We start from the raw sequence: 55,890 nt of genomic DNA on the forward strand, positions 1-55,890 counted from the left end.
CGGGCTCGGCGCCGGCATCTTCTTCCTCGGCTATTTCCTGTTCGAGGTGCCGAGCAACCTGTTGATGAACAAGGTCGGCGCGCGCATCTGGATCGCGCGGATCATGATCACGTGGGGGCTGCTCTCCGCGTGCTTCATGTTCGTGAAGACGCCCACCGGCTTCTACGTCCTGCGCTTCCTGCTGGGGCTGGCCGAGGCCGGCTTCTACCCGGGCGTGATCCTCTACCTCACCCACTGGTACCCGGCGCACCGGCGCGCCAAGATCATCGCGGTCTTCATGTCCGCCATCCCCGTCGCGGGCATCTTCGGCAACCCGCTGTCGGGCTGGATCATGGATGCCTTCCACGGCGTCTCATCGCTGCAGGGCTGGCAATGGATGTTCCTGGTCGAGGCGGTGCCGGCAGTGCTGATCGGCGTGCTCGTCCTGCTCTACCTGGACAACGGCATCGCCAAGGCCAGGTGGCTCGATGCGGATGAAAAGAAACTGCTGCTGCGCGAGGTCGAGCGCGACCAGCAATTCGGCCGGCGCGGCCCGCACTCGGTGGCCGGCGTGTTCAAGGACGCGCGCATCTGGTGGATGGCGCTGATCTACTTCAGCTTCGTCATGGGCCAGTACGCGCTGACCTTCTGGCTGCCGACGCTGATCAAGACCACCGGCGTGAAGGGCAACCTGAACATCGGCCTGCTGAGCGCGGTGCCCTTCCTCTGCGCCATCGTCGCCATGAACCTGTTCGGCCGCAGCGCCGACCAGCGCCGCGAGCGGCGCTGGCACCTGATCGTGCCCGCCCTCATGGGCGCCGTCGGCTTCATCGTCGCCGCTTCGTACACCCGCAACACCGCCGTGTCGCTGGCCTTCCTTTCGCTGGCCGCGGCCGGCGTGCTGACCTGCGCGCCGCTGTTCTGGTCGCTGCCCACCGCCTTTCTCTCGGGCACCGCGGCCGCCGCCGGCATCGCTGCCATCAATTCGGTCGGCAATCTCGCCGGCTTCGTCAGCCCCTACCTCATCGGTTACCTGAAGGACGCGACCGGCAGCACGCAGGTCGGCATGTATGTGCTGGCCGGCGCGCTCGTGGCCGGCGCCTTCGCGGTATGGTTGACGCCGAAGCAACTCGTCAACCGCTGAGCGGCTTTCACGCAAGGAGTTTTCGCATGAGTTCCACCATCGGCCTGATCGGGCTGGGCGCCATGGGCGGCGGCATGGCGCAGTCGCTGCGCCGCGCCGGCCACGCGCTCAACGTGTACGACGTGCGCGCCGAGGCGGCGCAGGCCTTCGCCCTGGCTGGCGGCACCGCCTGCGCCACGCTGGCCGAGCTGGGCGAGCGCAGCGACGTCGTGGTCTCCGTCGTGGTCAACGCCGCGCAGACCGAGGCGGTGCTGTTCGGCACCGACGGCGCGCCCGGCTGCGCCGCAACGATGAAGCCCGGCAGTGTGTTCGTGATGTGCTCGACCGTCGACCCGAACTGGTCGGTCGCCCTCGAAGCGCGGCTCGCCGCCCAAGGCATCCTCTACATCGACGCCCCGATCTCCGGCGGCGCGGCCAGGGCCGCGAGCGGCGAGATCACGATGATGACCGCGGGCGCGCCCGCGGCCTACGCCAAGGCCGGCGCCGCACTCGACGCGATGGCCGCCAAGGTCTATCGGCTCGGCGACCGGGCCGGCGCGGGCAGCAAGGTGAAGATCATCAACCAGCTGCTCGCCGGCGTGCACATCGCCGCGGCGGCCGAGGCGATGGCGCTGGGCCTGCGCGAAGGCGTCGCGGCCGAGGCGCTGTACGAGGTCATCACGCACAGCGCCGGCAACAGCTGGATGTTCGAGAACCGCATGGCCCATGTGCTGGCAGGCGACTACACGCCGCTGTCGGCGGTGGACATCTTCGTGAAAGACCTGGGCCTGGTGCTCGACACCGCGCGCGCCAGCAAGTTTCCGCTGCCGCTGGCTTCCACCGCGCACCAGATGTTCATGCAGGCCTCCACCGCGGGCTTCGCGCGGGAGGACGACAGCGCGGTGATCAAGATCTTTCCCGGCATCGAGCTCCCGTCCCGTTCCGAACCGTCATCCCAATCATGAAGATCCTCATCACCGGCGGCTGCGGCTTTCTCGGCGCGCGCCTCGCCCGCACCCTGCTCGCGCAGGGGCGCCTGTCGATGTGCGGCGCCGAGCCGCGAGACATCGCACGCATCACCCTTGCCGACCGCGTGCCGCCGCCTGCCGATCTGCAGCAGGACCCGCGCATCGCCTTCGTGCAAGGCGACCTGAACGAGCTGCTCGCGCGCGGCCAGGGCCCGCAGCCCGACACCGCCCTGGTGTTCCACCTAGCGGCCGCCGTCAGCGGCGAATGCGAGGCGGACTTCGACCTCGGCATGCGCAGCAACCTCGATGCCACGCGTGCCCTGCTGGAAGCCTGCCGCGCGCTGGGCACGCAGCCGGTCGTCGTCTTCTCGAGTTCGGTCGCGGTGTTCGGAAGTTCGCCGCAGCAGGCGCTGCCGCCGGTGATCCGCGACGACACGCTGCCCACGCCGCAGAACAGCTATGGCATCCAGAAGTTCATCGGCGAGCAGCTGGTGGCGGACTACACGCGCAAGGGCTTCGTGCGCGGGCGCAACGTGCGGCTGATGACGGTGTCGGTGCGTCCGGGCCGGCCCAACGCCGCGGCGTCGAGCTTCCTGAGCGGCATCCTGCGCGAGCCGCTGGCTGGCGTGCGGGCGCGCTGCCCGGTGCCGCCGGAGACCGCGGTGGCGCTGTCGTCGCCCGCCGCCACCGTGGCGGGCATCCTGCGCGCGGCCGAAGCCGGCGATGGCGATTGGGGCGCGCGCACGGCCGTCAACCTGCCGGCCCTGACGATCTCGGTGCGCGGGATGGTCGAGGCGCTCGAACGCGTGGCTGGCCCTGCGGCGGCCGCGCTGATCGACTGGGAACCCGATCCCTCGATCGCCGCCATCGTGACCAGCTGGCCGAGCCGCATCGACAGTGCGCGCGCCGCGGCGCTGGGCCTGCGCGCCGACGCGAGCTTCGACGATGTGATCCGCGCCTACATCCACGAGAACCGCGACGCGGTGAAGCTGCCGCTGGAGCGTTCATGAGCGCCACGCCCGCGAAGCTCCTGCTCGGCTGCATCGCCGACGACTTCACTGGCGCCACGGACCTCGCCAACAACCTCGTGCGCGCCGGCATGCGCGTGGTGCAGGCCATCGGCGTGCCGGCCGGGGCGCTCGCGGCCGAGGTCGATGCGGTGGTGGTCGCGCTCAAGTCGCGCACCATCGCGCCGGCTGAGGCGGTGGCGCAATCGCTGGCGGCGTTGCGCTGGCTGCAGGCGCAGGGGGCGCGGCAGATCTACTTCAAGTACTGCTCCACCTTCGACAGCACGCCGAAGGGCAACATCGGTCCTGTGACCGAAGCGTTGATGGAGGCGCTGGGCTGCGACTTCACCATCGCGACGCCGGCCTTCCCGGACAACCAGCGCACGGTGTTCAAGGGCTACCTGTTCGCCGGCGACGTGCTGCTCAACGAGAGCGGCATGCAGAACCATCCGCTCACGCCGATGACCGACCCCAACCTCGTGCGCGTGCTGCAGGCGCAGACGCGGCGCCGCGTGGGGCTGATCGATCACACCGTGGTGGCGCGCGGCGCGCAGGCGGTGCGCGAGCGCGTGGCGCAGCTCCGGTCGCAGGGCATCGGCATCGCGATCGTCGACGCCATCTCGAATGACGACCTGCTGCGCCTCGGCCCGGCGCTGGCGGGCATGCCGCTCGTGACCGCGGGCTCGGGCGTGGCGATCGGGCTGCCGGGCAACTTCGGCATCGCGCCTTCGTCCGCCGCCGGTGCGTTGCCGCCGGCGCGCGGCTTGCAGGCCGTGGTCTCCGGGAGCTGCTCGCTGGCCACCAACCGGCAGGTGTTGAGCTTCATCCAGTCGGGGCGCCCCGCGCTGGCGATCGAGCCGCTGCGCATCGCTGCCGGCGTGGATGTCGCCGCCGAGGCGCTGGCCTGGGCCGCGCCGCTGCTGGCGAGCGGACCGGTGCTGGTCTACTCCACCGCGGAGGCCGGCGCCGTGAAATCGGTGCAAGGCCGGCTCGGCGTGGAGGAGGCCGGCGCGATGGTGGAACGCACCATCGCCGAGATCGCGCGCGGGCTGGTTGCGCTCGGCGTGCGGCAACTGGTGGTCGCCGGCGGCGAGACCTCGGGCGCCTGCGTGCAGGCACTGGGCATCGGGCAGCTGCAGATCGGGGCGCAGATCGATCCGGGCGTGCCGTGGTGCCATGCGCAGGCCGAGGCCGCGGGCGGGGCCGGGCTGCACATCGCGCTCAAGTCCGGCAACTTCGGCACCGACGATTTCTTCGGCAAAGCCTTTACATTGCTCGGATGACGGAAAGCGAAGCTCGCGAAGAGATCTGCCGCATCGGCCGCAGCCTGTTCGAGCGCGGCTATGTGCATGCCACCGCCGGCAACATCAGCGTGCGGCTGGACGACGGCTTCCTCATCACCCCCACCGATGCGTGCCTGGGCTTCCTCGATCCGGCCAGGCTCGCCCGGCTCGATGGCGCCCTGAACCAGACCGGCGGCGACCGCGCCAGCAAGACCATCACGCTGCACGCCCGCATCCATGCCGCCGCCACGCGCTTCGACGCCGGCACGCGCTGCGTGATCCACACCCACAGCACGCACTGCGTGGCGCTCACGCTGGCCGCGCCCGGCGAGGAACTGCTGCCGGCGCTCACGCCCTATTTCGTGATGAAGGTCGGGCATGTGCCCGTGATTCCGTACCACCGGCCCGGCGCGCCCGAGGCTGGCGAGCGGGTGGCGCAGGCGATCGCGCATTACGGCGAGCGCGGCACGCCGATTCGCGCCGTCATGCTGGAACGCCTGGGCCCCAATGCCTGGCACGACACGCCCGCCGCGGCCATGGCCGTGCTGGAGGAACTCGAAGAAACAGCCAGGCTGTGGCTGTCGAGCGGGCAGTCGGCCCAGCCGCTGGCGCCGGCACAGATCGACGAGCTGCGCCATCATTTCGGCGCGCGCTGGTAGCGCGCTGCCCAAGAGACGGAGGACCCATTCCATGCCGCGATTCGCCGCCAATCTCTCGATGCTTTATCCCGAGCTCGATTTCCTCGACCGCTTCGAAGCCGCCGCGAAGGACGGTTTCCGGGCCGTCGAGTACCTCTTCCCGTATTCCTACGAGCGGCGCGAGCTGGCCGCCCGGCTCTCCGCGAATGGCCTGCAGCAGGTGCTCTTCAATGCCCCGCCCGGCGACTGGGACGGCGGCGAGCGCGGCCTGGCCTGCCTGCCGGGGCGCGAGGCCGAGTTCCGCGAGGGGCTGTCGAAGGCGCTGGACTATGCCGAGGCCCTGGACTGTCCGCGCGTGCACGCGATGGCCGGCCTGGTGCCCGAGGGCGTGGAGCGCGAGGCGGTGCAGCCCACCTATATCGACAACCTGCGCTGGGCCGCGGCCGAGGCCGCCAAGGCGGGGCGCGACCTGCTGATCGAACCGATCAACACCCGCGACATCCCGCGCTTCTTCCTGAACCGGCAGGACCATGCGCACGAGATCGTCGAAGCGGTAGGCGCGCCCAACCTCAAGGTGCAGATGGACCTCTACCACTGCCAGATCGTGGAGGGCGACGTCGCGATGAAGATCCGCAAATACCTGCCCACCGGACGCGTCGGTCATTTCCAGATCGCCGGCGTTCCCGAGCGCCACGAGCCCGACATCGGCGAGCTGAACCACCCGTACCTTTTCAAGGTGATCGACGAGGTCTCGGCGCAATGCGGCTGGGACGGCTGGGTCGGCTGCGAATACCGGCCGGCGCGCGGCGCGGTGCCGCGGGGCAGCTCCGACGGGCTGGGCTGGCTGCGCGGTCTGGCGCTCGCATGAAGCTGGAGGCCGTCCGGATTCCACCGCGGCTGCGGGGCTTCCCGGCCGGCGATGCGGAGGTCTTCGACGTGACGCTCGACCGCGCGCAGGTCGCCGCCGTCACGGCCAGCCGCCAGCCGGCGCGCGGCACCTTGCTGAGCGCGCTGGTCGATGCGCACACGCACATCGACAAGAACTACACCGTGCGCGAAGTCCGCGCGGCGGAAGGCGACTTGTCCACCGCCATCGCGCGCACGGCCGCGCACCGTGCAGGCTGGACCGCCGAGGCGCTGCATGCGCGCATGGAGCACGCGCTCGACGAGGCCTGGCGCGCCGGCACGCGCGCGTTGCGCACGCACCTGGACTGGCCCGGCGATGACACGCCGGTTTCGCTGCCCGTGTTCGAGGCGCTGCGCACGCAATGGCAGGACCGCATTGCGCTGCAGTTCGTCGCGCTGGTCCCGCTCGATGTCTACGCCGACCTGGCTGCCGGCGATCGCATCGCGCAGGCCGTGCGGCGCGCAGGCGGCGTGCTGGGCGCCTTCGTCTATCGCAACCAGGGCATCGTGCACAAGCTGGGCCGCGTGTTCGACCTCGCGCAGCAGTACCAGCTGGCGCTCGACTTCCACGTCGACGAAGGGCTGGACCCTGATGCGACCGGGTTGCGCAGCATCGCCCAGCTGGCGATCGCGCGCGGGCTGCACGGCCGCGTGGTGTGCGGGCATGCCTGCTCGCTGTCGGTCCAGGATGAACGCTTTGCCCGGGACACTTTGTCCCTGTGCGCGCAGGCCGGCCTCCATCTGGTGGCATTGCCCACCACCAATCTCTACCTTCAGGGCGCCTGGGACCGCACCCCGGTGCCGCGCGGCATCACCCGCATTCGCGAGGCCGCGGCGCTGGGCCTGCGCGCCTGTCTGGCGACGGACAACGTGCAGGACGCGTTCTATCCCTACGGCGGCTACGACCTGGTCGAGACCTTCGGCCTCGGCGTGCAGATGGCGCACCTGGCGCCGGCCGGCGACTGGCTGGACGCCATCACCGTCAGTCCCGCGCGGGCCCTGGGCCTGGCCTGGAACGGGCGCATCGCGCCGGGGTGCCCGGCCGACCTGGTGCTGCTGGCCGCCGGGGACGACTGCGAACTGCTCGACGCGGGCGGGCGGCGCCGCAGCGTCATCCGCGCCGGTCGCGTTTTGGAGCAACGCGAATCAGCGTAGGCAGGCCGCTGCCAATTCCGACACACGCCAATCTCGCAAACTGTGACATCCCCCACAAACAAGCTCAGGTCTCTTGCGTAATCCCCTGAACGCAAAGCGGTACGGACCGTTATCCAAATGAGCCCGGCACGATTGATGCAAGGCAATCGGCAGGCGGCTCTCCGTGACAGCGTTGTTGATCAGGCCTCACCCAATTGCCGCCCGCAGGAGACGATATGTCGCACAGTGCTTCTTCAATGCAGACTGCAGCCGCCTTCGAAATTCGGTTCCAGTCGCTGTTCAACCAGGGCCGCGCGCTGGCCTTCCCGTGCGACAGCGCGGGCATGGTCAACCTCGACGCGATGAGCGAGAAGGCCCGCAACAACTACCTGTTTGCCCGGGGCATGATCGGTCGGGAGTACGCGACGCCCTACGTCCAGCCTCGCGAACCTCATTGAGGAAGTGACGAAAACGTCGGGTCGCTGACGCGACTCGGCATTCCTGGCGGAGGCCCGTCAGGCTTCTCCATCGCCTTTTCTCGCGTGTGGCGTTCAAGAGACAGGTGAACTGACAACGACGGGCGCATCAGGTGTTGTCCGACAAGGCGCCACAGACCCCGGGTCAACAAGGAAGACTTCCGCTTTCGAAGGCTTTCGGGCTGCTCGGATCGACCCCAGAGACGCCCCGAGCCTTGCTGCCGCAAGGAGTCCGCCATGAACATTCCCATGCCGGTGCACGCGAGCGCCGCATGCGCCGCCATCACCGCGACCCGGCTGCGAGAAGCCGCACAGGCGCAGATCGTGCGTACCTTCGGCGCCCATCTGGCCGGCGGGCCTGAACCGTCGGACGAGCAACTGGTCCTGTTCGCCCGTCTCGCGGTGTCCGAGCTGCGGCTGCAGCGCCGCCTGCAGGCATCTGCCACGGCGGGGCATCCGTACGACATCGCCGTGCTTCCCTGGGAGCGCTGAAATGAGTGCCGCCGCTCTCATCTTTCCCGAGCGGCAGCGGCCGCCGGCTGCCGTCGCCTTCGGCACGCTGCTGGACCTGGTGCGGCTGCGCAGCGAACCCGCTGAAGCCGAGGTCTGCGAAGCCTGCCAGACCATCAATGCGTGCCACGCGCGCTTCTGCAAGTGCTGCGACGGCAAGCTGCCGGCTTATTTCGCGACGGTGCACGAGGACGCCCATCCTTCTCCACTGATGAGCGCGGGGGGTGACGCCGAAGCGCGTCGTTCCCGCCACGCCGTGTTCGCCCTGGTCGGGCTCTGGGGCACCGTGACCGCCGTGGCGCTGTTCCTGGCCCATGGTCCGCGGGAGGCCGGGGTGCCCTCGCGGCCGCTGGAGCACGCAGCGCTGCCGGCGTCCATCGAACGCTCGGTCGCGCGGGTCGATCCGCCGGCTGCCGCCGAAACCGCGCGCGCGGCGCAGCAGAGCCTGTGGCCGGTCGCCGCCGATGTTTCCGCTGCTCCTGCGCCTGCCGCAGCGGAGCCCATTCCCGTGAATCCGGCCTCGGAGCCTGCCCGCACCAACTCTCGCGCGGCGCGCGCATCCTCGCCGCCGGCCACGAAGCCGGGTTCCGTACGCACCGCAGCCGCGGCGAGTCCCGCGGCCCGCTGCGGCGGCATGAATTTCTTCGCCCACGCGGTCTGCATGAACAACCAGTGCGCACGGCCGGAGATGCGTCGCAGCCCGCAGTGCGCCGAGACGTTGCGGCAGCAGAAGCTGGGGGAAGCGCGACGCAATCCGAAGTTGCTGGGCTGATGTCCGGCTGCCAAGAAGGGGCGGATGAGGACGAGAGCCGATCGGACGACCTCGGCGCGCCCGGCCTGATCAGCCGGCCGCGTGCCCCGCGGCCTGCGCCAGCACCCGCGCCGTCGCCTGGGCCGCGATCTCGAGGCGCCGCACGTCGCGCTCGCCGAGCTCGACGGTGCGCTCGATGGCAAAGCCGCACAGCGTCCCGTAGATCCTGCCGTCCGGCATCACCACCGGCACGCTGATGTGGGTGCCGATCGGCTTGGTCACCTCGGGCAGCGGCTGGCGGGTGCGCAGCACGCGCAGGTCGTGCGCGAGATTGGGCACGCGGCCGTCGAGCACCTGCTGGCAGATGCTGTCTTCCATGGCGTGGGAGCCGCCGACATGGATGATGCCCATGGCCGGGGCGGTCGCGACATGCCGGAACACGCGCCGGCCGTCGACGAACTCGGAGACGAAGAACACGTCCATCCCGAGCTGCTCGCGGATCAGCTCCAGCATCGAGGACAGGGCCTGCCCCACCAGCGGGCCGTCGCAGTCGAGCCTGCGGAGAGCCGGCCAGCCGCTGTCCGATGAGCTGCCGTTCAGCCCGATGTCGTCCTCGCTCCTGCTGCGCATGGTGATCCTTGTTCTTGGCGCGCATCCTAATGCGTGCAGGCGGAAATTCTTCGCTCGAGCTTGTAAAGCGCGTCGGGTCTGCGCAACTGCGCACGCTTCGCCGCGCATGTCGAGCGCGGCGCGCGCTCTGCGGACGCAAGTCTTACCATGGGTGCTCTTCGCCAGTCCGGTGTGCAAGCGCGCCGCATCGCTTGCCGCTTCCGTGGAAGGAACGCCATGGCCATCCAGCTCAACCACACGATCGTTCCGGCGCGTGATCCGAAAGCCTCCGCCGTCTTCCTGGCGGAGCTGCTCGGGCGCCACGAGCCCACCACTTTCGGGCCCTTCTACTGCGTGCAGCTCGACAACGGCGTCACGCTCGACTACATCCGCAGCGAGGAGCAGCTCCCGATCGAGCACTACGCCTTCCTGGTGAGCGAGGAGGAGTTCGACGAGATCTTCGGGCGTATCCGCGCCCGCGGGCTGCGCTACTGGGCCGATCCCGGCCACCAGCAGCCCGGCCGGATCAACCACCACGACGGTGGCCGCGGCGTCTACTGGGACGACCCCGACGGCCACCGCCTCGAGATCATCACCCGCCCGTACGGCAGTGGGTCCTGAGCCCGCCGATTGCGAAGTGCTGGTGGCCGGCGCGGGACCGGCCGGCAGCGCCTGCGCGCAGATGCTGGCGCGCGCAGGCCTGGATGTGCTGCTGGTCGATCGGCAGGACTTTCCGCGCGAGAAAGTCTGCGGCGACGGACTGATCCCCGATGCCCAGCGCGCGCTCGCGCGCCTGGGCGTGCTCGATGCCGTGCTGGCACGCGCCGCCGTGGCCAGCCACGTGGGCTGCGTGGCCCCGCGCGGCGGCCGGGTCGAGGTGCCTGCCAGCCTGGCGGTGCTGCCGCGCCGCACGCTTGACGAGATCGTGCGCCGCGCCGCGCTGGAGGCCGGCGCGCGCTGGTTCGCCCCCGCGCGCTTCGAGGCACCGCTGGCCGATGGAAATGGGCGCGTGGCGGGCGCCTTGCTGCGCCTCGCCGACGGCAGCGCGCGCACGCTGCGCGCGCGCTGGACGGTGCTGGCCACGGGCGCGGCGGCACCGCCGCTGCTGGCCGCTGCCATGTGCAGCCGGCGTGCGCCCAGTGGCGTTGCCCTGCGCGGCTATGTGAGGAACGAGGCGATGGCCGGCCGCTTGCGCCAGCTCGAAGTCGTTTGGGACCGGTCGCTGCGGGGTGGCTACGGCTGGATCTTTCCCTGCGGCGCAGGCGTGTTCAACATCGGCGTCGGCTCGCTGGCCAGCCAGGGCGGCAGCAAGCCTGATCTCAATCTGCGTGCGCTGTTCGCCTCTTTCACGCGCGTCTACGCGCCGGCGCGCGCGCTGATGGAGGGCGGCCGCCTGCAGGGCGAGCTGAAGGGCGCGCCACTGCGCTGCTCACTCCAGGGCGCCCGGTGGTCGCGGCCGGGCCTGCTGGTGGCGGGTGAGGCGGCGGGCAGCACCTATTCGTTCACTGGCGAGGGCATCGGCAAGGCGCTGGAGTCCGGCATGCTCGCGGCCGAGGCGATCGCCGAAGCCGGATCCAACGACGCCGGGGTGGGCGCGCGCTACGAAGCCGCCCTGGGCGCGCTGCGGCCGCGCTTCGCGGCCTACGCGCACGCCAATCGCATCAACGACCATCCCTGGCTTGCGGACTTCGTCATCTGGCGCGCGCGCCGCAGTCCGGGCATCGTGCGAAGGCTCAGCGGGGTGCTCGAGGAAAGCTACAGCCCTGGCCAACTCGTGACCGCGCGCGGGCTGTTGCGCCTGCTGCTGCCGGTCAGCTGAAGCGCGCAGGGTTCAGGCGTTTCAGCGCTTGGTGGCGAGCGCGCGGCCCAGCGCGAACACCGAATTGGGCGCGTTCACCCGCGGCCGCCTGGGCGCCTGCGCCGTGGCCGGCACGCGCTTGACGGCGGGGCCGTCCTCGATCTTCACGCCCTTGGCCAGCTGTTCCATGACCAGGCTTTGCAGGGTGACGGAGTCCAGGAACTCCACGGTGCGGCGGTTCAGGGAGGCCCAGAGTTCCTCGGTGCTGCAGCGGCCATCGGCGCCGGCATCGGGCAGGCGCTTCTCCGACGGCTCCTCCTCGATGGAGAAGATGATGTCCGCCACCGTGATCTCGGCCGCCTTGCGGCCCAGCGAATACCCGCCGCCTGGACCGCGTGTGGACTCGACCAGCTTGTGGCGGCGCAGCTTGCCGAACAGCTGTTCGAGGTAGGACAGCGAGATGCGCTGCCGCTGGCTGATGGCGGCCAGCGTCACCGGTCCGGTGCGCTCACGCAGCGCCAGGTCGATCATGGCCGTGACTGCGAAGCGGCCTTTGGTGGTGAGTCGCATGAAAGAGCGTTCCTCTTCGTGGTGGGGGTCAGGCTGCTGGTGTTGTGATGGGCGCGAGGGCCCTTGTTGTGCAGCGGATCATGCCGTGGGACTGTGAGCCCCCGATTAGGTTCCCGGCCCCGGCAGAAGCCCGATGCTACCGCGGCCGGGCGCCGTCGTCCGGCGTTCCTGCTTGCCCCCGGCGGTGACGGGCAGCACTCAGCGCCGCACCACGTAGCGCGTGATCGCGGGCAGCGTCTCGCCCTGGTGGAAGGCCAGGCGCCGCTCGCGCAGCGCCATGTCGGCCGCGGTGGCGCGGTGGAAGCGGCGCAGATGCTCGGTCCAGGACTCGTCGACGATCTCCTCGACATAGCGCCCCGGCTCCGCGATGTCGTGCAGCAGCTCCCAGCCGATCGCGCCCTGGCCGAGGCGTGCGCGGCGGGTCTGCTGCATCACCACGTGAAAGGCCGCGGCGCGCGCCGGGTCGATCAGGTATTCGACCGTGACGACCACGCGGCCGTCCTCGCCCGGCGCCTCGGCCGGCGGACCCTTGGCCCAGCCTTTGCGGGCGGGCGTGGTGTCGTCGTCCTCGCCCACGCCGTCACTCACGTAGCGGATCGCGAGCAGCATGAAGACGGTGCCGCTCGCGGCCGCGATGCCCAAGCTGACGTAGAGCGAGGACAGCTCCGCCACTTGGCCCCAGAGCGCGGCGCCGAAGGCGCTGGCACCCATGATCGCCATCTGGTAGATGGCCATGCCGCGGGCGCGCACCCAGTCGGGCAGCGCCAGCTGGGCCGAGACCGAGAGCGAATTGGCGACGGTGATCCACGACATGCCCCCGACGATCATCGCCGGCACCGCGACCCAGGCGTTGGGCGCCACGGCCATCACGGCGGCGGCGGCGGACTGCAGCATCGTGCCGCGGAGCACCAGCTGGTCTCGCACCAGCGCCTGGCGCAGGCGCGGCAGGAACAGCACCGCCACGATCGCGCCGCCGCCCATGGCGGCCAGCAGCAGCGTGAAGGTGCCGGCCCCGCCGCCGCGCAGGTTGCGCGCGAGCAGCGGCAGGAGTGCCAGCAGCGCGGTCGAGTGCAGGAAGAAGATCGAGATGCGCGCGAGCACCGCGCGCATGCGCTGCGACTGCCGCACGAACTGCACGCCCACCCGCATCGCGCTGATCAGCCGCTCGCGGCCCAGCGGGTTCGGCGTGTGCTCGCGCCGCCAGCGCAGCACGACGAAGCCCGAGGCCACGCACAGCACCGCATTGAGGGCAAAGACCCAGACCGTGCCGGCGCTCGCGATCAGCGTGCCGGCCACCAGCGGCCCGATGATGCGCGAGGCGTTCATCGACAGTCCGTTGAGACCGAGCGCGGCAGGCAAGTGGGTGCGCGGCACCAGCTCGGGGACGATGGCCGAGAACACCGGCCAGCGCAGCGCCAGGCCGATGCCGTTGGCGAACGTCAGGGCCAGCAGAAGCGGCGCGCTCATGAGGTCCAGGACCACGGCGGTGCACAGCACGATCGCGGCACCGGCCAGCCAGAACTGCGTCGCAACCAGCCAGCGCCGCCGGTCGAGGATGTCCGCCAGCGCGCCGCTGGGCAGTCCCAGCAGGAACACCGGCAGCGTGGAAGCCGACTGCACCAGCGCGACCCACATCGGCGAGGTGGTCAGCGAGGTCATCATCCAGGCCGCCGCCACGTCGTTCATCCACATGCAGATGTTGGCCACCAGCCAGGTGCTCCACAGCATGCGGAACACCGGTAACTTGAGCGGCTCCAGGGGGCCGATGCGCTGCGACTGCACGCGCGTCGGGGCGACGGGGGTTTCCTCGGGCGAAATCGGTGGCATGTGGCGCTATTGTCCGGTCCCCGGCCGGCCGGTCTTGCCGGTCTTGCGCGCCAGGTGGCCCAGCGGCAGGGCGCGGCTGGCCTTGACCTCGCCGAGTGAGAAGCTGGTGTGCAGGTCCTTCACGTTGGGCAGGTGCATCAGGCTGTTGAGGGCGAAGCGCGAGAAGCCGTCCAGGTCCTCGGCCACCACCTGCAGCTCGAACATGCCGGTGCCGCTGATGTAGTGGCAGGCCACCACCTCGGGCAGCTTGCGGATCGCTTCCTCGATCTTGCGCGTGACCTCGCCGGTGGCGCGATCGGTGTCCAGGCGCACGAAGGCCAGCACGCCCAGGCCGATCTTGTGGCGGTCGATCTCGGCGTGGTAGCCGCGGATGTAGCCGGCTTTCTCGAGCGCGCGCACCCGGCGCCAGCAGGGCGCGGCCGACAGGCCGACGCGCTGGGCCAGCTCGGCATTGGTGAGCCGGGCATCGGCCTGGAGTTCTTGCAGGATGGCGAGGTCGAACTTGTCAATGCTTTCCATGGAGATGCATCTTAAGCAAGATCCTTTCAAATAGCCGGGTCAAATGGGCAAAGAACGCAAACACCTATCAAGGTGCCGGGCATACACTTTGCAAGCATGATGGCTGCGGGGAGTCCCTACCCGACCGCCTCGCCCCTCAACCGCCAAGCCCACGAGGCACAGCCACGGAGACAAGTACACATGGACCCCCACTCTCATCACTTCGTGTATTCGCTGCCCCCCGAGGGGGCGCATGCCTCCCTAGAGGCGGCTCTTCGGGAGGCATGACATGAACGCACCGCTGCCGGAGCACATCCGCAAGGCACTCGAAACGGTCACCCTCGACGACAAATATTCACTGGACTACGGCCGCGCCTTCATGAGCGGCGTCCAGGCCCTGGTCAAGCTGCCCATGCTGCAGCGCCTGCGCGACCGGCAGGCCGGCAAGAACACCGCGGGCTTCATCAGCGGCTACCGGGGCTCGCCGCTCGGCGGCTACGACCAGGCGCTCTGGAAGGCCAGCAAGTACCTCAAGGAACAGCACATCGTCTTCCAGCCGGGCGTCAACGAAGAGCTCGCGGCCACGGCGCTGTGGGGCACGCAGCAGCTGGGCTTCGCGCCACCGGGCACCAACAAGTACGACGGCGTGTTCGGCATCTGGTACGGCAAGGGCCCGGGCGTGGACCGCTGTTCCGACGTCTTCAAGCACGCCAACATGGCCGGCACCACGCCCTGGGGCGGCGTGATCGCGGTGGCCGGCGACGACCACATCTCGAAGAGCTCGACCGCGGCGCACCAGAGCGACCACATCTTCAAGGCCTGCGGGACGCCGGTCTTCTTCCCGACCAACGTGCAGGAGATCCTGGACCTCGGCATCCATGCCTTCGCGATGAGCCGCTTCGCCGGCATCTGGTCGGGCATGAAGACGATCCAGGAGATCGTCGAGTCGAGCGCCACGGCGATGATCGATCCCGAGCGCGTCGACATCGTGATTCCCACCGATTTCCAGATGCCGCCCGGCGGCCTGCACATCCGCTGGCCCGATCACGCGCTGGAGCAGGAGGCGCGCCTCATGCACTACAAGTGGTATGCCGCGCTGGCCTACATCCGCGCGAACCGGCTCAACCACAACGTGATCGAGGGACCTCACGACCGCTTCGGCATCATGGCCAGCGGCAAGGCCTACAACGACACCCGCCAGGCCCTGCTCGACCTGGGCCTCGACGATGCTGCCTGCCGCCAGCTCGGCATCCGGCTTCACAAGGTCGCGGTGGTCTGGCCGCTGGAGGCTCAGCTCACGCGCGACTTCGCCACCGGCCTGCAGGAGATCCTGGTGGTGGAGGAAAAGCGCCAGGTCATCGAGTACCAGCTCAAGGAAGAGCTCTACAACTGGCGCGCCGACGTGCGGCCCAACGTGGTCGGCAAGTTCGACGAGGGCGAGGTGAGCGAGGCCGAGGGCTATTCGGGCGGCGAATGGTCGATGCCGAATCCGACGTCTCACACGCTGCTGCGCGCCAATGCCGACCTGAACCCCGCGCTGATCGCAAAGGCCATCGCCGGACGGCTGAAGAAGACCGGCATCCTGGCCGCGGCCGGCGCGGACATGGCGGCGCGCATCGACGCGCAGCTTGCCATTCTCGAGGCCAAGGAGCGCGCGATGGCGGCGCCGCAGACCGTCGGCGTGGCCGACGCTGCGCGCCAGCCCTGGTTCTGTTCCGGCTGCCCGCACAACACCAGCACCGTGGTGCCCGAGGGTTCGCGTGCGATGGCCGGCATCGGCTGCCACTTCATGGCGACCTGGATGGACCGCTCCACGCTGGGCTTCACGCAGATGGGTGGCGAAGGCGTGCCGTGGGTGGGCCAGCAGCCCTTCAGCACCGAGCAGCACATCTTCGCCAACCTGGGGGACGGCACGTACTTCCATAGCGGCCTGCTGGCGATCCGCCAGAGCATCGCGGCCGGCGTCAACATCACCTACAAGATCCTCTACAACGACGCGGTCGCCATGACCGGCGGCCAGCAGGTCGGCGAACGGCCCGAGGGCCACTCGGTGCTGCAGATCGCGGAGAGCCTGCATGCCGAAGGCGCGGCCAAGGTGGTGGTGGTCACCGACGAGCCCGAGAAGTACGAGGGCGTGAACGTGCCTGGCCAGGACGTGAAGGTGCGCCACCGCGACGAGCTGGACGAAGTCCAGCGCGAGTTCCGGGAGATCAAGGGGACCACCGCCATCATCTACGACCAGACCTGCGCCACCGAGAAGCGCCGCCGCCGCAAGCGCGGCACGGCCGTCGATCCGGCCAAGCGGGTGGTCATCAACGAGCTGGTCTGCGAGGGCTGCGGCGACTGCAGCGTGCAGAGCAACTGCCTGTCGGTCGAGCCGCTGGAGACCGAGTTCGGGCGCAAGCGCACCATCAACCAGAGCACCTGCAACAAGGACATGAGCTGCCTCAAGGGCTTCTGTCCGAGCTTCGTCACGGTCGAGGGCGGCCAGCTCAAGAAGAAGGCCAGGAACAAGGCCGCCACGCCGGCCGAACTCGGCGTGCTGGGCGAGCCCGCGCTGCCTTCGCTGGCCGGCGGCAAGGTCTGGGGCGTCGTGGTGGCTGGCGTCGGGGGCACCGGCGTCATCACCATCGGCCAGCTGCTGGGCATGGCGGCCCACATCGAGGGCAAGGGCATCGTCACCCAGGATGCGGCGGGCCTCGCACAGAAGGGCGGCGCGACCTGGAGCCACGTGCTGATCGGCGACACGCAGGACGACATCCGCACCACGCGCGTCGGCACGGCCGCCGCCGACCTCGTGCTCGCCTGCGACCCGCTGGTCAGCGTCAACGCGGAGACCATGGCGCGCATGCGCGAGGGCCGCACTCACGTCGCGCTCAACAGCCACAGCACGCCCACTGCCGCCTTCGTGCGCAACGCCGACTGGCAGAACCCGCAGGACGCCTGCGCCGCCGAGATCGCGCGCGCCGTCGGGCCCGGCGGGCTCGGCGCTTTCGATGCCGATGCGGCCGCGACCTCGCTGATGGGCGACACCATCTATGTCAACCCGATGATCCTGGGCTACGCGTGGCAGAAGGGCTGGATTCCACTCGAGCATGCCTCGCTGATGCGCGCGATCGAGCTCAACGCCGTCGCGATCGACAACAACAAGGCCGCCTTCGAATGGGGCCGGCAGGCGGCGCAGCGTCCGGAGGAATTGCGCAAGCGCGTCTCGCCCGGCCAGATCGTCGAATTCAAGAAGCGTGAAACGCTCGAAAGCCTGGTGGCCCGCCGCGCCGAGTTCCTCACGGCCTACCAGAACGCGTCCTATGCCGGGCAGTACAAGGCCTTCGTCGCCAAGGTGCAGCAGGCCGAGGCGGCGCTGGGCAAGACCAGCCTCGCCGAGACGGTGGCACGCTATTTGTTCAAGCTGATGGCCTACAAGGACGAGTACGAAGTCGCGCGCCTGCACAGCGACCGCAGCTTTCTTGACCGGGTCGAAGGCATGTTCGAGGGCGACTACAAACTCAACTACCACCTCGCGCCTCCGATCATTGCCCATCGCAATGCCAGGGGCGAGCTGCAGAAGCAGAAGTTCGGCCCGGCAATGCTGACCGGCTTCCGTGTGCTCGCGAAGCTCAAGGGTCTGCGCGGCACGGCATTCGACCTCTTCGGCCGCACCGAGGAACGCAAGACCGAGCGCGCGCTGATCGGCGAATACCGCGCGAGCATCGAGGAGCTGCTGTCCGGCCTCGATGCCGGCAACCATGCGCTGGCCCTCGAGATCGCGAGCCTTCCCGAGCAGATCCGCGGCTACGGGCATGTGAAAGAGCGCAACCTCAAGGCGGCGCGCACCCGCTGGGCCGACCTGATGGCCAGGTGGCGCGCCCCGCAGGGCGCCCGCGCGGCGGCCTGAGGTGCCGACAGGGCGGTCAGCCGCGGCGGCGCTGAAAGCCCTGCCTGGCCTGCCGGCTTAGCGCCGGCCGGCCGGACGCCGCCGAATACAATGCGCGATGCTGTGCGGGGCCCTGCCCCGCTTTAGTGCGCCTGTTCCATGGCCCCTGCCATGCGCTGCGCGGAACCGCGAACCCCGCAGGGGATTCGCGCTCATACCTTCCTCTCTGCTGGAGACTCCCTTGTTCATTTCCTCCGCTTTCGCCCAGACCGCGCCCGCTGCTGCCGGTGGTGGCGACATGATGTCCTCCCTCGGCAGCATGCTGCCGCTGGTGCTGATGTTCGTGGTGCTGTATTTCGTCATGATCCGCCCGCAAATGAAGCGCCAGAAGGAAGCGCGCGCCATGATCGAGGCGCTGGCCAAGGGCGACGAGGTTGCGACCAGCGGCGGCCTGCTCGGCAAGATCACGCAGATCGGCGAGCAGTACCTGACGATCGAGATTGCCAAGGGCGTCGAAGTGCAGGTGCAGCGCAGCGCCGTCGTCCAAGTGCTGCCCAAGGGCGCGATCAAATAATGCAACACCAGCGGCCCGGCAAAGCCGGTTCCGCGGTGCTTCACCAGCGGGCCTGGCTTCGCCGGCCGGAATCAACCAATGCGCAGTGACTTTTTTCCCCATCGGCCGGGCCACGCAGTGCGCGCGGCCCGGGGGCGAGCGACGCTATGAACCGTTACCCGGTCTGGAAGTACGCGATCATCATCGTCGTGCTGCTCGTGGGGCTGATCTACGCCCTGCCCAATTTCTTCGGCGAGGCGCCTGCGGTGCAGGTGTCCTCGGCCAAGTCGACCGTCAAGATCGACGCCGGCACCCAGGCCCGCGTGGCCGAGGCGCTGAAGGCGGCCGGTCTCGCGCCTGACCTGCTGACGCTCGACGCCAGCTCGGTGCGGGCGCGCTTCGTCACCACCGACGAGCAGCTCAAGGCGCGCGACGTGCTGCAGCGCACGCTGGTGCCCGACCCGAGCGACCCGCCCTACGTGGTGGCCCTCAACCTCCTGTCGCGCTCGCCCTCCTGGCTGGCCGCGCTGCGCGCCTATCCGATGTACCTGGGCCTGGACCTGCGCGGCGGCGTCGACTTCCTGCTGCAGGTCGACATGAAGGGCGCGATCGACAAGAAGGCGGAGTCCTTCGCCAACGACCTGCGCTCCGGCCTGCGCGACAAGAACGTCCGCGGCGCCGCGGTCACGCGCAACGGCCAGACCATCGAGGTGCGCTTCCGCGACGCCGCGGCCCTCGAAACGACCAAGGCGCTGATCCAGGACCAGTTCCCCGACCTCGCGACCGTCGACAGCCAGGAAGGCAGCGAGTGGCGGCTCACGGCCACCATCAAGCCCGAGGCGGCGCGCCGGCTGCAGGACGCCGCGCTCAAGCAGAACATCACCACGCTGCACAACCGGATCAACGAGCTCGGCGTGGCCGAGCCGGTGATCCAGCAGCAGGGCCTGGACCGCATCGTGGTGCAGCTGCCCGGCGTGCAGGACGTGGCCAAGGCCAAGGACATCCTGGGGCGCACCGCCACCCTCGAGATGCGCCTGGTCGACGAGAGCGCCGAGGGCCGCGCGGCCGAGACCGGCAGCGGCCCGGTGCCTTTCGGCTCCGAGAAATTCCTCGACCGCGAGGGCCGCACCGTCATCGTCAAGAAGCAGGTGCTGGTGACCGGCGAGAACCTCACCGACGCCCAACCCGGCTTCGACTCGCAGACCCAGCAGCCCAAGGTGGACCTGACCATGGACGCCAAGGGCGGCCGCATCATGCGCGACGTCAGCCGCGAGAACTACCGCAAGCGCATGGCGATGCTGATCTTCGAAAAGGGCAAGGGCCAGGTGCTGACAGCCCCGTCGATCAACGGCGAGCTGGGCAACCGCTTCCAGATCTCGGGCTCGATGAACGTGGTGGAGGCCAACGATCTGGCGCTGCTGCTGCGCGCCGGCTCGCTGGCCGCGCCGATGGAGATCATCCAGGAGCGCACCATCGGCCCCAGCCTCGGCGCCGACAACATCCAGAAGGGTTTCGACAGCGTGATGTACGGCTTCGCCGCGATCATGGTGTTCATGTGCGTCTACTACATGCTGTTCGGCCTGTTCTCGTCGATCGCGCTGGCGGTCAACCTGCTGCTGCTGGTGGCCATCCTGTCGATGCTCCAGGCCACGCTCACGCTGCCCGGCATCGCGGCCATGGCGCTGGCGATCGGCGTGGCCATCGACTCCAACGTGCTGATCAACGAGCGCGTGCGCGAGGAGCTGCGCAACGGCGCCTCGCCGCAGGCCGCGATCCATGCGGGCTACGACCGCGCCTGGGGCACGATCCTGGACTCCAACGTCACCACCCTGATCGCCGGCATCGCGTTGCTGGCCTTCGGCTCCGGGCCGGTGCGCGGCTTCGCGGTGGTGCATTGCATCGGCATCGTCACCTCCATGTTCTCGGCCGTGTTCTTCTCGCGCGGCCTGGTGAACCTCTGGTATGGCCGCAAGAAGAAGCTCAGGAGCCTGTCCATCGGCACGGTCTGGAAGCCGGCCGCCGACCAGGCCGCAGCCGGCGCGAAGTAAGGGAGCACAGAAACCATGGAGTTTTTCCGAATCCATCGCACGATCCCGTTCATGCGCTATGCGCTGGTGCTGAACGCGATCTCCGTCGTCACCTTCCTGCTGGCGGTCTTCTTCCTGTTCCACCGCGGGCTGCACCTGTCGGTGGAGTTCACCGGCGGCACCGTCATGGAGGTCGCCTACCCGCAATCGGTGGACGTGGGCAAGGTGCGCGAGACCATCGCCAAGCTGGGCTATGCCGACGTGCAGGTGCAGAACTACGGCACCTCGCGCGACGTCCAGATCCGCCTGCCGGTGCAGAAGGGTCAGACCTCCGCCCAGCAGAGCGAGCAGGTGATGGCGGCACTCAAGGCGGTCGATCCTGCCGCCAATCTGCGCGGCAACGAGTTCGTGGGTCCGCAGGTGGGCGAGGAGCTCACCACCAACGGCCTCAAGGCGCTGGGCATGGTGGTGGTCGGCATCATGATCTACCTGGCCTTCCGTTTCGAGTGGAAATTCGCGCTGGCGACCGTGCTGGCCAACCTGCACGACGTGGTCATCATCCTGGGCTTCTTCGCCTTCTTCCAGTGGGAGTTCTCGCTGGCGGTGCTGGCGGCCGTGCTGGCGGTGCTGGGCTACTCGGTCAACGAGTCGGTCGTGATCTTCGACCGGGTGCGCGAGAACTTCCGGCGCTACCGCAAGATGTCGACCCGCGAGGTGATCGACAACGCCATCACCTCCACCATCAGCCGCACCATCATCACCCATGGCTCCACCCAGCTGGTGGTGCTGTCGATGTTCTTCTTCGGCGGCCCGACGCTGCACTACTTCGCGCTGGCGCTGACCATCGGCATCCTGTTCGGCATCTACTCCTCGGCCTTCGTGGCGGCAGCGATCGCGATGTGGCTGGGCGTGAAGCGGGAGGACCTGGTCAAGGCAAGCCCCAAGCCCGGCGACCCGGACGATCCGAACGCCGGCGCCACGGTGTGACCGGCGCGGCCCTTGCTTCGGCACCTGCGGTTCGGGTTGCCGAGCAGCATCCGCTGGCCTTGCGCGGTTACGCTTCGGGATGCAAGCTCGGACTTGTTGAGTCGTATTATTCGCCGTCCTCGCCCTTCACATGATCTCGCGGTCCCCCGCCTCCTCCCAGCAGCTCGCCCGCGAGACCCGTGAGCGCTTCGTCGCCGCCACCGAGGGGGCCATCGTGCCGGTTGCCAATGCGGTACGGGAACGGCTTGCGGCACTGGCCGGTATGACCACCAGCGTGCGCGAGATGCAGCAGCACCGCGACGACTACCTTGCCTTCCAGGCCCAGGGCTCCAACTGGGTGCCGATGTCGCAGACCGCATGGCGCAAGGCGCTGGGCGGCAGCACGCAAGGCGGTAGCACAGGCGGCCTGCGCCTGGAGCTGATCGGCGACGAGGTGGTGGAGACCAGCATCCTGTCGTCGCGGCTGGCCCAGTCGATCCAGGACAAGGCCCAGTTCGAGCTCAACGACCTGCGTCTGCGCATCCAGCATTTGGAGGGCACCAGCGAGCTGGACGCCAAGGACGTGCTCAAGCCAGAGGCGCTGGCTCGGACACTGGTCGACCAGTGGCTGGCGGCTGGCTTGAGCCGCGAGACCTGGACCCGTGTGCAGGACATCGTCCAGCAGCGCTTGGTGGATGTGGTCGTGGCAGCCTACAAGGACGCCAATGCCTTTCTGATCGAGCGCGGCGTGATGCCAGAGATCGACCTCAAGAGCTTCGTCAGGCGCACCGGCAGCGTCAATTCGTCGCCCGGGGCGCTGGGCGGCAGCTTCGCGCGCGCCTCCCAGACCGGCACCACCCTCCCGGGCGCCGGCGCCCACGCAATGCAGGGCGGCTTCGGCGCGCCGCCGGGGAGCTTTGCACCAGCGGCGATCGGCGTCGGCCGCGCGCCGGGTCGGGCGGGCGGCGACACCCCGGTCGCCACCGGCGGCTCCCCGCTCGTCATGGCGCGCCAGCGCGCCCAGGGCGTGCTGCTCAATCTCAAGCGCTTCGTGACGGCCCGGATCGGAGGCGACCTCAGCCAAATGCGCGCGCCGGGCGCCCAGGGGCCGGGGGGGAGCGCCCTGGCAGGTTCGGGTGTCGCAGGTGGCGGCGGCGGCGGCATCGGCTTGGCCGCGCCGGCCTTCGCGGCGGCGATCGCCGACGCCGAGGCGGCCTACCAGGCGATGGCCTCGCAGTACGTGGTAGGCGATGAGGCGACGGCCATTCACCAGACCGCCGCCGAGCTGCGCAGGCGCACCAGCGAACTCAAGAAGAAGGCGCCGACCACCGCCGACAAGGCGACGGTCGAGATCGTCGCGCTGATGTTCCAGGCCATCCTGGCCGAGGAGCGCATCCCGTTTTCGGCGCGCGTGTGGTTCGCGCGCCTGCAGATGCCGGTGCTGCGGGTGGCGATCGCCGAGCCCGAGTTCTTCGGCACCCTGCAGCACCCGGCGCGCATGCTGATCGACCGCATGGGCTCCTGCGTGATGGGCTTCGACGCCGCGGCCATTTCCGGCAGCGCGCTCGAGGGAGAAATCCGGCGCGTGGTGCAGGTGATCGAGCAGTACCCCGAGACCGGCCAGCGCGTCTTCAAGCTGGTGTTCGACGAATTCGTCGCCTTCCTCAACAAGTACCTGACGCAGAGCGACGCGACCCAGCGCCTGATGAGCGTGGCGCAGCAGGTCGAGCAGAAGGAGACGATGGCGATCCAGTACACCATCGAGTTGCGCAAGATGCTCAACGACATGCCGGTGCGCGAGGAGATCCGCGAGTTCCTGTTCAAGATCTGGGCCGAGGTGCTCGCCATCGCCGCGCTGCGTTACGGCGCCCAGGACGAGCAGACTGTCACCCTCAAGCGCGCGGCCTCCGACCTGGTCTGGGCCGCGAGCGCCAAGCCCAACCGGAATGACCGCGCCCGCGTGATCCAGGACCTGCCCCAGCTGCTGCAGCGTTTGCGCCAGGGCATGAGCCTGCTGGGCATCGAGGGCGAGCCGCAGGAGGTGCAGATCAAGACCATCGGCTCGACGCTCTCCGATGCCTTCCTGTCGAAGACCGAGGCCATTCCGCCGGCCAAGATCGAGGCCATGGCCAAGCGCCTGGCCAACCTCGAGGACTTCGTCACCGACGAGGGCGATGCCACCGACCTCCCGCTGGACGCCGCCAGCATCGAGCTGCTGCTCGGGGTGGACGCCGCCTCGCTCGAGATCGTGCCCGACACCGGCACCAAGGTCGGCGAGGACATGCTCCAGTGGGCGCACGAGCTGCAGGTGGGTACCTGGTTCATGCTCGACCACAACGACCGGGTGAGCCAGGTCCAGTTCGTCTGGCGCAGCGATCGCAAGCAGCTGCACCTGTTCGCGTCCAGCGACGGGCGCAGCTTCCTGATCCAGGTTGGCCGCCTGGCCTCTTATCTGCAGGCCGGCTTGCTGGTGCCGGCCGAGGAAGAGACGCTCACGGTGCGGGCCACGCGCGAAGCGCTGGCCAAGCTGGACGCGAATCCGGAACGGCTCCTGAACTGAGCGCGGGGCTCAGTGCGCGACGCGATGCAAGGTGTCGTCGCAGAGCTCGTCGAGCACCAGCGCATCGGGCTCGATGCCGGTGCTCCAATGCACCATCAGCACGATGATCTTGAGCTCGCCCAGTTCCAGCGGATCGCCCGTCGTGGCCATTGCACGCTCGACCACGATTTCGCGCAGCCCGGCCGGCAGCACGCCCGAGGACTCGAGGAAACTGATGAAGCCGAGGCAATCCGCGCCCAGGTGCTCCTGCTCGGCCTTGGAGTAGACGCGCATCGAACCGGGTGACTCGGGCAGCGCGGCCGGGCCTTCGAGGCTCACCGTGGCGCTGCTGCCGTCGGCATGGCGCGTGAGTTGGATGCCTTGCGTGACGAGACTCAGGCCGTCGAGCCAGTGCAAGGCGTCGCGGATCTCCTCGGCGTCGAAGCCTTGGGCGCTGAGCTTGCGACCCAGCTGCCCGGATTCGGGACAGGCATCGCCGCGCCAGTAGTTTTCGTACACGTACACGAGCACTTCGAACATGGGCCCAATATAGCCCAGCTCTGCGTCGGCGCGCTGCCTTGTCTGAACGGGACTCCGGCAGGCTCAAAAGCTGTAAATGAAGATGGCGCGCTCGGGATGAGTGGGCCTGGCGGACTCATTCATGGCTTCTTCAGCCCTGGCCGATCCTCTGGAAGAGGCCGCCGGGCAGCCGGGCCACGTGACCGTCGAGCTCCAGCTCGAGCAGCTGGGCCTGTAGCGCGGCGACCGCATATCCGGTGCGCGCACACAGCGCGTCCAGGCTCACCGGGTCGTAGCCGATGGCCTGCAGCAGAGCCGCAAAGGGCGAGGCGGGCTCTTCCGGCAGTGGCGACGCGGGCTGCAGCGCGGCGGCATCGTCGAATCGCAGCTCCTCCAGCACGTCGCCCACCGTCTCGACCAGCTTGGCGCCTTGCCGGATCAAGGCGTGACATCCGCGGGATTGCGGCGAATGGATCGAGCCGGGGATGGCGAACACGTCCTTGCCCTGCTCGCTGGCCAGCCGCGCGGTGATCAGCGAGCCCGATTGCAGCGCGGCCTCTACCACCAGCGTGCCGCGCGACAGGCCGGCGATGATGCGGTTGCGCTTAGGGAAATTCTGGTTGAGCGGCGGCGTCCCCAGGGGGAACTCGCTCACGATCAGCCCGCGCTCCGCGATGCGCTGCGCGAGCGCGCGGTGCCGCGCGGGGTAGACGCGGTCCAACCCGGTGCCGACCACCGCCACGGTCGCCGGCCAGAGCGGATCGATCGCGGCTTCCAGCGCGCCCTCGTGGGCTGCGCCGTCGATGCCGAGCGCGAGCCCCGACACCACCGCGATCCCGGCTTCGCCGAAGGCCCGCCCAAAGGCGCGTGCGTTGGTGACGCCCTGCGGCGTCGGGTTGCGGCTGCCCACCATCGCGATGCTGCGCGCCAGCTGCCCGAGCGAGAGCGGCGGCGGGCCGATCAGGTAAAGCAGCAGGGGAGGATCGGCCATCTCGAGCAGCGAAGCCGGATAGGCGGGATCACCCAGCGTGAGGAGGCGGTGCGTCGCGCCGTGCGGTTCGGTGCCCTGGAGCCATTCGAAAGTGCGGTCGAGCTGGGCCTCGAGCTCGGCCGGCGGCTGCAGGAGCGCCTGGGCCTTGGCTTCGGGCACGATCTGCCGGAGCGCCTCCGCCGATTGGGCGAAGACCTCCGAGGGCAGGCCGAAGGCCGCGAGCAGTCTGCGCGCGCCCGTGTTGCCGATGCCCGGGGTCAGCGTGAGCCGCAGCCACCCGGCCAGTTCGTCACGCTCCACGCGACGGTCGGGCCGGTGTCAGGGGTTGATCAGCAGGTCGCCGATCCGTGGCGCATCGCTGATCTCGAGCACCAGCGCGTACGAGACCCGCTCGAAGGGACGGAACACCATGAGGAGCCCAATGCGCTCATTGGGGAGTTTCAGGGTTTCCTTGGTCGCACCGGTCTTGTCGACGATGGTCTCGCCGTTCTTGAGAATGGCCAGCACGTGGCCGTTCTCGATGCCGTCGATGGTGCCCTTGTTGATGGCCACCACCTGGTTCTGGGCCGCGAACTGCACCGCGTTGCCATAGACCGAGACGATGCGGCCGTCGGCGATGGTGTGCGCCGGGGCGCGCGGAACATAGCTCAGGAGCTGGCGCGGCGGCTCAGGCAGCAGGCGGTCGCCGGCACGGATCTCCTCGCGCGCGGCAATGATGTCCATGGCGGCCGGCACGGGGTACACGACCTCCTTGCCTTCCACCTCTTCCTTGGCGCTCGATTCGCCGCGCTGCAGCTGAGCCTTGCCCACGTATTGCGCTTCGTAGCCGAGGATCTCGCCCGTGCCCGGGTCCTTGAGCGGAGTCGCATTGCGGAAGACGCGGTAGGTCCGGATCGGTCCGGGCGCTTCCAGCAGCGGCGCGCTGGGTTCGCCGCGCGCGTAGGCGCGGTCGCCGCGCGCCAGCACCACCCGGCTATCGTTGCCGGCCACGATGCGCGGCGCCGTCGCAAGCGTCTCGGCATCGACCACCACCGGCTCGGCGAGGAAGGGCTCGATCACGCTGGGATTGAGCGTGGGCAGCGCCATGTCGGACAGGGACTCGTAACGCGTGCGAGGAGACAGCTTGATGGTGCCGCCCTCGGGCGTGCCGCCGCTGCCGCCGCGGCGCAGTGCCAGCCGGGCGCGGCCGCCGCTCTTGTCGAGATACAGCACCTGTCCGGGGTAGATGCGGTGCGGGTTCTGGATCTCGCTCATGTTCATGCCCCAGAGCTCGGGCCAGCGCCAGGGGCTGCGCAGGTAAAGGCGGGAGATGGCCCAGAGGGTGTCACGCGGCTTGACCGTGTACTCGTCGGGCGCATTGGGTGCCAGCTCCGACAGCGGGACGCCGGCCTGCGCTGCCTGCTGCGCGGTGCCTCGCTGTTGAGGCGTGATGGGGTAGTTCTGCGCGTGAGCCGTCGCGCCCAGGCCCGCCATGGCCATCGCCGCCAGCGTGGCGATAAGGTTCGGACGCAGGCTGTTGTTGATGAGGTGTTTCTTCATGGTCGGAGGGTGTGCGCGCACGGGGTCCGGGAGGGCGTACCGATGCTCACAATTTGAAACCAATTTTGCGCTGAAGCCCTTGATCGGGCAACGTTTATCAAGTTCCGGGGCGTCGGGCCGTCGCGGAAATGGCGAAAATAACGACAATTTTTCCTCCCGTTCATGGCCAAAAGAACCATCCTGAGCTACCCCGACCCGCGCCTCCACAAGGTGGCCAAGCCGGTGCAGGGCGTCGATGCCCGCATCAAGACCCTGGTCGCCGACATGCTCGAAACGATGTACGACGCCAACGGCATCGGCCTCGCGGCCACCCAGGTCGACGTGCACGAGCGTCTGGTCGTCATCGACGTTTCCGAGGAGCGTAACGAGCCGCTGGTTTTGATCAACCCCGAGATCGTCTGGGCCAGTGATGAAAAAGTCCTCAATGAGGAAGGTTGCCTCTCGGTGCCCGGCATCTACGACGGCGTCCAGCGTTCCACGGCCGTACGCGTGACGGCGCTCGATGCCGAAGGCGAGCCGCGCACCATCGAAGCCGAAGGCCTGCTGGCCGTCTGCATCCAGCACGAGCTCGACCACCTGCTGGGCAAGGTGTTCGTCGAATACCTGTCGCCCCTCAAGCGCAACCGCATCAAGAGCAAGCTGCTCAAGCAGCAGCGCGAAGACCAGCGCCTCGATCAGCGGGAAGGCCGGCGTTGAGCGTGTTCCTGCGCCCCGGAACGGCTGTGCTGCTGGCGGCGGCGTTGCTGGCGGGTTGCGCCGGCGAGCCGACGCGCCTGGCCCTCGGCAGCTCGCGCGACCAGACCTTGCGTGAGCTCGGCGCGCCGACGGCCACCTATCCCCTGCCCGGCGGGGGCGAGCGGCTGCAGTATTCGCGCGCACCAGCGGGCTTCGAGGTCAACAATGTCGATCTCGACGCGGACGGCCATGTGGTCTCGGTCACGCAGGAGCTCGACGAGCGACTGTTCGACCGCACCATCCAGCCCGGCGTCGGCCGCTGGCACGAGGCCGACGTGCTGCGCACCTATGGCCGTCCTTTCGAGATCACGAAGGTGAGCTCCTTCGACGGAGACATCTGGACCTGGCGCTACAAGTGGCAGAACACGCCGCGCCTCCTCTACATCTACATCGATCCGACCGGCGTGGTGCAGCGCTACCACACGGGTGACGACCTGATGCTCGAGTTGCTGGCTCCGCTGTGAGGGGCCGCATGAGGATCGGATTCGCGGGCACGCCCGAGTTCGCCCGGATCGCGCTGGAGGCCATTGCTGCGGCCCGTTACGAGATCGCGCTGGTCCTCACGCAGCCCGATCGTCCCGCCGGCCGCGGCATGAAGCTGCAGGCTTCACCGGTGAAGCAGCTCGCCCTTGCCCGCAACTGGCCCGTGGCGCAGCCGCGCAGCCTGCGGCTGGACGGCAAGTATCCGGAGGATGCGGCCGCGGCGCAGGCCGCCATCGCCGAAGCCGGGCTGGACGTCATGGTGGTCGCGGCCTACGGCCTGATCCTGCCGCAATGGGTGCTCGACGCGCCGCGGCTGGGCTGTCTCAACATCCATGCCAGCCTGTTGCCGCGCTGGCGCGGAGCGGCACCCATCCACCGCGCGATCGAAGCCGGGGATGAACAGACCGGCGTCACCGTCATGCAGATGGACGCGGGCCTGGACACCGGCGACATGCTGCTTCGCGAATCGCTGGCGATCGGCGAGGACAGCACCGCCCGGCTGCACGATCGGCTGGCCGCACTGGGCGGACGGCTGATCGTGGAGGCGCTCGAGCAAGCCGAGGCCGCAGCGCTGCGCCCCGAGCCGCAATCGGCCGAAGGCGTGACCTACGCGCACAAGGTCGAGAAGCAGGAGGCGCAGATCGACTGGACGCAGCCCGCCGCGACCATCGTGCGCCGCATTCGCGCCTTCGACCCGTTCCCCGGCGCCAGCAGCACCGTGGACGGCGAGACCCTCAAGCTCTGGGCGGCGCGGGTCCTGCCGGGGCCACCGGCGCAGCCGCCTGCAACGGTCGTCTCCGTCGGCTCCGCCGGCGTCGCCGTGGCGGCCCGGGATGCGACCGTGGTGCTCACCGAACTGCAGCGCCCGGGCGGCAAGCGCCTGCCAGCGGCCGATTTCCTGCGCGGCTTCGACCTGAAGCCGGGGCAGGTCTTCGGCTGATGTTCCTTTCCCGCGCCATCCGCCGCCAACCCGAGTTCCGCGAAGGCATGCGCGACATGTCCTCGATCGCCCTCGGCATTGGCGCCTGGGGCCTGATGACCGGCGTGGCCATGGTCAAGTCGGGGATGAGTGTGTTCGAGGCGGTCGCGATGACCTTGCTGGTCTACGCCGGCAGCTCGCAGCTGGCCGCCATTCCCTTGCTGATCGCGGGCGCGCCCGCCTGGGTGATCCTCGCCACCGCCTTCTGCGTCAACCTCCGCTTCGTGGTCTTCAGCCTGCACCTGCGGCCCTACCTCATGCACATGCCGCGCTGGCGCCGCATGACCCACGGCTACCTCACGGCCGACTTGAGCTATGCGATGTTCACCGGGCGCTTCCCCGAGCCGGCTGCGAACCAGGCCGAGCGACACGCGCAGGAGGCCTACCTCACCGGCAACTACTTCGTCACCTGGTGTTCGTGGATGGGCCTGAGCCTGGCCGGCATCGTGCTCGCCAATCTGATTCCGCAGGGCTGGGGGCTGGGGTTCGCCGGCGTGCTGAGCCTGGTAGCGATCGTGTGCTCGATGGCGACGACGCGGCTGCGCATCCTGGCCGCGCTGGTTGCCGGCGCCACGGCGGTGGCGGCCTATGCGCTGCCCTTGAAGCTGAACATCGTGGCCGCGATCGGCGTGGCGGTGCTGCTGTGCTTCTGGCTGGAAAAGCAGTTCGGGCTGGACCCCGATGCGGAGGACGACAAATGACCTTGGGCACCGGCGGCACGACGGACCCCTGGACCCTGGCCGTGATCGTCGGCCTGGCCGTCGTGACGGTGCTGACGCGCTGTTTCTTCTTCATCCTCGATCGGCCCTGGGGATTGCCGGAATGGGCGCATCGCGCCCTGCACTATGCGCCGGCGGCCGCACTCGCCGCGGTCGTCATTCCGGAGATCGTGATGGTGCAGGGTCATCTGATCTCGACCTGGAAGGACGCCCGCCTCTATGCCGCCGCAGCTGGCGCCGCCTACTACTTCTGGCAGCGCGGCGTGCTCGGCACGATGCTGGCAGGGATGGCGGTCTACCTGCCGCTGCACCTGGGCCTGGGCTGGTAACCACCCCCACGGGAGGTCTGCCACGGGCGCTCAAAGCCTGCCGATGGCCGCCTTCAGGTCTTCCACCGCCGCCGGCTTCGGCACGTGCGCATCGAAACCCGCCTCGAGGGCACGCCTCGCATCGGCACGCCGCCCGAAGCCCGACATCGCGATCGCGGGCAGCTCGCGCGTGGCGGGCCGGCGCCGCACCTCTGCGATGAACTGATAGCCGTCCATCTCGGGCATGCCGAGATCCGATATGAGCAGGTCGTAGGCCTTGGTGTCCAGCATTTCAAGCGCCTTCGTGGCGCTCACCGCGATGTCGACGACCGCACCCTCCATGCGCAGCACCTCGGCAAAGGGGAGAAGCCCCTCCGAATAGTCGTCGACTGCCAGCACCCGCAAGCCCTTGAAATTCACCTCGGCCGGCACCCTGTCCCGCTCGGCTTCGGCCGCCGAGCCATCCAGGGGCAGCCACACGCTGAACTCGGAGCCCTTGCCCAGACCCGGCGACGTCACTTCGACACGGCCGCCGTGCGCGTGGGTCAGTTCCTGCACCAGCGCCAGGCCGATACCCAGGCCGCCGTTCGCCGGCGCAGCCTCTCCGCCGGCCTGGCTGAACATGCCGAACACGTGCGGCAGGAATTCGGGTGCGATGCCGCAGCCGCTGTCCGCGACGGTGATTTTGGCGAAGCCGTCGTCCTGCGAGACGTTGACCGTGATGCTTCCGCCGTCGGGCGTGAACTTGACGGCATTGCTCAGGAGGTTCCAGATGATCTGCTCGACGCGCACGCGATCGCCGTGGCAGCGCACGCCAGGGTCGCAGTGGACTTCGACCGCGATCTTCTTGCCGGGCGTCTCCCGCGTTGCCGCACCTGTCAGCGACTGCACCAGTTCGCCGAGCTCGACCACCACGCGGTTGAGCTGCAACTTGCCGGTGCGGATGCGAGACAGGTCGAGCAGGTCGTTGATGATGCGCGTCTGGCTGCTGACGGCCCGCTTGATGGTGTCGCCGATTTGCAGGACCGCAGCATGCTCAGCGGCCGCGGGCAGACGCGTCAGCAGCTCCGCGTTCATCTGGATCAGGTTGAGCGGCTGCTTGAGTTCGTGCGACATCACCGCGAGGAACTTGTCCTTGAGTTCGTTCGCCGTTTGCGCATTGAGGCTCGCCCGCTTCTCCTTGAACAGCCGGTGCTCTTGCGCGAGTTCCTGCCGCTTGGTGCCGGTCATGTCGCGCGCGATCTTGGCGAAGCCACCGCCCACGCTGGCGTCGAGCGATGTCATGACACCGCTGCAAAAGAAACGGGTGCCGTCCTTGCGAAGGTGCCAGCGCTCGTCTTCGGCGCGGCCGGTCTCGGCGGCGATGCGCATCTCCTGCTCGGGGATGCCGTTGGCCTGGTCTTCCGGCGTGAAGATGGACGCGATCGGCCGCCCCAGCATCTCGGACTCGGCATAGCCGAAGATCCGCTGGGCGCCGGCGTTCCAGGTCGCGATCGCTCCTTGTTCATCGATCGTGATGATCGCGAAGTCGCGCGTCGTGGCGGCCACCACCTTCAGGCGCTCTTCACCGGCGCGGACTTGCGCTTCGGCGGCACGCAGCGCGGTGATGTCGAAGAAGTTCAGGATCGCGCCTTCGATCTTGTCCTCGGCGGTCCGGTAGGGGAGGATCCGGGCCAGGAAGTGCCTTCCGTCGGCGCTGGAAACATGCCGCTCGCTGGCGCGCAGGTCCTTGAAGGCGGAGGCGGCGTCTTCCGCCAGCTCGGGGTAGTCCAGCCGGCTGGTGATGTCGAACAGCGAGCGCCCGAGGTCCGACGGAATCAGGTTGAAGAGATTGCTCGCGTGCGGCGTGTAGCGCTTGATGCGCATGCCACGGTCCACGAACACCGTCGCGATCTCCGAGGAAGCGATCAGGTTCTGCAGATCGTCGTTGATGTGCCCGCGCTCCTCGACCTTGGTTTTCAGTTCGAAGTTGACCGTGACGAGTTCCTCGTTCATCGACTGCAGCTCTTCCTTGCTGGTCTCCAGTTCTTCGGTGGCGGACCGCAGTTCCTCGTTGATGGCCTGCAGTTCCTCGTTGGACGCCTTGAGCTCCTCGGTGGACGCCTCCGAACCCTCGATCGTGTCCTGCAGGTGCAGCTTGAGCTCGCGGATCTCGCTCTCGAGCTGGCTGATGAGTTGCGCGCGCGCCGCGTCGGGCGCTTCACCATCGCTGGGGCGCATGCTCTCCTCGACCTCGTCGAAGACCACGAGCGTCAAAGGCGGGCTTCCCTCCTCCTGTTGCAGCGGCCGCACCGTGATGTTCAGAAAGACCTGGCGCCCGTCGTTCTGGCGCTGCCGCACGCGCGTCTCGACGCTGCGGGCCGTTTGGGACGCCTTGAACAGCGCCGTCCGCAGTTCGAGCCGCAGGTCGGGGCGCACGTTGTTCAGCAGGTTGTCGGAAGGCGTCCCGCTGCCGCGCTCGAGGAAGCGCCCGACGCCGTTCGACAGGTGAAGCACGTTGTGCTCGCCGTCGATCAGCACGCTCGGGGGGGAAAACTGTTCCAGCGCGCGCTGGTGCAGCTCGGCGAAGCCGGGGCGCTCGGCACGCTTCGACGATGTGCGGGGCTGCCCCGGGAGCTTGCGAAGGTCGTCCAGGGACGCCTCGCCGATCAGCGGCATGTGCCGGCTGGCAGGCAGCTCCGGGTTCACGCGGTAGATGCGGTGCTTCTTGTCGACCGGCGTGAAGAGGCTGCCGACCGCATCGGGCGACTCCGAGGTGCCCAGGAAAAGAAGACCGCCGGGCTTGAGCGCGATGCGGAACATCTCGAGCACATGGGCCTGCGCCGCTCGATCGAGGTAGATCAGCAGGTTGCGGCAGCAGATGAGGTCGAGCCGAGAGAAGGGCGGATCGCGCAGCAGGTTGTGCACCGCGAAAAGCACCGGCTCGCGCACGAGCGTCGAGACCCGGAACTGGTCCTGTTCCTGCACGAAGAACTGCCGCATGCGCGACGGAGTGACGTCCTCGACGATGCCGGCCGCGTAGATGCCCTTGCGTGCCGTCATGATGGCGCGCTCGTCGATGTCGGTCGCGAAAAGCTGGATGTCGAGCTTCTTCGACTGCGCGTCGGCCTGTTCGCGCAGCAGCATGCTCAACGAATAGGCTTCCTCGCCCGTCGCGCAGCCGGCCACCCAGGCGCGTACCTGATCGCCGGGTTCCTTGGCCGCGATCAGCTTGGGCAGCGCCTCCCGTTCCAAGGCCTCGAAGGCATCGCGGTCGCGGAAGAAGTTGGTCACGCTGATCAGCATGTCCTGCAGCAGCGGCACGGCTTCTTCCGCGTGGGCGCGCAGGTAGTCGCGGTAGGCAGGCAGATCGGCCAGGCGGTTGACCTGCAGGCGCCGTTCGATGCGGCGCAGCACCGTGGCGCGCTTGTAGTGCCGAAAATCATGGCGCGTGTAGGAGCGCAGCAGGCTCATGACTTCCTGCAAGGCCTTTTCGGCCAGGTCAGCGGAGACCGGCGCTTCGGGTTCCTCGATGTAGGGGGAGATCTTGTGGGCATCGGGCAGCCTGATGCGCTGGGCGTTGCTCCAGATCTCGATCAGGCGCTGGCCCATGTCGACGGCCGGCAGGACGAAGTCGACCATGCCGGTGGCGATGGCCGCGCGCGGCATGCCGTCGTGCGCGGCATCGTCGGGCGACTGGGCCATGGTCACGCCGCCCTGTTCCTTCACCTTGGTCAGGCCCACGGCGCCGTCGCTGCCGGTTCCCGACATCACGATGCAGACGGCGCGCTCCCCATGCACCAGGGCCATCGTGCGGAAGAAGACGTCAATGGCGACATGCGGCCCCTTGCCGCGTTCGCGCGGGGTAGGGCGCAGCTGCCCGTCGTTCATCCTCAGGTCGAGGCCGGGCGGAATGACGTAGACGTGGTCGGCCTCGATGGGCGTGTCACGTATCACTTGCGTCACGGGCATGCGGGTGGCGCGCTGGAGGATTTCGGCTGCGCTGCTCTCGTGGCTGGGTGACAGATGCAGGATGGCGACGAAAGCCATGCCTGCCTGCGCCGGCATCTGCTCGAAGAAGCGCAGCAGGGCCTCGAGACCGCCCGCGGAAGCGCCGATCCCGACCACCGGAAAATTCAGGGAACTGGGCGTGAGCTTCGCTTCCGGTCCGGGGGATGCGAAGGGAGTATCTGACTCGGCCAATGAAACCTCGCTGCGACAGGAGGGCCGCGGCCCTGCTATTGCGCATTTTGCGCGCGAAGTGCTGGGGCGGTTCGACGATCATGCCCCGCCCTGCGATAAGCCCAGCCACCCCCTGCCGAGCCTTGAAAGAGACGTTGGAAGGAGGGAGATTCTTCGCACGTCCTGCCTTCTGGCGCTGGTCGCGTGGCGCATGGCGGTTTCTGTTTGCTCAGAGCGCGTTGGCCCATTCGGCGATCGCGTCGGCCGCGCGCGGCACCAGCTCGGCTTGGCCGGCAAGGTAGTGGTTGCCGCCGACGATGTCGACATTGCGAATGCGGCGGCCGCCTGCCTTCATCCACGCGCCGCGCGTGCTGCGCAGCAGGCGCAGCCGCTCCAGCGCCCAGGACTTCAGCCGGTCGAGGCGGGCCTGCTGCGCGGCCCTGAAGCGGGCCAGGAATTCAGCGCTGTAGGGCACGCGGTGGCGCGCGCCATACATGTCGAGCGCAAGGTCTGCCGAGAGCGGGTCGTGCTCGTCGATGACGGAAGGATCGATCCAGTCGCGCATCAGCTTCGAGCGGCCCTGGTGCGCCGCGCACAAGGCGATGCCGCATGCCGGCGGCAGGTCATCCGGGTGCAGGTGCGTGGGGTCTCCGTCGGGGAACCGATGGGCCGTGAGCTTGGCCTGGGCCCGGTAGAAGATGGCGAGCGCCGCGCCGCTGGAATTGCCGATCAGCACCACCTTCTCGAAGCCCAGGCCGCGCAGGAATTGAACGCCCGCACCCAGGTCCTGGATCGCACGCTCCGTCAGCAGCACCGTGTCGTTGCCCACGTAGCGCGAGTTGAGCCCCATCAGCAGATGCCGCGCTGGTGCAACGTTTGCTCGCCGACCTGGCAGGTGCCGTGGCCGGCGTGACCGAGCTGCGCGACCAGAAGCGCGGCCTGCTGCGCCTGGCCGCGCCGCAGCTGATGGCCTGCACGCTAATGCCGCGGGTGATCGCCGCCTACCGGGCTCGCTATCCGGACATCGAGGTGCGGCTGGCCGACACCCTGCTCGAGCACCTGCTGGCAGGCCTCGCCTCGGGCGAGGCTGAGCTGGCAGTGGGGCAGGACATGGACGTGGACGCCGGCGCAGTCGCGCGCCGCACCCTGTTGCGCGACCGGCACTGGCTGATCTGCCCGGCCGACCACGTCTTCGCGCGCCGGCGCAAGGTGCGTTGGAGCGAACTCGCCCCCTTCACCTTCATCGCGCCGACGCGCGACTTGCGCCAACGCGTGCTGCCCGAGCTGGAGGCCGACGCGCGCGCCTTCCTGATGCGGTCCTCGACGCAGGAGGTGTCGTACATGACCACCGCGCTCGGCATGGTGGCCTCGGAACTGGGCCTCACGGTCTGCCCGACCTATGCCGCCTCGCTGGTCCGCGCCCATGGCTTGCACATGGTCAAGCTGGACCAACCCGATTTCCATCGCGAGGTCTGCGTGTACGCCGCGGCACGGCGCTCGTTGTCGCCGGCGGCGGCGGGATTCGTGCAGATCCTGGAGCGCTTCGCGCACAAGCCTTGAGCAGGCGCTTGCGGGCGGATACAGAGCGCCCCGCGGCCAAACCTACAATCGCGCTTCGCGACCTTTCCGGGCATCTCGCTCGTCTCCATCCTGCCGCTCCTACCCATGAACGTCCTTCGATTCACCGACCTCGCAGCGCAAGGCAAAGTCGCCGGCCAGCGCGTGTTCATCCGAGCCGACCTCAACGTGCCGCAGGACGATGCCGGCAACATCACCGAAGACACGCGCATCCGCGCGTCGGTGCCCTGCATCCGGCAAGCGCTGGATGCAGGCGCGGCAGTGATGGTGACCTCGCACCTCGGCCGCCCCACCGAGGGCCAGTTCAAGCCCGAGGATTCGCTGGCGCCGGTCGCCAGGCGCCTGGGCGAGCTGCTGGGCCGCGAGGTGCCGCTGGTGTCGAACTGGGTCGACAGCGTGCAGGTCGCGCCGGGCCAGGTCGTGCTGCTGGAGAACTGCCGCCTCAACAAGGGCGAGAAGAAGAACGACGAGGCGCTCTCACGCAAGCTCGCCGCACTGACAGACATCTACGTCAACGACGCTTTCGGCACGGCGCACCGCGCCGAGGCCACCACCTACGGCATCGCCCAATATGCCCGGATCGCCTGCGCCGGCCCGCTGCTGGCGGCCGAGATCGATGCCATCACCCAGGCCCTGGCGCATCCGAAGCGCCCGCTGGTGGCGATCGTCGCGGGCTCCAAGGTCAGCACCAAGCTCACCATTCTGAAGAGCCTGGCCGACAAGGTCGATCAGCTCATCGTCGGCGGCGGCATCGCCAACACCTTCATGCTCGCGTCCGGCCTGCCGATCGGGAAGTCGCTGGCCGAGCCCGACCTGCGGGACCAGGCCCAGGCCGTGATCGAGGCCATGCGCGCGCGCGGCGCCGCGGTGCCGATCCCGGTCGACGTGGTCACCGCCAAGACCTTTGCCGCCGACGCACCCGCCACGGTGAAGGACGCGAACGCGGTGGCCGAGGACGACCTCATCCTCGACATCGGCCCCAGAACCGCGGAGATCCTGGCCGCGCAGCTGCGCGAGGCCGGCACCATCGTGTGGAACGGCCCCGTCGGCGTGTTCGAGTTCGATGCCTTCTCCAAGGGGACGGAGGCGATCGCGCGTGCCATCGCGGCGAGCAGCGCCTTCTCGATCGCCGGCGGCGGCGACACTCTGGCGGCGATCGCCAAGTACGGCATCGAAGACCGGGTCGGCTACATCTCGACCGGCGGCGGCGCCTTCCTCGAAGTGCTGGAGGGCAAGACCCTGCCGGCGTTCGAGATCCTCGAAAAAAGAGCGGCGGGCTGAGCCCGGCGCGCGGGGCGCACCGGAAATCACGCCGGGGGCTATCGCCCGCCCCGCAAAGTGTATACAGTACGGAATACAAAATCGGAGACCCCGCAGCATGAGCACGACCCGCCCACCTCGCCACGCCACCAAGATCGTCGCCACGCTCGGTCCGGCCTCGAGCACGCCCGAGCTGCTCGAGCAGATGATCCATCACAAGGTCAGCGTGGTGCGCCTCAATTTCAGCCACGGCACGGCACAGGATCACATCAGCCGAGCCGCCATGGTGCGCGAGGCGGCGCGCAAGGCGGGCCGCGAGGTGGCGATCATGGCCGACCTGCAGGGCCCGAAGATCCGGGTCGGCAAGTTCGCCGAAGGCAAGGTGTGGCTGGAGCCGGGCGCGAAGTTCGTTCTCGATGGGGCGCGCGCCGAGCTGGGTGACATTGCCGCCGTCGGCCTGGATTACAAGGACCTGCCGCGCGACGTGAAAGCGGGCGACAGCCTGCTGTTGAATGACGGGCTGATCGTGCTGACGGTCGACGCCGTCAAGGGCGAGGCGGTGCACACGACGGTGCGGCTGGGCGGCGAGCTCTCGAACAACAAGGGCATCAACAAGCAGGGCGGCGGCCTCACGGCGCCGGCGCTGACGGCCAAGGACATGGAGGACATCAAGACCGCCATGAGCTTCCAGGCCGACTACGTGGCCGTGAGCTTCCCCAAGAACGCCACCGACATGGAAATGGCGCGCCAGCTGTGCAACGTGGCGGCGGCCGAGTTCGGCCACAAGCCGGGGCTGATCGCCAAGATCGAGCGCGCCGAGGCGATCCCGAAGCTGGAGGAGATCCTGCGCGCCAGCGACGGCATCATGGTCGCGCGCGGCGATCTCGCGGTCGAGGTGGGCAACGCCGCCGTGCCGGCGCTGCAGAAGAAGATGATCCGCATGGCGCGCGAGATGGACAAGGTGGTCATCACCGCGACGCAGATGATGGAGTCGATGATCAGCAACCCGGTGCCCACCCGCGCCGAAGTCAGCGACGTTGCCAACGCGGTGCTCGACGGCACCGACGCGGTGATGCTCTCGGCCGAAACCGCCTCGGGCCGCTATCCGCTGGAGACGGTGCAGGAGATGAGCCGCATCTGCGAGGCCGCCGAAGCCGCGGAGGACCTGCAGCTGGACGCCGACTTCAGCGGCCAGGCATACAGCCGCATCGACCAGTCGATCGCCATGGGCGCGCTCTTCACCGCTCACCACCTCGGCGCCAAGGCGATCGTCGCACTGACCGAGTCGGGCTCCACGCCGCTGTGGATGAGCCGTCACCGCGCGCACATCCCGATGTACGCCTTGACCTCGCGCCTGGCCACGCAGCGCAAGATGGCGCTCTACCGCAACGTGCGCCCGCTCCTCATGGACGCGGAAAGCGATCGCGACACCGCGCTGCTGCAGGCCGAAGCCCATCTCAAGAAGCGCGGCATCGTGCAGACGGGCGACATCTACGCCATCACCTGCGGCGAGCCCATGGGCGCGCCGGGCGGCACCAACATGCTGAAGATCTGCCGAGTCGGCTGAGGCGCAGCGCCCTCGAACGGAGCGTCAGCCCTGTCCGACAGGGGTGCTCAGTAGAATCGCGGTAGTTTTTCCTTCTTAATTTCCCCCGCGAGGTATACCCATGGCACTTGTCTCGATGCGCGAACTGCTCGACCACGCCGCAGCCAATGGCTACGGCATTCCGGCATTCAACGTGAACAACCTGGAACAGGTCCAGGCCGTGATGGAAGCGGCCAAGGAAACCGGCGCACCGGTGATCCTGCAGGCCAGTGCCGGCGCGCGCAAATACGCGGGCGAGCCCTTCATCAAGCACCTGATCCTTGCGGCCATCGAGGCCTATCCGAGCGTTCCGCTGGTGATGCACCAGGACCACGGCCAGAGCCCCGACGTGTGCCAGGGCGCGATCAACCTGGGCTTCTCCTCGGTCATGATGGATGGCTCGCTCGAGGCCGACGGCAAGACCATCGCCAGCTACGACTACAACGTCGACGTCACCCGCAAGGTAGTGGACATGGCCCACAAGGTCGGCGTCACGGTCGAGGGCGAGCTGGGTTGCCTCGGCTCCCTCGAGACCATGAAGGGCGACAAGGAAGACGGCCACGGCACCGATGCGACCATGACGCGCGAACAGCTGCTGACCGATCCGGAACAGGCCGCGGACTTCGTCAAGAAGACCCAGCTCGATGCGCTGGCCATCGCCATCGGCACCAGCCACGGCGCCTACAAGTTCACCCGCAAGCCCACCGGCGACATCCTGGCGATCGACCGCATCAAGGAAATCCACCGCCGCATCCCGAACACCCACCTGGTGATGCACGGCTCCTCGTCCGTGCCGCAGGACCTGCTGGCGATCATTCGCCAGTTCGGCGGCAACATGAAGGAAACCTACGGCGTGCCGGTCGAGGAGATCCAGGAAGCCATCAAGTACGGCGTGCGCAAGATCAACATCGACACCGACATCCGGCTGGCGATGACCGGCGCGGTGCGCAAGTTCATGGCCGAGAACCCCGAGAAGTTCGATGCCCGCGAATGGCTCAAGCCCGCGCGCGAGGCCGCCAAGCAGATCTGCAAACAGCGCTACATCGAGTTCGGCTGCGAAGGCCAGGGCGCCAAGATCAAGGGCGATACCCTGCAGGTCGTGGCCGCCAAGTACGCCAAGGGCGAGCTCGCGCAAGAAGTGGTCTGAGTTCGCGACGTTCCTGCCGAAGCCACCTTCGCGGTGGCTTTTTTCTGCGCGCACAATCTCGGTCGTTCCCCCGTTTCCGCTGTTCCACCACCCGCCATGACCACCGTCCACACTTCCTCCATCCAGAGCCTGCCCCTGCTCGCGCGCGGCAAGGTGCGAGACAACTACGCGGTCGGCGAGGACCGCATTCTCATGGTCGCGAGCGACCGCCTCTCGGCCTTCGATGTGATCATGGGTGAGCCGATCCCGGGCAAGGGCGTGATTCTGACGCAGATGGCACTGTGGTGGTTCGACCGGCTGGGGCACCTGTGCCCCAACCACCTGACCGGCGAAGCACCCGAGAGCGTGGTGACGGCCGCCGAGGTGCCCCAGGTCCGCGACCGCTCGATGCTCGTCAAGCGTCTCAAGCCGATTCCGGTGGAGGCGGTGGTGCGCGGCTATCTCGCGGGCAGCGGCTGGAAGGAATACCAGGAGAGCCGTTCCGTCTGCGGCGTGCCGCTGCCCGAGGGGCTGGGCAATGCGAGCCAACTGCCGCGGCCGATCTTCACGCCCGCGGCCAAGGCGGCCGCCGGGGCGCATGACGAGAACATCAGCTACGAGCGCGTCGTCGAAGTGGTCGGGCCCGCGCTCGCGCAGCAGATCCGCGACACCAGCATCGCAATCTACGAGACGGCCGCCGCCATCGCGCTGGCCAAGGGCATGATCATTGCCGACACGAAGTTCGAGTTCGGCCTCGACGAGGCTGGCACCCTGGTCCTGATGGATGAAGTGCTGACCCCCGACAGCTCGCGCTACTGGCCGGTCGAGGGCTACCAGGCGGCGCTTGCCGCCGGTGCCAACCCGCCGAGCTACGACAAGCAGTTCGTGCGCGACTGGCTGGAGGGCGTCAAGGTCAACGGCAAGCCCTGGGACAAGACGCCGCCCGCGCCACGGCTACCTGCCGAGGTCATCGAGAAGACGGCCGCGAAGTACCGCGAAGCGCTGCAGCGGCTGACCGGCTGAACGGCCCCTTGGCCGCCGGACGTGAATAGATCACAAGTCAGCCGGCAATAGTCCCCGCCCGGTGAAGCCACGGTTTCGCACACTTGTCCTCATTCCAACGGATGAGGACAAGTGCCATGAATGCGATTGCCGAACTGCCCGCCCGAGCCCGCGAAGCGCGCGCCGACGCGTCCGCCGCCGATTCACTGCAAGCCGGCCTGCTCGCGCGCGTGCTCGATGAGATGGACCATGGCCTGCTGCTGGTCGACCTCGGCGGCCGCATCCTGCATGCCAACCAGCCGGGGCGGCGCGAGCTCGTGGGCGGCCGCGCGCTGCGGGATGTCGAGGGCGTGCTGTCGGCGGCGCAGCCTGCCTGGCAGGCCAAGCTGCGCCAGGCCCTGAAGGATGCGGAGCGCGACTGCCGCAGCATCGTGGAGTTCGACCCCGAAGGCGGGACGCTCTCGCTGGCCTTCGTCCCGCTGGCCGTGCCGTACGGCGGCGCAGCGGTCGATGCAGTGCTGATCATCTGCAGCCGGCGCTCCAACTGCGAGACCCTCACGGTGCAGATGTTCGCCCGTGCCAAGCGCCTGACGCCGGCCGAGCAGGCGGTGCTGACGCAGCTGTGCGCGGGCCGTGGTGCCCAGGAGATCGCCTGCGAGCAGGGCATTCGCGTCTCCACCGTGCGCACCCACATCAAGAACGTGCGGCAGAAGACCGGGCGCGGCAGCGTCCGCGAAATCGTTCGCGAGCTGTCGCGCATGCCGCAGATCGTGTCGTCGCTGCGGCTGGTGGGGCAGGACTGAAGAAGCCGTGACGGCGCGCGCGCACGCCGGCGCCGCCTGCCGCGCCAGCGGATCGCGTCGGAGGCGGTGCGGGCCGTATAGTCCGCGCATGCTGCCGACGCCCGCTGCACCCTGCGCCGACCCCCTCGCCGAGTTGCCGCCGCCGCTGCGGAAACTCGCGGCGCTCGGCGTGCAGCGACGCTACCGGACGCATGCCATGCTGATCGAGGAGGGCGACCAGGGCGGCTCGGTCTACATCGTGCTCTCGGGCCGGCTGCGTGCCTTCGTCTCCGATTCCCGCGGCCGGGAGGTCACGCTCGGCCTGCACGGACCGGGCGAGTACGTGGGCGAGATGTCGCTCGATGGCGGCCCGCGCTCGGCCAGCGTTCAGGCGGTCGTGCCGACGGTGTGCGTCGTGGTGACACGCGAGACCATGCTGCGTCACCTGGCGCTCGATCCGGAGCTGTCGCGCGAGCTGATCATGCGGCTGATCCGGCGCGCGAGACTGGCCACCGAGAGCGCCCGGAGCATGGCCCTGCTCGACGTCTACAGCCGACTGAAAGCGCTGCTGGAGGATCGCTCGCAACCGCTGCCCGATGGCGGCCGGCAGATGGAGCGGCTGACCCACCAGGCCATGGCCAGCGAAATCGGATGTTCGCGCGAGATGGTGAGCCGGCTGCTGAAGGACCTGGAGAGCGGCGGCTACGTGGCGGTGCAAGGAGCGCGGCTTGCCGTGCTCAAGCCTCTGCCGGCCAAATGGTGAGCCGAGCGCCGCTCAACGTGCTCCGACGTTGCTGAGCGTCGCCACCGTTCGTCCGCTGGCGTCCAGCAGCGAAAGCTTCGACGTCCCTTGCAGCCGGTAGCTGGCGGTGGACTGCAGCGCGGCGAAGAACTGGGTTTCGTTGATGGTGCTGGCCTCGTTCGGGCAGGCCATGCGCGTCGCGCCCAGCTGGTGCAGCCGCAGCGTGCTGCCGCTGCGCTCGTAGGTGCCGGTGACGCGATTGCAGCCGCCCGAGCCGCTTACCCGCCCGCTGCTGCGGTCGAATTGGATCTGGGCATTGCGCCGCGGGTCGCTGCTTGGCTCGATCAGCTCGCTGCCCAGCTGCTCCAGTTGCCAGATCGGCCCTTCGATCGGCTCGTCCAGGGGGATGCCACTGCCGCAACCGCTCGCCAGCAGGGACGCGAGCAGGGCGGTCGTCAAGAAGAAGAAGCGCATGACCGGACTTGTCCTTTGCAACATATCGAAACCCGCACATCGTATGCGAGCCCGTTCAGCGCGCCAATGTCCCCAGACCCTTCGCTTGCACGTCGGGTGCGGCGGGTAAGCCTGCGCTCACTTTTGAGATGAGGTCCGAAGGCGCTAGCTCAACACCACGCTGCTGAGCCGGCGCCGATAGGTCGCGACCGTCGGGTCGTCCGGCGGGATCTGGCCGTCCGCCACCTTGGGCCGGGGCGGCTCGATGATCTCGAGGACGGCGATGTAGGTCTTGCGCGCCAGTTCCTCGTTCCAGCTCTTGTCGCGCATCAGGATGTCGAGCAGCTCGTCCATTGCCTCGGTCCAGCGCTGCGCGGCCATCAGCAGGCGCGCCCGGTCGAAGCGGGCCTGGAAGTTGCGCTTGTCGGCGGTGATGCGCGATTCCGTGTCCGCGATGGTCGGTGCCGCGCCGGTGGCCGGCGCCGCGAAGTCGATCGCATCCATCCAGCGCTGCAGCGCGTCGAAGCGGCGCACCGCCGGCGCCTTGGCGATCACCGGCGCGAACGCGACCTTGGCATCGTCGATGCGGCCCTGCTGGAGCAGCAGCTTGACGTAGTCGAAGCGCGCGTCGTCATTGGCCGGGTCGGCGGCGACCGCATGCTGCAGCCGCTCCAGCGCGCCTTCGGTGTCGCCCTCGGCCAGCGCGTCCTGCGCGGCCTCTTCGTGCTCGGCGGCCTCGAGCTCGTCCTCGCCGGGCACGTGCTTGTCGAGGAAAGCGCGGATCTGGTCGGCAGGAATCGCGCCGACGAAGCCGTCGACGGGCTGGCCGTCCTTGAACATCACGCAAAACGGGATGCTGCGCACGCCGAACATCTGGCTCAGCTGCTGCGAGATCTGCGGCACCTTGTCGGCGTCGAGCTTGGCCAGCCTGAAGCGCCCGCCATACTCGACTTCGAGCTTTTCGAGCACCGGCCCGAGCTGCTTGCACGGCCCGCACCACTCGGCCCAGATGTCGAGCAGCACCGGGGTGGTCATCGAGCCGTCGATCAGCTCGGTCTGAAAGTTTTCGAGGGTGATGTCGATCATCGCGGGAAGCTGAGGGTGAAACGTAAAATTGAAACCATGAAGCAAGCCATACAGGTCGGCGTGGTGATGGGCTCGAACTCCGATTGGGAGACGATGCGCAACGCGGTCGAGATTCTCCAGCAATTCGGCATCGCCCACGAGGCGCGGGTGGTCTCGGCCCACCGCATGCCCGACGAACTGTTCGCCTACGCCGAGGGCGCCGCCCGGCGCGGCCTGTCGGCGATCATCGCCGGGGCGGGCGGGGCGGCCCACCTGCCAGGCATGCTGGCGGCCAAGACCACGGTGCCGGTGCTCGGCGTGCCGGTCGCGAGCCGCCACCTGCACGGCGTGGATTCGCTCTACAGCATCGTGCAGATGCCCAAGGGCGTGCCCGTCGCGACCTTCGCCATCGGCAACGCCGGCGCGGCCAACGCAGCCCTGTTCGCGGTCGCGATGCTGGCCGTGGCCGATCCGGCGCTGCGCGAGCGGCTCGAAGACTTTCGCGCGAAGCAGACCGAGGCCGCGCAATCCATGACGCTGCCGCCGCCCGAGGCGCCGGCCGTGTCGCCCTTCTCGCCCCAGGGCGGGGGCGCGCTGTGAGCGCCGCCCGTCCGCCCGAAGGCGCCCGCCCGCTCCCTCAGGAAGGGATGCGCGAAGCACACGAAGTGACGAGCCTGGGGAGGGAACTCTCATGAGCGCTATCCTGCCCGGCGCCACGCTCGGCGTGGTGGGCGGTGGCCAACTGGGCCGCATGTTCGCGCACGCGGCCCAGCGCATGGGCTATCTGGTCGCGGTGCTCGACCCCGATGCCGACAGTCCCGCCGGGCGGGTCAGCCATCATCACATCCACACCGACTACACGGACGTCGACGGCCTCGCGCGGCTCGCGGGGCTGGCCGATGCCATCACCACCGAGTTCGAGAACGTGCCCGCGCCGTCGCTGGAGCACCTCGCGGTGGCCCGGCCGGTGCGCCCTGCGGCCGCGGCGGTGGCGATCGCGCAAGACCGCATCCGCGAAAAGAGCCACTTCGTCGGCTGCGGCGTGGACTGCGCGCCCTACGCGGTCATCGAATCGGCCGAGCAGGTCGTGCTGGTTCCGGCCAATCTGCTGCCGGGCATCCTGAAGACCGCGCGCCTGGGCTACGACGGCAAGGGCCAGCAGCGTGTGAACACCCGTGAAGAGCTGGCCGCGGCCTGGGACAGCGCCGGCCAGGTGCCGTGCGTGCTCGAGAAGCTGCTGCCGCTGCACTACGAATGCTCCGTGATCGTCGCGCGCGGCCAGGACGGCCAGGTCGTGCACTACCCGCCGCAGCGCAACCTGCATCGCGGAGGCATCCTCGCAGTGACCGAGGTGCATCCGGACAACGTGCCCGAGGCGACCGCCCGGCTGGCCGTCGAATCGGCCGTCGCCATCGCGGAAGGCCTCCAGTACGTGGGTGTGCTGTGCGTCGAGTTCTTCGTGCTGGCAGACGGTGCCCTGGTGGTCAACGAGATGGCGCCACGCCCCCACAACAGCGGCCACTGGACCCTGGATGCCTGCGACGTCTCTCAGTTCGAGCTGCAGGTGCGCACTCTCGCCGGCCTGCCACTCAATCCGCCGCGCCAGCACAGCCCCGCGCTGATGCTGAATCTGCTGGGCGACCTGTGGTTCCCCGACGACGGCCCGAAGGCGGTCGAGCCGCGCTGGGCCGACGTGCTCGCGCTGCCCGGCGCGCACCTGCACCTCTACGGCAAGACCGAGGCGCGCCGCGGCCGCAAGATGGGGCACCTCACCATCACGGGCGACCACATCGACACGGTTCGCGGCACGGCCGACTTTGCCGCCGCCCTGCTGGGCCTGCCCATCCCGCTCTCCGAATAGGCCCGGCGCGATGACAGTTCGCGACGGTCGCTCGCCCGATGCCATCCAGGAAGCCGCGCGCGTGCTGCGCGCCGGCGGCCTGGTCGCTTTCCCGACGGAGACCGTCTACGGCCTGGGTGCCGACGCGAGCCGCGACGACGCCGTGGCCGGCATCTTCTCGGCCAAGGGCCGGCCGAGCAACCATCCGCTGATCGTCCACGTGGCAGCCGGCATCAAGGGCACCGAGGCGCTGTCGCGCTTCGCCCAGCCGCTGCCGCCCTTCGCGCAGAAGCTGGTGCAGGCCTTCTGGCCCGGGCCGTTGACCCTCATCGTCACGCGCCAGCCCGGCGTCGCCGCGGCCGCGGCGGGCGGGCAGGACACCATCGGCTTGCGCTGCCCGGCCCATCCGGTGGCGCAGGCGCTGCTCGTGGCTTGTGCCGAGCAGGGCGTGGCCGGTGTGGCGGGGCCCAGCGCCAACCGCTTCGGCCGGGTGAGCCCGACGACCGCCCAGCATGTCCAGCAGGAATTCGGCGACGAACTGCTGGTGATCGACGGCGGCCCGTGCGAAGTGGGCATCGAATCGACCATCGTCGACTGCAGCCGCGGCCTGCCGGTGCTGCTGCGCCCCGGCGCGATCACCCGCACGCAGATCGAGGCGGCCTGCGGCGAATCGCTGCGCGACAGGCATGAACTCCAAGCGCCCGACCCGCGCGCCTCAGGCACACTCGAGGCGCATTACGCACCGAGCGCCAAGCTGCGGCTGATGGAGGCCAAGGCGCTGCAGACCGGCCTCGACCTGCTGGGCGCCAATGCCGCGCACCTGGCCGTGTGGTCGCGCAGCCCGCTCAAGAGCCGCTCCCAGCGCGTGGTGCTGCGGCGCATGCCCGACGACCCCGCGGCCGCCGCCCGGCAGCTGTTCGCCGTGTTGCGCGCCTTCGATGCCGAAGGCGCCAAGCTGATCTGGGTCGAGACCCCGCCGGCCGGCCCCGAATGGGAAGGCGTGCGCGATCGGTTGCAGCGCGCTGCTGCAGCCTGAGCCTCCGCGCGGCCGTCCGAAGGGGCTGGTAGCGCAGCCGGGGCGAAGGTACTGAGCGCGCGCCGCGGCGCTTACTTCACGGAATCGAACAGCGCCCTGGCCCGCACGTGGCAGAAGGGCGGCTCGTAGGTGCCGTGGTAGGCGCCGAAATAGGTGGCATAGGCCGCTGTCGTCGGATCGGTCGGCGCCTTGCCGCCGGGGCCATAGGTCGCCTGGATCTGCGCGTCCACGTCCACGGTGGTGACCGTCGTCACGCCGCGCGCGTCGAAATCCGCCTTTGCCGGCAGCATGTGCACGGCCGGCGGCACGGTGGGGTCGCCGGCGCCCCCGCACAGCAGCGTCTTGGCGCGCGGGCTCCAGCCCAGCAGGTCGTTCTTCTTGGCGTCCAGGAACAGCGCGTTGTTGGGGTTGGTCTGCACATCGGCGAGGAAGGCGCTCTGGAACAGCGCATCGCGCGCCTGGTTGGGCGTCTCGCCGTTGGCCCCGGGCAGGCTGCCGCTGGTCACCAGCGTGGTGTAGTTCAGCGTCGGGCTCGGCAGCAGGTTCTCGATGTAGCCCGCATAGGGCTGCTTGAAGACCGTGTTCACGTCGCTGTAAATGTCGCCGTACACCTTCTGCCAGGACGTGACCATGAAGGGCACGAAGAACTGGTAGCCCGCGATCGCCTGCGTCAGCTTGAAGGAGCCCGACAGGTTATACGGGCCGGCCAGGTGCGCGCCGGCCACCACGTTGAATTCCGAGGCGTTGTCGCGCTCGGCGGCGCGGTGCGCCGCCATCGACGAATGGCCGCCCTGCGAGTAGCCGGTGAACATCACCTTGCCCGACAGCGAGCCGCCCGCGCTGACCGCCGCGGCGCGGGCGGCCCGCACCGAGTCGAGCACCGTGCGCGCTTCCGAGTCGGCATGCAGGTAGGGGTGGTAGGGGAACGTGGACTTGGCGTAGCCCAGGTAGTCGGTCGCCACCACCGCGTAGCCCTGGGCGGCGTACATCGCGGTCAGCAGGAAGGTCTCGGGGTCGTTCGGATTGACCAGCGTGCGCGGCTTCTGCACATCGGTGCCCTTGGCGTAGGCCACCAGCGGCGCCGCGTTGGCGCATGTCCCCGCCGGCATCAGCAGCACGCCGGAGGCGTTGGTCACCTCGCCCTTGGGGCCGGCGGTGCTGTAGTTGAGCGAGATCACGTTGACGTCGCACTTGGCCTTGCCGCTGAGCGCCTGCAGGCCGCTCCGGGCGCTGCCGCCGTCGATCTGCGCCGTGGTCAGCGTGGTCACGATGACAGCCGGCTCCTGCAGCGCGCCAGTGCCGGGGCCGGTGGTGCCGGTGCCGGCGCCGATGAAGGCAAAGCCGCCGCCATCGCCGCCTCCTCCGCAGGCGGTGAGCAGGCCGGCCGCCACGACGGCGCTTAGAAGGTGCAGACGATTCATGCGTATCTCCGTTGCTGTTTTGAACGTAAAGAGAGAGAGGCGAGAGGCGCACGATCCTAGGCCGCCCCTCTCCGAAGCAAGACAAGGGAAACCCGCAGCCGCTGCGGCGTCCAGTCACCTGGGCGACGAGTGCTCAGTTGTCCTGAGCCGCCCAGTCGACCAGCGCATCGAAGGCGGGCCGCGCGGCGCCCGCGCTGCCGTGGTTCGCGATCGCGACCACCACCCAGCGCCGGCCGCTGGCGCCATGCACATAGCCCGCGATGGCCGCCGCGTCGCGCAGGCTGCCTGTCTTCAGGTGGGCCGCGCCGCCGGAGCGCAGCGTGCGCTTGCGAAGCGTGCCGTCCACGCCCATGGCCGGCAGCGAGGCGACCAGTTCGGGCATCAGCGGCGAACGCCAGGCCACCTGCAGCATCCTGGCGAGCGCCGCGGCGCTGATGCGCGCCTCGCGCGACAACCCCGAGCCATTGTCGAACACCGGCTGGCCTTCCCCGGTGCCGATGCGGTCGTTCCACCACTGGCGCAGCGCGGCGCGTGCGCCCTCCAGCGTGCCGCGCCGCCTCTGCTGCAGCCCGAGCGTGAGAAACAGCTGCTGCGCCATCACGTTGTTGCTGTACTTGTTGATGTCGCGCACCACCTCGGCCAGCGGCGGCGACTCGAACGCGAAGGCCGGTGCGAGGCTTGCCGGCACCGCGCCTTCGCGCACTTGGCCCTTGAGCGTCGCGCCCATTTCGGCCCACATGCCGCCGATCGCCCGCAGCGCATAGCTGCGCGGCTCCGCATAGGCCACCGCCCAGGTTTTCTCGCCGCAGGCGGCGGGATAACTGCCGGCGAAGCCGATGCGCGCCGGATCGCCAAAGGCGGGCGCCAGCGCGGCGCGCCAGTCGCCGCACTCGCAGGCCGAAAGCGGCACCGCGGACTGCGTGGCCACGCCGCTCAGGAAGGGCTCGAAATTGACCTGCGCCGTCTGCTCGTCGCGCTTCGGCTGGAAGGTCATGACGACCGATTTGAAATTGATCAGCAGCGCGTCGGGCGAGGCGTTGTAGGGCCGCTGGCCCTCGCCGTCGAACGCGGCCGGATCGATGTCGGCCACGTCGAAGGCGCTGCGGTCCAGCACGATGTCGCCGGCGATCGTGTGGATGCCCAGCCCCTGCACCCGCCGCAGCAGCAGCCACAGGCGCTCCAGCACCAGCTTCGGGTCGCCCTGCCCCTGGATGTAGAGGTTGCCGGCCAGCACGCCGTCGCGGACGGGGCCGTCGACATACACCGGCGTGGTCCAGGTGAAGGCCGGCCCCAGCAGGTCGAGCGCCGCGTAGGTGGTGACCAGCTTCATGACGGAGGCCGGATTCATCGGCACCTGCGTGCGCCAGGCCAGCCGCGGGGGGCGCACCGCATCGGCATCGGCCACCAGCATGGTGACGGCTTCGCGCGGCAGGCGGGCGCGGGCCAGTGCGGCCTCCACCTCGGGCGGCAGCATTTGGGACAGGGCGGGCGCCGAAGCCAGCGCGGCAAGCAGCAAGAACAGGCGGGCGGCGCGCTGCACCAGGGGCTTCGGGGCGGGAGACATGGCGCGATTATCCCGAGCCGTGGTCTCATAGGCCTCGGGCAGCGCGGTACATGACCGGCCCGGGATAATCGTGCGATGCCCGCCGTTCCCCGTTTTTCCTCCCGCACCCTCGGCATCGGCGCGGCGATCGTCACCGTCCTGGTCTGGACTGCCTTCATCGTCATCGCGCGGGCCTCCGCCGGCCGCTCGTTGACGCCCTTCGATATCGCCTTCGCGCGCATCTGCGGCGCCAGCCTGGTGCTGGTGCCCTGGGGCGCCTGGCTGGTCGCGCGGGCACGCCGCAGCGATCCGGCGCAGGGCTCGCTCTTCGGCCTGTCGCCAGTCCCGCTGCGAGCCACGGTGGTGGCAGGCGTTTTCGGCGGCCTTTGCTATGCCCTTCTCGCCTACAGCGGCTTCTTCTACGCGCCGGCGACCCATGCCTCGGTGCTGATGCCGGGCAGCCTGCCGCTGTGGACGGCGGTGCTCGCGGCCCTGGTGCTGCGCGACCGTCTGACGCCGGGGCGCATATTCGGCCTTGCACTGATCGTTCTGGGCGACCTGCTGGTCGGCGGCGCCAGCCTGCTGCACGCTTTCGAGGGCGGGCAGATCTGGAAAGGCGATCTGCTGTTCATGAGCGCTGCCTTCTGCTGGGCCTGCTACAGCGTGACGGTGCGGTGCCACGGGCTCGAGGCCGTGCGTGCCACCATCGCGATCACCGTGTTCGCCTTCCTCGCCTACGTGCCGGCCTATGCGCTGCTGGCTGGCCTCGGCGCGGTGACGAGTCGGCTGGCCAGCGCGCCGCTCGGCGAAATCGGCTTCCAGATGCTGTTCCAGGGGATCGGCTCGGTCGTGATCTCGGGCATCACCTTCACCCGCATGATCCAGTACTTCGGACCGGTGCGCTCCACCATGATCACCGCGTTGGTGCCGGGCCTGTCGGCGCTCGGCGCCGTGTTCTTCCTGGGCGAGCCGCTGCACTGGAACCTGATCGCCGGACTGTTGTTCGTTACCGCAGGCATCCTGTTCGGCGTGCAACGCATGCGCACCGGCGGCGTGGCGCCCGTCGCCGTCGCGCGAGGGTGACGGGATGCCGGCAGAACCGAAGCTCCTGGCCTTCGACACCAGCACCGAGGCGCTGTCGGTGGCGGTGCGTCGCGGTGACCGCGTGTTCTCGCGCAGCGGGCCCGGCGGCGCGCAGGCGTCGAGCAGCCTGATTCCGCTGATCCAGGAGTTGCTGGCCGAAGCCGGCGTGGCGATGGCCGAACTCGACGCCATCGCCTTCGGCCGCGGACCCGGCTCCTTCACCGGCCTGCGCACTGCCTGCTCGGTCGCGCAGGGGCTGGGCTTCGGCGCCGGTGTGCCGCTGTTGCCGGTCGACACCTTGCACGCGGTGGCCGAAGAGGCGCGCCACCGCTTCGGCCCCCTGCGCGTGGTCGCGCTGCTCGATGCGCGCATGGACGAGCTTTATGCCGCGAACTACGACTTCGACCAGCCCACACGGAGCGACGCCGAGCCGCGGCTTCTGGCCCCCGAACAAGTGCAGGTGCCACCGGGCTGGGCGCTCGCCGGCAACGTCTTCGCCGCCTACGGCGAGCGCCTGCCGCCTGGGGTGGCTCGGTACGAGGCGCTGCCCGGCGCCGAGGCGATCCTGAGGCTGGCCCCTGAATTGCTCGCTGCCGGCGGGGCCGTCGCGCCGGCGCTCGCGTGGCCGTTGTATGTTCGCGATAAAGTCGCACAAACCACGCAAGAACGCGCCGCCCACAAGGCGGCACAAAACGAGGGGCTGTCAATACGTGAATCACCCGCCGCGTGAGGTCCTGGAGAGGGCCCAACCTTCATTCCCATGAGCGCCGTCCTGCAGCCGCGTGAGGCCCGCCTCGAACCGATCACGGTCGAGCGGATCCCGGCCGTGTGCGCCATCGAGCGCAGCGCCTACACCCACCCCTGGACGCCGGCCAACTTCAGCGACTCGCTGGTCGCCGGCTACCACTGTCAATGCCTCGTGGCGCCCGCCTCGGCGTCGGACGAGGTGGTGCCGGCGCGGCGGCCGCGCGGGCTCTGGGGCCGGCCGGTGGCGCAGGCGGGCAGCGAGACGCTGATCGGCTATTTCGTCGCCATGAAGGGTGTCGACGAAGTGCATCTGCTCAACATCACCGTGGCGCCGGCATTCCAGGGCCAAGGCTGGGCGCCGCTGATGCTGGAGGCGCTGTCGGGCTGGTCCCGCGGCCAGAACGCGCAGTGGCTCTGGCTCGAGGTGCGCGCGAGCAATCTGCGGGCAATGTCCATCTACGAGCGCCAGGGCTTCCGGCGCGTGGGCGTGCGCAAGGGCTACTACCCGGCCGAGGGCAATGCCCGCGAGGACGCGGTGGTGATGAGCCTGCGGCTGAACGAATCGAACAGTGCCTGGGGAGGCTTGAAGTAAAGACATGGAAGGCACGCTGAATCTGGACGCGCGCCAACGCGCGATGCTCGAGGAGATGGGCATCAAGCTGTTCTGGCCGGCTGCGGCGCCTGCCGCACCGCCCCTCGAAGCGACGATGGCGCCGGATGCGCCTGCGCCCTCCATCGTGTCCGGCCAAGCGGCCGCCGAGCCTGCGCCGGCACGCGCCGCAGCTGCACCAGTGGCCGCGCCGAAGCCGGTGCCCGCGCCGCCGGTCGCATCCCGTCCCTCCGCAGCGCCCTCGTCGGCCAGCGTGCTGATCGATGCGCCGCGCCTTCTCTACGGCCCCGAAGCTGCAGGTGGCGGCTGGCTGATCGTGGCCGACATGCCGCCCGAGCTCGATGGCCGCCATGGCGAGCCCTTCGCCGGCGAGGCCGGACGCCTGTTCGAGGCCATGCTGCGCGCGCTCCAGCTGCAGGGCGGCGCCGTGCCCGTGCACCTGATGCGCACGCACCGTGGCGTGGCCTCGGGCCAGCCCGGCAGCCCGCGCCCCATCGCCGACGGCTTTGCCGAAGCGGCGCCGGCCGCGCAGGTGGTGCTGGCCATGGGGCCGCTGGCCGCTCAGAGCCTGCTGCAGAGCGCCGAGCCGCTCGGCAGGCTGCGCGGCTCGCCGGTGCGCATCGCCACGCCGGGCTGGGAGGACGTGCCGGTGATCGTGACCTACCACCCGGCCTACCTGCTGCGCAATCCGGCCGACAAGGCGCGCGCCTGGGCCGACCTGTGCCTGGCCGCCGCGCAGTTGCCGTCTCCGAACTGAACGGGCCGGGGGGCGCGCCTAGAATTCCGCCCCATGATCTTCCTGGACAAGCTGCGCGCCGCCGAGCGCCGCAACGGCTCGCTGCTGTGCGTGGGCCTCGACCCCGAGCCCGCCAAGTTTCCCGCCCGCCTGAAGGGCGACGCCGGCAAGATCTATGACTTCTGCGCCGCCATCGTCGATGCAACGGCCGACCTGGTGATCGCTTTCAAGCCGCAGATCGCCTACTTCGCCGCTTACCGCGCCGAAGACCAGCTCGAGAAGCTCATGGAGCACCTGCGCCGCAACGCACCGCAGGTGCCCGTCATCCTCGATGCCAAGCGCGGCGACATCGGTTCTACCGCCGAGCAGTACGCACGCGAGGCCTTCGAGCGCTACGGCGCGGATGCGGTCACGCTCTCGCCCTTCATGGGCTTCGATTCGGTCGAGCCCTATCTGCGCCACGAAGGCAAGGGAGCCTTCCTGCTGTGCCGCACCAGCAATCCCGGCGGCGACGACCTGCAGGCCCAGCGCCTCGCGGGCGTGGAAGGCCAGCCTTTCCTGTATGAACACATCGCGAAGCTGGCCCAGGGCCCATGGAACCTGAACGGCCAGCTGGGCCTGGTGGTCGGCGCCACCTACCCGGCCGAGATCGAGCGCGTGCGCGCACTGGCCCCGACCGTGCCGCTGCTGATCCCGGGCGTCGGCGCCCAGGGGGGCGACGCGGTGGCCACCGTGCGCGCTGGCTGGCGGGCCGATGCGCCGATCGTGGTCAATTCCTCTCGCGCCATTTGTTACGCGTCGGGCGGCGATGACTTCGCCCAGGCCGCCAGGGACGAGGCGATTCGTACGCGCGACCGCCTCGAGCAAGCCAAGCACTGACCGCTCGCCTCGCCGCTCATTCGTCGTCGCGGTTCCCGCGGCAAAGCGCGAGCAAATCACCGGCCAGGAAGGCGCAGCCAATGCCGAAGAAGAGAGGGCCATACGAGGCGCTGCCATACTGAGCTCCCGCATTTCCAACGGAGACTCCGATGAAATACCAAGGCAGCTGCCACTGCGGCCGCATCGCTTTCGAGGTCGAGGGCGAGATCCAGAGTGCGATGGCATGCAATTGCTCGATCTGTCAGCGCAAGGGCTCGCTGATGTGGTTCGTGCCGCACGACAAGCTCGCGCTCAAGACCCCGCCCGAGGACATGAGCACCTACATGTTCAACAAGCACGTGATCTCGCACCGCTTCTGCCCGGTCTGCGGCATCCATCCCTTCGGCGAGGGCACCGACCCGAAGGGCAACAAGATGGCGGCCATCAACATCCGGTGCCTCGAGGGCATCGATCTCGAATCGGTGCCTGTGCAGCATTTCGACGGGCGCTCGAAGTGAGCCCTCCCGAGCTCGAGGCCTATCTGCACGCACACATCCCGCTGTCGAAGGCCATGCAGGTGAGCGTGCTGATGGCCGACGATGCGGCCGTGGTGCTCGGGGCACCTCTGGCGCCCAACATCAATCACCGCGAGACGGTGTTCGGCGGCAGCGCCTCCGCAGTGGCCATCCTCGCTGCCTGGTCGCTGCTGCACACCCGGCTTCAGCGCGCCGGCATCGCGAGCCGGCTGGTGATCCAGCGCAACAGCATGGACTATGGGCTGCCCATCACCGGGGACTTCACGGCGCGATCCTTCATCCCTGAGGAGGTGCGGACCTGGCCGGCCTTCCTGCGCATGCTGACGCGCAAGGGGCGGGGCCGCATCGCGGTCGAAGCGGTGCTGGAGCAGGAGGGCCGCGAGGTCGGCCGCCTCGAAGGCGAATTCGTGGCGCTGGGCGCATCGGCGGCCTGAAGCCGCCGTTGCCTTCCGTCGGCCGCTGCGCCACAGTAGGACGACCATGACGACCGACCCTTTCCCGCTCGAGGGCGGCTGCACCTGCGGCGCCGTGCGCTACCGCATGATGACGCGGCCGCTGTTCGTTCACTGTTGCCATTGCCGCTGGTGCCAGCGCGAGACCGGCAGCGCCTTCGCGCTCAACGCCATGATCGAGGCCGACCGGCTGCAGCGGGTTCAGGGCGAAGTCGAGCTGGTGCCCACGCCTTCGCTGAGCGGCAAGGGCCAGAAGATCGCCCGTTGCCCGCACTGCCGCATCGCGCTGTGGAGCCACTACGCCGGCGCCGGCGAGGCCGTGTGCTTCGTGCGCGTGGGCACGCTCGACCTGCCGGATCGCCTGCCGCCCGACATCCACATCTTCACGATGTCCAAGCAGCCGTGGGTGCAGCTGTCGCCGGACATCCCGGCGGTGCCCGAGTACTACCGCAGCAGCGAGCACTGGCCGGCCGAGAGCCTGGAACGCGCCCGCGCCTTGAGGGCCGCGCGCGCCGCAGCGGGGAGTTGACCGCCGGGCTCAGCGCTGCGCCGCCCCAAGCCGCTGCGAGACCTCGCCCGCGCAGCGCTTCAGCGCCTGCGCGACCAGCCCGTCCCAGCCGGTGTCGAAGACCGCCGTGGGCCCGATCGCCGTGATCGCCAGCGCGATCGCGCCCGTGTGGTCGAACACCGGCGCCGACATCGCGCTCACGCCGGGCACGATCTCGCCTTCCGAGCGGCTCATGCCGTGCTCGCGCACCGCGTGCAGCTGGGCCTCGAAGTGCTTCCAGTCCGGCAGCGGCGGCGCGGGCGGCATGCCCACGTGGCGCTCGGGCCGGGCGCTGCTCTTCTCGCGGCGGCGCTCCTTTTCCAGCATGCGCTTGACCTCCTCGGGCGGCAGGTAGGCACCGAACAGCCGGCCCGAGGCCGTGCTGGTCAGCGAGAACACCGTGCCGTGGCGCATGCTC

Annotated in this window: 54 protein-coding genes (2 of these 54 cut by a window edge); 40 read left to right on the plus strand and 14 right to left on the minus strand. The window is 69.1% G+C overall.

All coding sequences use genetic code 11. The features are described from left to right. The 10 genes from J2739_RS02710 to J2739_RS02755 all read left to right on the plus strand — a co-directional run. A protein-coding gene (locus tag J2739_RS02710) for an MFS transporter (RefSeq protein ID WP_309898260.1) crosses the window boundary here: on the plus strand, positions 1-1,123 show its 3' portion. Its footprint begins 191 nt before the window's first position; the window shows 1,123 of its 1,314 coding nt (coding positions 192-1,314); its start codon lies off the left edge, out of view; the stop codon is at positions 1,121-1,123. 26 nt (positions 1,124-1,149) lie between these two features. Then, complete coding sequence (gene ltnD / locus J2739_RS02715; protein ID WP_309898262.1) at positions 1,150-2,067, plus strand: L-threonate dehydrogenase; 918 nt, start codon at positions 1,150-1,152, stop codon at positions 2,065-2,067. Further along, positions 2,064-3,080: a D-erythronate dehydrogenase gene (denD, locus tag J2739_RS02720; protein ID WP_309898264.1), complete on the plus strand. Its 1,017-nt coding sequence runs from the start codon at positions 2,064-2,066 to the stop codon at positions 3,078-3,080. Before ltnD ends, denD begins: the two co-directional genes overlap by 4 nt. Continuing rightward, positions 3,077-4,360, plus strand: coding sequence for a 3-oxo-tetronate kinase (gene otnK / locus J2739_RS02725; protein ID WP_309898266.1), 1,284 nt, complete (start codon positions 3,077-3,079; stop codon positions 4,358-4,360). Before denD ends, otnK begins: the two co-directional genes overlap by 4 nt. After that, positions 4,357-5,019: a class II aldolase/adducin family protein gene (locus J2739_RS02730; RefSeq protein ID WP_309898268.1), complete on the plus strand. Its 663-nt coding sequence runs from the start codon at positions 4,357-4,359 to the stop codon at positions 5,017-5,019. Before otnK ends, J2739_RS02730 begins: the two co-directional genes overlap by 4 nt. Positions 5,020-5,050: 31 nt before the next feature. Then, complete coding sequence (gene otnI, locus J2739_RS02735; protein ID WP_309898270.1) at positions 5,051-5,866, plus strand: 2-oxo-tetronate isomerase; 816 nt, start codon at positions 5,051-5,053, stop codon at positions 5,864-5,866. Beyond that, the gene (locus tag J2739_RS02740; RefSeq protein WP_309898272.1) at positions 5,863-7,059 is read left to right on the plus strand and encodes an amidohydrolase family protein; all 1,197 of its coding nucleotides are present in this window, start codon (positions 5,863-5,865) and stop codon (positions 7,057-7,059) included. The genes otnI and J2739_RS02740 overlap by 4 nt, the downstream gene beginning before the upstream one ends. Before the next feature lie 236 nt (positions 7,060-7,295). Beyond that, a complete protein-coding gene (locus tag J2739_RS02745) occupies positions 7,296-7,496 on the plus strand; it encodes a hypothetical protein (RefSeq protein ID WP_309898274.1) in 201 nt (66 codons plus the stop codon). Between the two features lie 255 nt (positions 7,497-7,751). Then, positions 7,752-8,006 (plus strand): hypothetical protein, encoded by a 255-nt coding sequence (locus J2739_RS02750; protein ID WP_309898276.1) that lies wholly within the window; start codon positions 7,752-7,754, stop codon positions 8,004-8,006. Between the two features lies 1 nt (position 8,007). Further along, positions 8,008-8,796, plus strand: coding sequence for a hypothetical protein (locus tag J2739_RS02755; RefSeq protein ID WP_309898278.1), 789 nt, complete (start codon positions 8,008-8,010; stop codon positions 8,794-8,796). Positions 8,797-8,865: 69 nt separating this feature from the next. Here J2739_RS02755 and J2739_RS02760 read toward each other — a convergent pair whose 3' ends face one another. Then, positions 8,866-9,405: a GAF domain-containing protein gene (locus J2739_RS02760; protein ID WP_309898280.1), complete on the minus strand. Its 540-nt coding sequence runs from the start codon at positions 9,403-9,405 to the stop codon at positions 8,866-8,868. A 216-nt stretch (positions 9,406-9,621) separates the two neighbouring features. Between J2739_RS02760 and J2739_RS02765 the strand changes: the two genes are divergently transcribed. Both J2739_RS02765 and J2739_RS02770 read left to right on the plus strand, forming a co-directional pair. Then, entirely contained in the window at positions 9,622-10,005 is a 384-nt protein-coding gene (locus tag J2739_RS02765; protein WP_309898281.1) for a VOC family protein, read from the plus strand. Continuing rightward, positions 9,995-11,203 (plus strand): NAD(P)/FAD-dependent oxidoreductase, encoded by a 1,209-nt coding sequence (locus tag J2739_RS02770; RefSeq protein WP_309898283.1) that lies wholly within the window; start codon positions 9,995-9,997, stop codon positions 11,201-11,203. Before J2739_RS02765 ends, J2739_RS02770 begins: the two co-directional genes overlap by 11 nt. 21 nt (positions 11,204-11,224) lie before the next feature. On the opposite strand, the gene J2739_RS02775 is transcribed toward J2739_RS02770, so the two are convergent. The 3 genes from J2739_RS02775 to J2739_RS02785 all read right to left on the minus strand — a co-directional run bounded on the left by J2739_RS02775 (position 11,225) and on the right by J2739_RS02785 (position 14,098). Next, complete coding sequence (locus tag J2739_RS02775) at positions 11,225-11,752, minus strand: Rrf2 family transcriptional regulator (protein WP_309898285.1); 528 nt, start codon at positions 11,750-11,752, stop codon at positions 11,225-11,227. A 198-nt stretch (positions 11,753-11,950) separates the two neighbouring features. Then, positions 11,951-13,579, minus strand: a complete 1,629-nt coding sequence (locus J2739_RS02780; RefSeq protein WP_309898287.1) for an MFS transporter — start codon at positions 13,577-13,579, stop codon at positions 11,951-11,953. Between the two features lie 6 nt (positions 13,580-13,585). Further along, positions 13,586-14,098: an Lrp/AsnC family transcriptional regulator gene (locus J2739_RS02785; RefSeq protein WP_309898288.1), complete on the minus strand. Its 513-nt coding sequence runs from the start codon at positions 14,096-14,098 to the stop codon at positions 13,586-13,588. A gap of 268 nt (positions 14,099-14,366) precedes the next feature. Between J2739_RS02785 and J2739_RS02790 the strand changes: the two genes are divergently transcribed. The 5 genes from J2739_RS02790 (at position 14,367) to J2739_RS02810 (ending at position 24,057) form a co-directional block, all read left to right on the plus strand. Then, entirely contained in the window at positions 14,367-17,972 is a 3,606-nt protein-coding gene (locus tag J2739_RS02790; RefSeq protein WP_309898290.1) for an indolepyruvate ferredoxin oxidoreductase family protein, read from the plus strand. Positions 17,973-18,192: 220 nt separating this feature from the next. Then, on the plus strand, positions 18,193-18,525 hold the full coding sequence (gene yajC, locus J2739_RS02795; protein ID WP_309898292.1) for a preprotein translocase subunit YajC: 333 nt from the start codon (positions 18,193-18,195) through the stop codon (positions 18,523-18,525). 146 nt (positions 18,526-18,671) lie between these two features. Further along, the gene (secD, locus tag J2739_RS02800; RefSeq protein ID WP_309898294.1) at positions 18,672-20,552 is read left to right on the plus strand and encodes a protein translocase subunit SecD; all 1,881 of its coding nucleotides are present in this window, start codon (positions 18,672-18,674) and stop codon (positions 20,550-20,552) included. Positions 20,553-20,567: 15 nt separating this feature from the next. Continuing rightward, a complete protein-coding gene (gene secF / locus J2739_RS02805) occupies positions 20,568-21,518 on the plus strand; it encodes a protein translocase subunit SecF (protein ID WP_309898296.1) in 951 nt (316 codons plus the stop codon). Between the two features lie 130 nt (positions 21,519-21,648). Continuing rightward, positions 21,649-24,057: a DUF1631 family protein gene (locus J2739_RS02810; protein ID WP_309898299.1), complete on the plus strand. Its 2,409-nt coding sequence runs from the start codon at positions 21,649-21,651 to the stop codon at positions 24,055-24,057. Positions 24,058-24,066: 9 nt separating this feature from the next. Here the strand turns inward: J2739_RS02810 and J2739_RS02815 are convergent, their stop codons facing one another. The 3 genes from J2739_RS02815 to J2739_RS02825 all read right to left on the minus strand — a co-directional run bounded on the left by J2739_RS02815 (position 24,067) and on the right by J2739_RS02825 (position 27,085). Further along, positions 24,067-24,576, minus strand: a complete 510-nt coding sequence (locus J2739_RS02815) for a Smg family protein (RefSeq protein WP_309898301.1) — start codon at positions 24,574-24,576, stop codon at positions 24,067-24,069. 130 nt (positions 24,577-24,706) lie between these two features. Further along, positions 24,707-25,846, minus strand: a complete 1,140-nt coding sequence (dprA, locus tag J2739_RS02820) for a DNA-processing protein DprA (protein WP_309898303.1) — start codon at positions 25,844-25,846, stop codon at positions 24,707-24,709. Between the two features lie 18 nt (positions 25,847-25,864). Further along, positions 25,865-27,085 carry a LysM peptidoglycan-binding domain-containing protein gene (locus tag J2739_RS02825; RefSeq protein ID WP_309898305.1) on the minus strand — a complete coding sequence of 407 codons (1,221 nt, stop codon included), beginning with the start codon at positions 27,083-27,085 and terminating at the stop codon, positions 25,865-25,867. Between the two features lie 162 nt (positions 27,086-27,247). On the opposite strand from J2739_RS02825, the gene def reads away from it, so the two are divergent. Genes def through J2739_RS02850 form a run of 5 tightly spaced genes read left to right on the plus strand, consistent with a single transcriptional unit; the run spans position 27,248 to position 30,330 of the window. After that, positions 27,248-27,781: a peptide deformylase gene (def, locus tag J2739_RS02830; RefSeq protein ID WP_309898307.1), complete on the plus strand. Its 534-nt coding sequence runs from the start codon at positions 27,248-27,250 to the stop codon at positions 27,779-27,781. 2 nt (positions 27,782-27,783) lie between these two features. Then, positions 27,784-28,284 (plus strand): hypothetical protein, encoded by a 501-nt coding sequence (locus tag J2739_RS02835; RefSeq protein ID WP_309898309.1) that lies wholly within the window; start codon positions 27,784-27,786, stop codon positions 28,282-28,284. Positions 28,285-28,292: 8 nt separating this feature from the next. After that, positions 28,293-29,243: a methionyl-tRNA formyltransferase gene (gene fmt / locus J2739_RS02840; protein ID WP_309898311.1), complete on the plus strand. Its 951-nt coding sequence runs from the start codon at positions 28,293-28,295 to the stop codon at positions 29,241-29,243. Continuing rightward, positions 29,243-29,983 (plus strand): AzlC family ABC transporter permease, encoded by a 741-nt coding sequence (locus tag J2739_RS02845; protein WP_309898313.1) that lies wholly within the window; start codon positions 29,243-29,245, stop codon positions 29,981-29,983. Before fmt ends, J2739_RS02845 begins: the two co-directional genes overlap by 1 nt. Next, positions 29,980-30,330 (plus strand): AzlD domain-containing protein, encoded by a 351-nt coding sequence (locus tag J2739_RS02850; RefSeq protein ID WP_309898316.1) that lies wholly within the window; start codon positions 29,980-29,982, stop codon positions 30,328-30,330. Before J2739_RS02845 ends, J2739_RS02850 begins: the two co-directional genes overlap by 4 nt. Positions 30,331-30,360: 30 nt before the next feature. Here J2739_RS02850 and J2739_RS02855 read toward each other — a convergent pair whose 3' ends face one another. After that, a complete protein-coding gene (locus J2739_RS02855; RefSeq protein WP_309898318.1) occupies positions 30,361-34,416 on the minus strand; it encodes a chemotaxis protein CheB in 4,056 nt (1,351 codons plus the stop codon). Between the two features lie 283 nt (positions 34,417-34,699). Beyond that, on the minus strand, positions 34,700-35,320 hold the full coding sequence (locus J2739_RS02860; protein ID WP_309898320.1) for a hypothetical protein: 621 nt from the start codon (positions 35,318-35,320) through the stop codon (positions 34,700-34,702). A gap of 17 nt (positions 35,321-35,337) precedes the next feature. Between J2739_RS02860 and J2739_RS02865 the strand changes: the two genes are divergently transcribed. From J2739_RS02865 to J2739_RS02895, 7 genes are all read left to right on the plus strand, one after another. Then, on the plus strand, positions 35,338-36,030 hold the full coding sequence (locus tag J2739_RS02865; RefSeq protein WP_309898322.1) for a LysR substrate-binding domain-containing protein: 693 nt from the start codon (positions 35,338-35,340) through the stop codon (positions 36,028-36,030). A gap of 105 nt (positions 36,031-36,135) precedes the next feature. Continuing rightward, on the plus strand, positions 36,136-37,329 hold the full coding sequence (locus J2739_RS02870) for a phosphoglycerate kinase (protein ID WP_309898324.1): 1,194 nt from the start codon (positions 36,136-36,138) through the stop codon (positions 37,327-37,329). Between the two features lie 97 nt (positions 37,330-37,426). Next, positions 37,427-38,875: a pyruvate kinase gene (pyk, locus tag J2739_RS02875; RefSeq protein WP_309898326.1), complete on the plus strand. Its 1,449-nt coding sequence runs from the start codon at positions 37,427-37,429 to the stop codon at positions 38,873-38,875. A 100-nt stretch (positions 38,876-38,975) separates the two neighbouring features. After that, the gene (gene fba / locus J2739_RS02880; protein WP_309898328.1) at positions 38,976-40,040 is read left to right on the plus strand and encodes a class II fructose-bisphosphate aldolase; all 1,065 of its coding nucleotides are present in this window, start codon (positions 38,976-38,978) and stop codon (positions 40,038-40,040) included. A gap of 96 nt (positions 40,041-40,136) precedes the next feature. After that, positions 40,137-41,042 (plus strand): phosphoribosylaminoimidazolesuccinocarboxamide synthase, encoded by a 906-nt coding sequence (locus tag J2739_RS02885; protein ID WP_309898330.1) that lies wholly within the window; start codon positions 40,137-40,139, stop codon positions 41,040-41,042. 116 nt (positions 41,043-41,158) lie between these two features. Further along, positions 41,159-41,824, plus strand: a complete 666-nt coding sequence (locus tag J2739_RS02890; protein WP_309898332.1) for a helix-turn-helix transcriptional regulator — start codon at positions 41,159-41,161, stop codon at positions 41,822-41,824. Between the two features lie 88 nt (positions 41,825-41,912). Beyond that, positions 41,913-42,566 carry a Crp/Fnr family transcriptional regulator gene (locus J2739_RS02895; protein ID WP_309898334.1) on the plus strand — a complete coding sequence of 218 codons (654 nt, stop codon included), beginning with the start codon at positions 41,913-41,915 and terminating at the stop codon, positions 42,564-42,566. A gap of 12 nt (positions 42,567-42,578) precedes the next feature. Here the strand turns inward: J2739_RS02895 and J2739_RS02900 are convergent, their stop codons facing one another. Together J2739_RS02900 and J2739_RS02905 are read right to left on the minus strand one after the other, a co-directional pair. Next, positions 42,579-43,019 (minus strand): META domain-containing protein, encoded by a 441-nt coding sequence (locus J2739_RS02900; protein ID WP_309898336.1) that lies wholly within the window; start codon positions 43,017-43,019, stop codon positions 42,579-42,581. Positions 43,020-43,163: 144 nt separating this feature from the next. After that, complete coding sequence (locus J2739_RS02905) at positions 43,164-44,084, minus strand: tetratricopeptide repeat protein (RefSeq protein WP_309898337.1); 921 nt, start codon at positions 44,082-44,084, stop codon at positions 43,164-43,166. 36 nt (positions 44,085-44,120) lie between these two features. Between J2739_RS02905 and purE the strand changes: the two genes are divergently transcribed. The 3 genes from purE (at position 44,121) to J2739_RS02920 (ending at position 46,939) form a co-directional block, all read left to right on the plus strand. Further along, positions 44,121-44,663 carry a 5-(carboxyamino)imidazole ribonucleotide mutase gene (purE, locus tag J2739_RS02910; protein ID WP_309898338.1) on the plus strand — a complete coding sequence of 181 codons (543 nt, stop codon included), beginning with the start codon at positions 44,121-44,123 and terminating at the stop codon, positions 44,661-44,663. 91 nt (positions 44,664-44,754) lie between these two features. Next, the gene (locus tag J2739_RS02915; RefSeq protein WP_309898339.1) at positions 44,755-45,924 is read left to right on the plus strand and encodes a 5-(carboxyamino)imidazole ribonucleotide synthase; all 1,170 of its coding nucleotides are present in this window, start codon (positions 44,755-44,757) and stop codon (positions 45,922-45,924) included. A gap of 10 nt (positions 45,925-45,934) precedes the next feature. Then, a complete protein-coding gene (locus tag J2739_RS02920; RefSeq protein ID WP_309898340.1) occupies positions 45,935-46,939 on the plus strand; it encodes an L-threonylcarbamoyladenylate synthase in 1,005 nt (334 codons plus the stop codon). A gap of 71 nt (positions 46,940-47,010) precedes the next feature. Here J2739_RS02920 and J2739_RS02925 read toward each other — a convergent pair whose 3' ends face one another. Next, positions 47,011-48,360, minus strand: a complete 1,350-nt coding sequence (locus tag J2739_RS02925) for a lipase family protein (protein WP_309898341.1) — start codon at positions 48,358-48,360, stop codon at positions 47,011-47,013. Positions 48,361-48,493: 133 nt separating this feature from the next. Continuing rightward, positions 48,494-49,924 carry a D-alanyl-D-alanine carboxypeptidase/D-alanyl-D-alanine endopeptidase gene (gene dacB, locus J2739_RS02930; protein ID WP_309898342.1) on the minus strand — a complete coding sequence of 477 codons (1,431 nt, stop codon included), beginning with the start codon at positions 49,922-49,924 and terminating at the stop codon, positions 48,494-48,496. Between the two features lie 75 nt (positions 49,925-49,999). Here dacB and J2739_RS02935 point away from each other — a divergent pair, with 75 nt between their 5' ends. From J2739_RS02935 to J2739_RS02970, 8 genes are all read left to right on the plus strand, one after another. Next, positions 50,000-50,986 (plus strand): DMT family transporter, encoded by a 987-nt coding sequence (locus tag J2739_RS02935; protein ID WP_309898343.1) that lies wholly within the window; start codon positions 50,000-50,002, stop codon positions 50,984-50,986. 4 nt (positions 50,987-50,990) lie between these two features. Continuing rightward, on the plus strand, positions 50,991-51,716 hold the full coding sequence (gene tsaB, locus J2739_RS02940) for a tRNA (adenosine(37)-N6)-threonylcarbamoyltransferase complex dimerization subunit type 1 TsaB (RefSeq protein ID WP_309898345.1): 726 nt from the start codon (positions 50,991-50,993) through the stop codon (positions 51,714-51,716). Between the two features lie 30 nt (positions 51,717-51,746). Further along, complete coding sequence (rimI, locus tag J2739_RS02945) at positions 51,747-52,325, plus strand: ribosomal protein S18-alanine N-acetyltransferase (RefSeq protein ID WP_309898347.1); 579 nt, start codon at positions 51,747-51,749, stop codon at positions 52,323-52,325. A 4-nt stretch (positions 52,326-52,329) separates the two neighbouring features. Next, on the plus strand, positions 52,330-53,100 hold the full coding sequence (locus J2739_RS02950; protein ID WP_309898349.1) for a uracil-DNA glycosylase family protein: 771 nt from the start codon (positions 52,330-52,332) through the stop codon (positions 53,098-53,100). Between the two features lie 33 nt (positions 53,101-53,133). Beyond that, positions 53,134-53,958 (plus strand): orotidine-5'-phosphate decarboxylase, encoded by an 825-nt coding sequence (gene pyrF, locus J2739_RS02955; protein ID WP_309898351.1) that lies wholly within the window; start codon positions 53,134-53,136, stop codon positions 53,956-53,958. A gap of 149 nt (positions 53,959-54,107) precedes the next feature. Next, complete coding sequence (locus J2739_RS02960) at positions 54,108-54,455, plus strand: GFA family protein (RefSeq protein ID WP_309898353.1); 348 nt, start codon at positions 54,108-54,110, stop codon at positions 54,453-54,455. Then, positions 54,452-54,907, plus strand: a complete 456-nt coding sequence (locus J2739_RS02965) for a YiiD C-terminal domain-containing protein (protein WP_309898355.1) — start codon at positions 54,452-54,454, stop codon at positions 54,905-54,907. Before J2739_RS02960 ends, J2739_RS02965 begins: the two co-directional genes overlap by 4 nt. 46 nt (positions 54,908-54,953) lie before the next feature. Next, positions 54,954-55,454 (plus strand): GFA family protein, encoded by a 501-nt coding sequence (locus J2739_RS02970; RefSeq protein WP_309898357.1) that lies wholly within the window; start codon positions 54,954-54,956, stop codon positions 55,452-55,454. 9 nt (positions 55,455-55,463) lie between these two features. On the opposite strand, the gene J2739_RS02975 is transcribed toward J2739_RS02970, so the two are convergent. Further along, positions 55,464-55,890, minus strand: the 3' portion of a protein-coding gene (locus J2739_RS02975) for an IclR family transcriptional regulator (RefSeq protein ID WP_309898359.1). The gene runs 404 nt beyond the window's last position; only the last 427 of its 831 coding nucleotides appear in the window; the start codon falls outside the window, past its right edge; its stop codon occupies positions 55,464-55,466.

It is taken from the genome of Variovorax soli, assembly GCF_031454625.1.
Taxonomy (GTDB): domain Bacteria; phylum Pseudomonadota; class Gammaproteobacteria; order Burkholderiales; family Burkholderiaceae_C; genus Variovorax; species Variovorax soli_A.

Coding starts and splice junctions, on each gene's coding strand:
- ltnD (WP_309898262.1), top strand. CDS start 1,150: ATGAGTTCCACCATCGGCCTGATCGGGCTGGGCGCCATGGGCGGCGGC.
- denD (WP_309898264.1), top strand. CDS start 2,064: ATGAAGATCCTCATCACCGGCGGCTGCGGCTTTCTCGGCGCGCGCCTC.
- otnK (WP_309898266.1), top strand. CDS start 3,077: ATGAGCGCCACGCCCGCGAAGCTCCTGCTCGGCTGCATCGCCGACGAC.
- J2739_RS02730 (WP_309898268.1), top strand. CDS start 4,357: ATGACGGAAAGCGAAGCTCGCGAAGAGATCTGCCGCATCGGCCGCAGC.
- otnI (WP_309898270.1), top strand. CDS start 5,051: ATGCCGCGATTCGCCGCCAATCTCTCGATGCTTTATCCCGAGCTCGAT.
- J2739_RS02740 (WP_309898272.1), top strand. CDS start 5,863: ATGAAGCTGGAGGCCGTCCGGATTCCACCGCGGCTGCGGGGCTTCCCG.
- J2739_RS02745 (WP_309898274.1), top strand. CDS start 7,296: ATGCAGACTGCAGCCGCCTTCGAAATTCGGTTCCAGTCGCTGTTCAAC.
- J2739_RS02750 (WP_309898276.1), top strand. CDS start 7,752: ATGAACATTCCCATGCCGGTGCACGCGAGCGCCGCATGCGCCGCCATC.
- J2739_RS02755 (WP_309898278.1), top strand. CDS start 8,008: ATGAGTGCCGCCGCTCTCATCTTTCCCGAGCGGCAGCGGCCGCCGGCT.
- J2739_RS02760 (WP_309898280.1), bottom strand. CDS start 9,405: ATGCGCAGCAGGAGCGAGGACGACATCGGGCTGAACGGCAGCTCATCG.
- J2739_RS02765 (WP_309898281.1), top strand. CDS start 9,622: ATGGCCATCCAGCTCAACCACACGATCGTTCCGGCGCGTGATCCGAAA.
- J2739_RS02775 (WP_309898285.1), bottom strand. CDS start 11,752: ATGCGACTCACCACCAAAGGCCGCTTCGCAGTCACGGCCATGATCGAC.
- J2739_RS02780 (WP_309898287.1), bottom strand. CDS start 13,579: ATGCCACCGATTTCGCCCGAGGAAACCCCCGTCGCCCCGACGCGCGTG.
- J2739_RS02785 (WP_309898288.1), bottom strand. CDS start 14,098: ATGGAAAGCATTGACAAGTTCGACCTCGCCATCCTGCAAGAACTCCAG.
- J2739_RS02790 (WP_309898290.1), top strand. CDS start 14,367: ATGAACGCACCGCTGCCGGAGCACATCCGCAAGGCACTCGAAACGGTC.
- secD (WP_309898294.1), top strand. CDS start 18,672: ATGAACCGTTACCCGGTCTGGAAGTACGCGATCATCATCGTCGTGCTG.
- secF (WP_309898296.1), top strand. CDS start 20,568: ATGGAGTTTTTCCGAATCCATCGCACGATCCCGTTCATGCGCTATGCG.
- J2739_RS02810 (WP_309898299.1), top strand. CDS start 21,649: ATGATCTCGCGGTCCCCCGCCTCCTCCCAGCAGCTCGCCCGCGAGACC.
- J2739_RS02815 (WP_309898301.1), bottom strand. CDS start 24,576: ATGTTCGAAGTGCTCGTGTACGTGTACGAAAACTACTGGCGCGGCGAT.
- J2739_RS02825 (WP_309898305.1), bottom strand. CDS start 27,085: ATGAAGAAACACCTCATCAACAACAGCCTGCGTCCGAACCTTATCGCC.
- def (WP_309898307.1), top strand. CDS start 27,248: ATGGCCAAAAGAACCATCCTGAGCTACCCCGACCCGCGCCTCCACAAG.
- fmt (WP_309898311.1), top strand. CDS start 28,293: ATGAGGATCGGATTCGCGGGCACGCCCGAGTTCGCCCGGATCGCGCTG.
- J2739_RS02845 (WP_309898313.1), top strand. CDS start 29,243: ATGTTCCTTTCCCGCGCCATCCGCCGCCAACCCGAGTTCCGCGAAGGC.
- J2739_RS02850 (WP_309898316.1), top strand. CDS start 29,980: ATGACCTTGGGCACCGGCGGCACGACGGACCCCTGGACCCTGGCCGTG.
- J2739_RS02860 (WP_309898320.1), bottom strand. CDS start 35,320: ATGGGGCTCAACTCGCGCTACGTGGGCAACGACACGGTGCTGCTGACG.
- J2739_RS02870 (WP_309898324.1), top strand. CDS start 36,136: ATGAACGTCCTTCGATTCACCGACCTCGCAGCGCAAGGCAAAGTCGCC.
- pyk (WP_309898326.1), top strand. CDS start 37,427: ATGAGCACGACCCGCCCACCTCGCCACGCCACCAAGATCGTCGCCACG.
- fba (WP_309898328.1), top strand. CDS start 38,976: ATGGCACTTGTCTCGATGCGCGAACTGCTCGACCACGCCGCAGCCAAT.
- J2739_RS02885 (WP_309898330.1), top strand. CDS start 40,137: ATGACCACCGTCCACACTTCCTCCATCCAGAGCCTGCCCCTGCTCGCG.
- J2739_RS02890 (WP_309898332.1), top strand. CDS start 41,159: ATGAATGCGATTGCCGAACTGCCCGCCCGAGCCCGCGAAGCGCGCGCC.
- J2739_RS02895 (WP_309898334.1), top strand. CDS start 41,913: ATGCTGCCGACGCCCGCTGCACCCTGCGCCGACCCCCTCGCCGAGTTG.
- J2739_RS02900 (WP_309898336.1), bottom strand. CDS start 43,019: ATGCGCTTCTTCTTCTTGACGACCGCCCTGCTCGCGTCCCTGCTGGCG.
- J2739_RS02905 (WP_309898337.1), bottom strand. CDS start 44,084: ATGATCGACATCACCCTCGAAAACTTTCAGACCGAGCTGATCGACGGC.
- purE (WP_309898338.1), top strand. CDS start 44,121: ATGAAGCAAGCCATACAGGTCGGCGTGGTGATGGGCTCGAACTCCGAT.
- J2739_RS02915 (WP_309898339.1), top strand. CDS start 44,755: ATGAGCGCTATCCTGCCCGGCGCCACGCTCGGCGTGGTGGGCGGTGGC.
- J2739_RS02920 (WP_309898340.1), top strand. CDS start 45,935: ATGACAGTTCGCGACGGTCGCTCGCCCGATGCCATCCAGGAAGCCGCG.
- J2739_RS02925 (WP_309898341.1), bottom strand. CDS start 48,360: ATGAATCGTCTGCACCTTCTAAGCGCCGTCGTGGCGGCCGGCCTGCTC.
- dacB (WP_309898342.1), bottom strand. CDS start 49,924: ATGTCTCCCGCCCCGAAGCCCCTGGTGCAGCGCGCCGCCCGCCTGTTC.
- J2739_RS02935 (WP_309898343.1), top strand. CDS start 50,000: ATGCCCGCCGTTCCCCGTTTTTCCTCCCGCACCCTCGGCATCGGCGCG.
- tsaB (WP_309898345.1), top strand. CDS start 50,991: ATGCCGGCAGAACCGAAGCTCCTGGCCTTCGACACCAGCACCGAGGCG.
- rimI (WP_309898347.1), top strand. CDS start 51,747: ATGAGCGCCGTCCTGCAGCCGCGTGAGGCCCGCCTCGAACCGATCACG.
- J2739_RS02950 (WP_309898349.1), top strand. CDS start 52,330: ATGGAAGGCACGCTGAATCTGGACGCGCGCCAACGCGCGATGCTCGAG.
- pyrF (WP_309898351.1), top strand. CDS start 53,134: ATGATCTTCCTGGACAAGCTGCGCGCCGCCGAGCGCCGCAACGGCTCG.
- J2739_RS02960 (WP_309898353.1), top strand. CDS start 54,108: ATGAAATACCAAGGCAGCTGCCACTGCGGCCGCATCGCTTTCGAGGTC.
- J2739_RS02970 (WP_309898357.1), top strand. CDS start 54,954: ATGACGACCGACCCTTTCCCGCTCGAGGGCGGCTGCACCTGCGGCGCC.